General features: G+C 43.9%; 21 protein-coding genes and 1 tRNA gene. 17 read left to right on the top strand and 5 right to left on the bottom strand.

The genetic code is table 11. The features are described 5' to 3' along the window. Positions 1-1,764, bottom strand: a complete 1,764-nt coding sequence (gene ggt / locus BTW01_RS17315; protein ID WP_162104220.1) for a gamma-glutamyltransferase — start codon at positions 1,762-1,764, stop codon at positions 1-3. A 184-nt stretch (positions 1,765-1,948) separates the two neighbouring features. Here ggt and BTW01_RS17310 point away from each other — a divergent pair, with 184 nt between their 5' ends. The 4 genes from BTW01_RS17310 (at position 1,949) to BTW01_RS17295 (ending at position 3,609) form a co-directional block, all read left to right on the top strand. After that, the gene (locus BTW01_RS17310; RefSeq protein WP_162104219.1) at positions 1,949-2,179 is read left to right on the top strand and encodes an excisionase family DNA-binding protein; all 231 of its coding nucleotides are present in this window, start codon (positions 1,949-1,951) and stop codon (positions 2,177-2,179) included. Between the two features lie 315 nt (positions 2,180-2,494). Further along, positions 2,495-3,040: a site-specific integrase gene (locus tag BTW01_RS17305; RefSeq protein WP_162104218.1), complete on the top strand. Its 546-nt coding sequence runs from the start codon at positions 2,495-2,497 to the stop codon at positions 3,038-3,040. Between the two features lie 52 nt (positions 3,041-3,092). Beyond that, positions 3,093-3,165 (top strand) — tRNA-Arg (locus BTW01_RS17300). A gap of 255 nt (positions 3,166-3,420) precedes the next feature. Next, a complete protein-coding gene (locus BTW01_RS17295; protein ID WP_162104217.1) occupies positions 3,421-3,609 on the top strand; it encodes a hypothetical protein in 189 nt (62 codons plus the stop codon). Positions 3,610-3,800: 191 nt separating this feature from the next. On the opposite strand, the gene BTW01_RS17290 is transcribed toward BTW01_RS17295, so the two are convergent. From BTW01_RS17290 to iseA, 3 genes are all read right to left on the bottom strand, one after another. After that, the gene (locus BTW01_RS17290) at positions 3,801-4,094 is read right to left on the bottom strand and encodes a contact-dependent growth inhibition system immunity protein (RefSeq protein ID WP_162104216.1); all 294 of its coding nucleotides are present in this window, start codon (positions 4,092-4,094) and stop codon (positions 3,801-3,803) included. Further along, positions 4,087-4,395 (bottom strand): contact-dependent growth inhibition system immunity protein, encoded by a 309-nt coding sequence (locus BTW01_RS17285; protein ID WP_202923616.1) that lies wholly within the window; start codon positions 4,393-4,395, stop codon positions 4,087-4,089. Before BTW01_RS17285 ends, BTW01_RS17290 begins: the two co-directional genes overlap by 8 nt. 508 nt (positions 4,396-4,903) lie before the next feature. Beyond that, positions 4,904-5,449: a DL-endopeptidase inhibitor IseA gene (gene iseA / locus BTW01_RS17280; RefSeq protein ID WP_162104215.1), complete on the bottom strand. Its 546-nt coding sequence runs from the start codon at positions 5,447-5,449 to the stop codon at positions 4,904-4,906. 288 nt (positions 5,450-5,737) lie between these two features. Between iseA and BTW01_RS17275 the strand changes: the two genes are divergently transcribed. The 6 genes from BTW01_RS17275 (at position 5,738) to BTW01_RS17250 (ending at position 13,533) form a co-directional block, all read left to right on the top strand. Next, a complete protein-coding gene (locus BTW01_RS17275; RefSeq protein WP_162104214.1) occupies positions 5,738-7,129 on the top strand; it encodes an MATE family efflux transporter in 1,392 nt (463 codons plus the stop codon). A gap of 135 nt (positions 7,130-7,264) precedes the next feature. Then, complete coding sequence (galM, locus tag BTW01_RS17270) at positions 7,265-8,242, top strand: aldose 1-epimerase (protein ID WP_162104213.1); 978 nt, start codon at positions 7,265-7,267, stop codon at positions 8,240-8,242. A 34-nt stretch (positions 8,243-8,276) separates the two neighbouring features. Next, positions 8,277-9,752 carry a D-alanyl-D-alanine carboxypeptidase/D-alanyl-D-alanine-endopeptidase gene (gene dacB / locus BTW01_RS17265; protein ID WP_162104212.1) on the top strand — a complete coding sequence of 492 codons (1,476 nt, stop codon included), beginning with the start codon at positions 8,277-8,279 and terminating at the stop codon, positions 9,750-9,752. Between the two features lie 243 nt (positions 9,753-9,995). Beyond that, positions 9,996-10,388 carry a DUF1360 domain-containing protein gene (locus tag BTW01_RS17260; protein WP_162104211.1) on the top strand — a complete coding sequence of 131 codons (393 nt, stop codon included), beginning with the start codon at positions 9,996-9,998 and terminating at the stop codon, positions 10,386-10,388. A 122-nt stretch (positions 10,389-10,510) separates the two neighbouring features. Then, a complete protein-coding gene (locus tag BTW01_RS17255) occupies positions 10,511-12,043 on the top strand; it encodes a glycoside hydrolase family 10 protein (protein WP_162104210.1) in 1,533 nt (510 codons plus the stop codon). 290 nt (positions 12,044-12,333) lie between these two features. Then, positions 12,334-13,533: a DHH family phosphoesterase gene (locus tag BTW01_RS17250; protein ID WP_162104209.1), complete on the top strand. Its 1,200-nt coding sequence runs from the start codon at positions 12,334-12,336 to the stop codon at positions 13,531-13,533. A gap of 43 nt (positions 13,534-13,576) precedes the next feature. On the opposite strand, the gene BTW01_RS17245 is transcribed toward BTW01_RS17250, so the two are convergent. After that, entirely contained in the window at positions 13,577-14,176 is a 600-nt protein-coding gene (locus BTW01_RS17245; protein WP_162104208.1) for a DedA family protein, read from the bottom strand. An 848-nt stretch (positions 14,177-15,024) separates the two neighbouring features. On the opposite strand from BTW01_RS17245, the gene fabD reads away from it, so the two are divergent. The 7 genes from fabD to BTW01_RS17210 all read left to right on the top strand — a co-directional run. Continuing rightward, a complete protein-coding gene (gene fabD / locus BTW01_RS17240) occupies positions 15,025-16,227 on the top strand; it encodes an ACP S-malonyltransferase (RefSeq protein ID WP_162104207.1) in 1,203 nt (400 codons plus the stop codon). A gap of 20 nt (positions 16,228-16,247) precedes the next feature. Further along, on the top strand, positions 16,248-28,178 hold the full coding sequence (locus tag BTW01_RS17235; RefSeq protein ID WP_162104206.1) for a hybrid non-ribosomal peptide synthetase/type I polyketide synthase: 11,931 nt from the start codon (positions 16,248-16,250) through the stop codon (positions 28,176-28,178). Positions 28,179-28,223: 45 nt separating this feature from the next. Further along, the gene (locus BTW01_RS17230; RefSeq protein WP_162104205.1) at positions 28,224-44,312 is read left to right on the top strand and encodes a non-ribosomal peptide synthase/polyketide synthase; all 16,089 of its coding nucleotides are present in this window, start codon (positions 28,224-28,226) and stop codon (positions 44,310-44,312) included. Between the two features lie 90 nt (positions 44,313-44,402). Continuing rightward, positions 44,403-52,250, top strand: coding sequence for a non-ribosomal peptide synthetase (locus BTW01_RS17225; RefSeq protein ID WP_162104204.1), 7,848 nt, complete (start codon positions 44,403-44,405; stop codon positions 52,248-52,250). A 183-nt stretch (positions 52,251-52,433) separates the two neighbouring features. Beyond that, on the top strand, positions 52,434-53,978 hold the full coding sequence (locus BTW01_RS17220) for a glycoside hydrolase family 43 protein (protein WP_162104203.1): 1,545 nt from the start codon (positions 52,434-52,436) through the stop codon (positions 53,976-53,978). Between the two features lie 67 nt (positions 53,979-54,045). Next, complete coding sequence (locus BTW01_RS17215) at positions 54,046-55,317, top strand: glucuronoxylanase (RefSeq protein ID WP_162104202.1); 1,272 nt, start codon at positions 54,046-54,048, stop codon at positions 55,315-55,317. An 894-nt stretch (positions 55,318-56,211) separates the two neighbouring features. Continuing rightward, positions 56,212-57,671: NTTRR-F1 domain (locus tag BTW01_RS17210; protein WP_162104201.1), on the top strand; the 1,460-nt coding region annotated here is incomplete at its 3' end.

The raw sequence follows: 57,671 nt of genomic DNA, 5'->3' as shown, positions 1-57,671 counted from the left end.
TTATTTCCGCTTTAAATTAATACCGATTGCCGCGCCATTTCTGCTTGAATCAGCTACGCCTTTAAAGGTGCCGTTTTCATGGTCAATCGAAATACTTTGTACGTTTCCGATATCCACGGGGTTTTTGCCGAACTTGTGGCCCATGCCGTTTAGCTTACTAAGGATATCTTCAGGAACTCCATCTTCGTAACGATAAGAGCTCATGCTGTTTGTGTAAATTCTCGGCTCTTCAACTGCTGCTTTTAATTCCATGCCGTATTCGATGTGATAAAGAATGGTTTGCAAAACAGATGAAATAATGGTGGCCCCGCCAGGAGATCCAACAGTGAGAACAGGTTTGTCATCCTTAAATAAAATCGTCGGGGTCATGCTGCTTAAAGGCCGCTTGTTCGGCTGTACTTCGTTAGCTCCGCCTGGAATCGCATCAAAATCCGTTAGTTCATTATTTAAAATGACGCCGTAATCAGGGACCATAATACCGGTTCCGAATAGCTGTTCAATTGTCGTCGTATAGGACACAACATTTCCCCAGCGGTCAGCAACTGTAAAGTGGGTTGTTTGGCCTTCTGCTTTGTCTTCAGGCTGTTCGACTTGCTTATAGTTTGCAGATCCTTCTTGGTATTTCCAAGGATCACCGGCTTTCGGTTTTTTATTGACTTGATCTAAGCTGATTAATTGTTGGCGTTCTTTAATATAATCGGGGTGAAGCAGGCCTTTGAGAGGAACGTTTACAAATTCGGGATCACCCGCATAAGACGCGCGGTCGGCATAAGACAAATGCATCGTTTCAGCAAGCAGCTGATATTTTTCCCATGAGCGGACATCGTATTGTGAAAGGTTAAAATCATCAAGTGTTTTCAGCATTTGTAATAAGAAAATACCGCCAGAGCTTGGAGGAGGAGGAGTAGCGATTTGATAGCCATGATAGTCTCCCCAAATCGGTTCATCGATTGTGATGTCATAATTTTCTAAATCCTTTTCTGTCATTGATCCGCCGAAATCCTGCACTGTGTCAGAAAGCGCTTTGGCAAATTTCCCTTCATAAAAAGCATCAGTGCCTTTTGAACGAATGAGCTTAAATGTTTTTGCCAAATCCTTTTGGATCAGTGTATCGCCTTCTTTAAGCGGCTTGCCATTTGGCAGAAATACATCTTTTGCAGCAGTCTGCGAGAGCTTTTCCTGATAATCAGAAATGGCGTCGGCCAACACCGAATCAATCGAAAAACCTTTTTCAGCGAGTTTAATAGAAGGGGTAATTAATTGCTTCATAGAACGGGTTCCCCATGTACTCAGGGCTTTTTCTAGCCCTTTCAGTGTACCCGGAACACCTACGGCAGTACCTTTTGTCACACGTTCAGAGAAAGGGATTGCTTTGCCGTCTTCATTGAGAAACATATCGGAGGTTGCACCTGCTGGCGCGCGTTCACGGCTGTCGACGATGGTTGTATCCTTTGTTTTTCCGTCATACACCATCATAAAACCGCCGCCGCCAATACCTGACATCATCGGCTCTGTTACGTTGAGTGCAAATTGAATGGCAACCGCCGCGTCAATGGCATTTCCTCCTTTTTTCAGTACATCAGCACCAATTTCTGAAGCGAGAGGATGTGCTGTGGCAACCATGCCGTCTTTCCCGACATCTACTTGTTTGTACTCATCATAGCTTTTGGGCGGTTTTTTCGCTTCTGCATGAAAAGGGACACTTCCAGCGACTAACAGAACACTAAGCAGAGCTATTAAACAGACGTTCCACCTTCTTTTCATGTTCTCCCTCCTATATGAAGCTGTTATGTTACAATCTTAGCGTAAGAAAATTACAGCATTTTCACAAGTGACAAATGGTATATTATATAGAATATCCATCCGCTTTTTTGGGCGGAATTAATTATATTGTTATGAGTCATGTGCTATATTAGAATCAGTATACGGATGAAGAAAGGACTGCTATATGTATTTAACGATTAAAGAAACAGCAGAATATGCAAATCTTTCAGAGGATTATATTAAAAGCTTGGTGCTTGAAGGAAAAATCAGAGCCGTTCATGACGGTGATCAATTTTTGATTTATAAAGGACAGTTCAAAACGCATCTTGAACAGCTGGAGAATTACAAAGCGCTTGTACAGGAAATATTAAACGAACCGATCCCGGAAGATATTGATGTAAAGGATGAGGATTAGGACACGATTTCAAATTGTGTCTTTTTTTGTATGTTTTTTTAGAAGTGATAGAAAAATGGGAGTCTCAGAATTCGTTTTAAGAGGCTTTTAAACAAATGATAGAGGTATAAGTATCAAATCAATTAAAATCTTTATATGGGCGCTTTATTACCTTTTAAGAGGGGCGGGGATTTTTGGAATCTTTTCAACTTCTGATGTAACACTATGTATATTATGTTACATAAAGACCGCGACACTTTGACATTCAATGTTTTTTAGCTATAATAGTAACATAGGCCTCAAAACGTTACATAATGGTTTTTAAGGAGTTTTTGGATGCATATTGTACAGCCAATTCGCAGTTTAGAGAAAATCCAAGACGTAAAACAGTATTTGCTTAACAAAAACAAGCGTGATTACTTTTTGTTTATTTTCGGCATTAATAGCGCGCTCCGTATTTCAGATATTCTGCCGCTGCAAGTGAAGGATGTGAAAAACAAAGATCATTTATGGGCAACTGAAAGCAAAACGAAAAAGAAAAGGAAGATTTTAATTTTAGAATCACTGAAATACGAAATATACGAATATACAAAAGATATGAAAGGAAACGAATATCTCTTTAAATCTGTCCGAACCAGAAAGCCGATTTCACGCATTCAGGCCTACAGAATTTTAAGAGAAGCCGCTGCGGCCTGCGGACTTGAAGAGATAGGGACGCATACACTCCGGAAAACGTTCGGCTATCATTTTTACCAACGGACAAAAGACATCGCCGAGCTGCAGAGAATACTCAATCATTCATCACCATCCATTACGATGCGGTATATCGGAATTGACGAAGATACAACAAGGGCCGCGTATAAAGTTTTTGGAGGACTCTAATACAAATCGCTTGAAAATATCGAGCATCAGAGCTACTATATAAATATCCAAAGCTCTAGTAGCACAGCGGATAGTGCAGCAGTTTCCTAAACTGCAGGTCGGGAGTTCGAATCTCTCCTAGAGCGTTTTTTATATTAGATGTGTTCGGATTAATCACATCTATAAAGCTTCAAAACCCTTGTGAAACAAGGGTTTTGGCTGTTTCTAGGCGTTTTTTAACTGAACGAAAATACGGTGGAAAACGATGTGAATTTATTTCTTTTTGCACAATTTTTGTACTACAATCAACCCAATGAGGAAATAGAGAATCGTTCGACAAATTTTGCAAACTGTTACATTCCTAGCTCTCTTGTTTGATAATAAAATAAGAGGTGAAAGTTATGAAAATTACAGTGGACTTTTGGTTTGATAATGAAAATGTAAGGACAGCTAAAGTAAATGCAGAATCTGAGAAGGCACTTATAAAAGAATTACAAGCATGTGATCATTGGTATGAGTATGAAAATGGTAAGCGTATTACAAGTATTAATATGCGACTTGTAACGCAATTTGATGTAAAAGCGAGATAAAGTCGATCAAAAAGCATCCTTCGGGGTGCTTTTTATTTATAACGCCATATATTTTTAGATGTACACGAGTTATTGAAGGCAAGGAATTTTTTAAGGGAGGGGCCCCTTCTCAGTAAACCGCTTCGAGCAAATTGTTATCGCCGATTTATCGGCAATAAAAGAAACCCTTATTAGAAAGGAGATGGGTTTCTTTAATAACTATATTGTTTAATTTGTTCAGCAATTTGTTCAAGCCATTCCAATGGAGTAATACCATCTTCGGAAAAGTATATACCATCCGCTGCTTCTTCTATAAATTCATTTTTATCTTCTTCAGAATAATCATTATTTAAAAACTCAGTTAGTGCCATGAAATCTCTTTCTTTCAGGTTTTGTGTCGCTTCATTTAAATATCCATCAAGAGCACTTGCCGGAGACTCTATATCCTGATGGAAATGTCCGCCGAGAAATCTAAATACAGGATCAGAAACTTTAATTTCAATCATTACTTATTAAACAGCCAGACTTTTTTATTTCTGCAATTACTTTTTTCAACCATTGTAAGGGAGTTGAATCAATTGCCGGAAAATAAATTTCCGAGTTAAATTTTATAAAACTCTCTTTTTCTTGATCAGGGATGTCTTTATTTAGAAATCCTTCACAACATTTTATTGTAAAAACTAAGCATTCTTTGCTTGATTCAGCTATAAATTCCTCCAACGCTTGTTCTGGTGAACCTATGTCTTGATGAAATGTTCCTTCTAAAAAATCACTTAATTCTTCCAGATTATCATCATTTTCATACATTGTTATTCAAGACTCCTTTATGCCAGTTAAAATAAACTCTCGATTTTACTCTTTTTCAATAGCAACATCGAAAGACCATCGAAGCGGTCAAGCCGTCCCAACAATGCACGAGCTTACACAAAGCTAAACGTGAAGACGTCCCATTGATCATGTCTCAAAAACAGCTCTTCAGCAGCTTGCCTTTTTTGTTAAAATAATGGAAATGAAAGGGAGGATCATATGGCATTACTACGCTTTATAAGCTTGTATGGAATAACCATCATTATACTGATGGTCATAGCGAATTTTGCTCCTTTCTTGGCGATGCCGTTATACTATGTTGCCGTAGCTGTATTAGTCTTTCTGATTGTGTATCTGATATATTATTATACCCAAAAGGTTAAAAGGATGAAAAGGTAAACAAATTGCACAATGAATAGGTGGATTCTTTATGCCAAAGAAAAAGCACCTCCAAATATGAGACTATGTCTAATATTTGGGGTGCACTTCATACGCAGGGCGTTTTTTCTTATATAACGGCGTCAAATTGGTTGACTTTCCATTTATTATTTTCTTTTACAAATGTCACTTTTCGTTTCGCTGCAGGTGATCCGTCTAAAGTAGGAACGGTAAATTCGTATGTGATTGTGCCGCCTTTTTTAGAGATCAATTTAGCAGTTGATTTTTTCCAATTCAATAAGTTATCTCCGTCGCCGATCGGAACGGCTAATTTTCCTTTTGAAACAGTGAAATGATAGTCTTTAAAGCCCTTTTCGATTGCTGTTTTTGTAAAAATAGGAGTTAAGTAATGTACTGCTTTTGCTTTAGTGCCTAGATCACTGCACATGTACACATATTGAAGATTTTGATGCTCAAATGTACCTGATGGGCAAGCCGCTTTTTTTGCTTTTGGATCATGGCCGCTCATTGTGTTCCAAAAATGCTCTCTAGCTGATAGCGCCAGCTGCTGTGCTTGTTTTTGTGATAAATCCCCTGATGTATTTTTTGCAAATGCATTTGTGCTTAATGATAGGATAAGTGCAATCGTTGTTAGAAATAGAAAACATTTTTTCATTGTGGTTCACTCCTTCAAAATCTCTTTCTCTTATGTTACAAATGTTACAATAATTACGGTAAGATTACAATACTTTTGCATAAATTATTTTTTATTCTTTTACTCACAGATAGATAGGTTCCTGCTTGCTAGTTTATTCTTCATAAGCTGAAAAGATGTGTAAAAATAAAAGAATCGGGAAGGGTTTCATATATACAATGATGAATAAAAACATGTTGCACTCCTGTTTTTGTCAAAAGAACAGGGGTATAGTTTACAAACGAATCCAAATAAAGGAGTCTTTTCAATATGGAAACATCACAAGAACAGCTCGGAACTCAGAAGAAAAGCAATCCATCTGTCTGGAAGTCTATGTCACTCTTTTTAGTACCGCTGTTGCTAAGCAATGTCTTGCAATCAGTCGGCCAGTTAGTAGGGATGATGGCTGTAGGCAGATGGCTTGGCGTTAATGCGGTGGCAGCTGTATCATCATTTTTCCCGTTATTTTTTCTTTTAATCTCATTTACAATTGGGATCGGTTCAGGAAGTTCGATCATGATCGGACAAGCCTACGGGGCGAAAAATGAGGAACGGTTAAAGGCTGTGGTCGGAACGACGCTCACATTTACGTTTTTATTAGGGGTTGTGTTAGCTGTCATCGGCAGTATTTTCACCTTGGATATTCTTCGATTAATGGGCACGCCTGAAAACGTTATACATGTCAGTGCCAGCTATGCACGTATTTTATTTTACGCTATGCCGTTTATGTTTTTATATTTTGCTTATACAACATTTTTGCGCGGAACAGGGGATTCTAAGACACCGTTTTATACCCTGATTGTGAGCACGGTCATTAACATAGCGCTTCTGCCTGTCTTAATCCTTGGCATGTTCGGTTTTCCGAAACTGGGCATATACGGATCCGCATATGCAACCGTCATTTCCACGATTGCGACTTTTCTCGTGCTATTGGTATATTTGCGAAAACGAAACCATCCGCTGCAATTTGATAAAACGGTGCGTCGTTATTTGAAAATGGATAAGGAACTGCTTGCACTCCTGCTGCGCCTCGGAATTCCATCAAGCATTAATATGATTCTCGTCTCATTATCAGAGATAGCGGTTATTTCATTCGTCAATCATTACGGTTCTAATGCGACAGCTGCATATGGCGTGGTTAACCAAGTAGCCAGCTATGTCCAGATGCCGGCCGTCAGCCTTGGCATCGCGGTGTCTATATTCGCTGCGCAATCGATTGGAGCAAACGAATTTGATCGCTTAAAGCAGGTCATTCGCGTCGGGATTTGGCTGAATTATATGATTGGCGGCGTGCTGATCATTCTGATCTATGTTTTTTCTCAGCAGATTTTGGCATTATTTTTAACCGAGAAAGAGACGCTGTACATCGCTCACCGTCTCTTGATGATTACATTGTGGAGCTATTTGCTGTTTGGAAATGCACAAATCATTTCTGCGACGATGCGGGCAAGCGGAACGGTTTTATGGCCGACCATTATCAGCATTTTCGCCATCTGGGGAGTAGAGGTGCCTGTTGCATTCGTGCTTTCCCACTATACAAAACTTGAAATACTCGGCGTCTGGGTTGGCTATCCAGCTGCATTTGCCGTCAGCTTGCTATTGATTTATGGATATTATCAATTCGTGTGGAAAAAGAAACAGATTACACGTCTCATCCAATAGTGTTCTAAATCGCACCGTTCATCGTTTGAACGGTGTTTTTTTATTTATATAGGGAAAACATACAATGGAGGACATATAGCACAGTATATTGAATTCTTATACAACAACAATGATTGAAGGAGAGGTTGAGTACACATGGCTAATGATATTGAGAAAATTACATATTTAGGAACGCCTGCCATCAAAGCAGGCAGCGAATATATAGAAATGATTGTCGTTCCCGAGTGGGGCAGCAACGTCATTTCTCTTGTGGACAAAACGACACAGATGCAGCTTTTGCGTGAACCGGAAACAGCAGAACGGTTTCATGACACACCTGCGTTGTATGGCATTCCAATCCTCTTTCCGCCTAACCGGATAAGTGACGGTACATTCAGTTTCCGGGATAGGGTGTATCATTTTGATATCAATGAAAAGGATAAACACAACCATCTTCATGGGTTTCTCTATCAAGAAAAATGGAATGTAGTGACGATGAAACAAACTGACGAAGAAGTGATAGTTGAAACTGAAATTGATCTTTCAGAGATCCCTCATGTGTATAAGCAATTTCCGCATCATGCCGTCGTTCGGATGACATACACATTAAAAGGGAACACTCTATCTAAACAGGCGACGGTCATGAATAAAGGAAAAGAAGCGTTTCCTTGGGGAATCGGCTATCATACTGCATTTCTGTTTTCAGAAGAAAGCTCGTTATTCTCGCTGACAGCCGACCAGCAATGGGAGCTGGATGAGCGCATGCTGCCGACCGGGAAGCTGATCGATGTACCGTATAAAGAAGCCTTGCATGAAGGGACAGATTTACGCCACAAGCAGCTGGATGATGTCTTTTTATCTTCTTATCAGAAAAGAGGCGGAGAAAATCAGGCAGTCATTTATCATCAGCAGGCACATATTAGCATGATTTATAAGGCAGATGACCAATTCAAACATTGGGTCGTATACAACGCGGACGGAAAACAGGGATATTTATGCCTTGAACCTTACACATGGGTGACAAACGCTGTGAACCTTAATGTGTCTCCATCACTCTCTGGTTTACAAGTGCTGGAGCCAGGAGAAGAAACGACAGCTAAAAGCAGTATTACCATTGAATTAAATCATCAATAGCCAATGATCAAGCGTCAGAGAGGCGGGGTAAAAAATGAATAAAAGCGTAAAGCATTATGTTGCTGTTTTGCTGCTTTTCGCCGTTGCTTCAGTACCTTATATGGATCAGGATGCACAAGCGGCTGAAAAACAAGATGCACTTGCCGGGCAGATCGATAAGGTTTTAGCTGAGCATCCTGCACTCGACGGCGCAATGGCCGGTATCACTGTTCGCTCTGCGGATACTGGAACTGTTTTATATGAGCATTCAGGAAATATCCGAATGAGGCCCGCCTCTTCTCTGAAGCTTTTGACAGCGGCCGCGGCACTTTCTGTCCTTGGCGAAGACTATTCCTTTACAACCGAGGTCCTGACAAACGGCACACAAAGAGAGAAAGAGCTGAATGGAAACCTTTATTTGAAGGGAAAAGGTGATCCAACGCTTTTAACATCTGATTTTGATAATATGGCTGAAAAATTGAAACAATCGGGTGTAGATGTGATCAAAGGTGATCTGATTGGTGATGATACGTGGTACGATGACATCCGATTAGCGCCTGATTTGCCGTGGAGTGATGAATATGCATATTACGGCGCGCAAGTTTCTGCTTTAACAGCGTCCCCGAATGCAGACTATGATGCAGGCACTGTAATTGTAGAGGTCACCCCAGGTAAAAAAGAAGGGGATAAGCCTGCTGTTTCTGTATCTCCAAAGACAGATTATGTAGCGATTAAGAACAATGCTGAGACTACTTCGTTCGGCCAAAAGAAAGACCTTACAATCGAAAGAGAGCATGGGAAAAACACGATCACAATTGAAGGAAGTATACCAGCTGACGCAAGCAAGACAAAAGAATGGATTGCTGTTTGGGAGCCGGCCGGATATGCTTTGGATTTATTTAAGCAGGCACTGAAAAAACAAGGGATTGTTGTAAAAGGGAATGTCAAAATCGGCGCTGCACCTGATTCCTCAGACATGTTGATCTCTCATCACTCAATGCCTTTGTCAACATTATTTATTCCGTTTATGAAATTAAGCAATAACGGACATGCCGAAGTGCTCGTAAAAGAAATGGGAAAGGTGAAAAAAGATGAGGGAAGCTGGGAAAAGGGACTCGAAGTATTAAACAGTACGATTCCGACATTTGGTGTCAATACCAAGTCACTCATATTGAGAGACGGATCGGGTGTCTCCCATATTAATGCTGTATCCTCAGATCAAATGTCACAGCTGTTATATGATATTCAAGATGAAAAGTGGTTCTCAGCTTATCTACATTCTCTGCCTGTAGCGGGCAATAGTGACAGAATGATAGGCGGAACGCTAAGGAATCGAATGAAAGACACTCCTGCACAAGGAAAAGTAAGGGCAAAAACCGGATCACTAAGCACGGTAAGCTCTTTATCCGGATACGCAGAAACCAAGAGAGGAAAAACCCTTGTTTTCTCAATTCTTCTAAATGGATTGATTGATGACGAGGACGGAAAAGAGATTGAGGATCAAATCGCTGTTATCTTAGCGAATCAATAATTGCGCCAGGTTGCACCTGTCAACTATTAGAATGGCAAAGTACCTATTTTATTATTTTTGGTGCACATACAGCATGCGGAAAATAACGCGGACATCCCATCCTCCTTGACACTTTAGACAAGACTCCAATCAAGCAATACTGCGGATAGGGGACATTCTCTGTCCGTCTTTCTTTTAGTATAAAGAATGGATAGAAGACACGGGGGGATAATAACACCATTCTTTTTTTCTTGGAGGCTTGTCATGGATCATCTTTCTTTGCTTACTTTTATCATGCTGTTTCTAGCCAGTTACAGGCTGACACATCTCATTGTATTTGATAAAATTACAGAATTTATCCGAAAACCATTTATGAAAAAGAAAAGAATTGTTGATCAAAACGGGCATGTGAACGAAAAAAGCGTGCCGGCTTCTAACTTTGGATACATGCTCAATTGCTATTGGTGCGCAGGTGTTTGGTGTGCTATCTTGATCGGACTTGGCTATCTCTTTTTGCCCCGGATTGCTGTTCCAGTGATCTTTATTTTAGCCATCGCAGGAGCACAGGCAATTCTTGAAACAGCTGTCGGTGTCGGCGTAAAACTCATTGATGTGTTAAAGAGCCTGCAAACCATGATAAATGATAAAAAGTCCTAAAGCAGCGTAACAAAGTGCTTCAGGACTTTTTTGTTTCTTCCATTCGATTAAGAACCCTTTTACCGCCCGGGAATACCGTATTAGCGAATAGTGAAAGTGATGAATGGGGGAGAAGAAGCAATATGAAGGTTTGCCAAAAGTCGATTGTCCGTTTCCTTGTCAGCTTGATCATCGGAACGCTTATCATCTCCATTCCGTATATAGCCAATGCGCAGCCGGACAGGGAACTGAGAGCCGTATGGATTGCCTCTGTATTAAATATTGATTGGCCGTCAAAGAAAGGGTTATCAGAAAAAGAGCAAAAGCAAGAATACCTCAAACTGCTGGACGATGTCCAAACAATGGGAATGAATGCCGTTATTGTGCAAATTAAACCGACGGCAGACGCCTTTTATCCGTCCGCTTACGGACCCTGGTCTGAATACTTAACCGGTGTCCAAGGGAAAGACCCCGGCTATGACCCGCTTGCATTTATGATTGAAGAAACCCACAAGCGAAATTTGGAGTTTCATGCATGGTTTAATCCTTATCGGATAACGATGAATCATACAGATCTCAATAAATTGTCGGTAGATCACCCGGCACGACAGCATCCAGACTGGGTTGCCGCGTATGGAAAGCAGCTTTATTATCATCCAGGCATTCCTGAAGCTAGAGATTTTATCGTCAAAGGTATTGAAGAAGTGGTAAAACGTTATGATGTCGACGCCGTTCATATGGATGATTATTTTTATCCTTATAAAATAGCCGGACAGGAATTTCCTGATCAAGCACAGTATAAACTATACGGAAAAGACACTTTTTCCAATATTGATGACTGGCGGCGGGATAATGTAAACCAGCTTGTCAAACAACTCAACCAAACCATTAAAGCAGCTAAGCCTTATGTCAAATTGGGCATCAGTCCCTTTGGTGTATGGAGAAACGCTGCGGATGACCCAACCGGATCAAATACGAAAGCAGGCGTCACCAACTATGACGACCTGTACGCAGATACGAGACATTGGATCCAAGAAGGCGACATTGATTATATTGCCCCGCAGATCTATTGGAGCATCGGCTTTAACGCAGCAGCTTACGACATACTTGCTGATTGGTGGAGCAATGAAGTCAAAAATAGGCCTGTTCATTTATATATTGGCCAGGCAGCTTATAAAATCAATAATAACGTTGATCCGGCATGGTCCGATCCTAAGGAGTATGTGAAACAAATCACCTTAAACCGTCAGCTTGAATTTGTAAAAGGAAGCATGCATTTCAGCCTTAAAGACCTCAACAAAAATCCGCTTGGCATCAAAGACCGCCTCATCACCGAGCTTTACAGCAAGCCGGCACTCATTCCGCAAATGCCTTGGCTTGACAGTACAACCCCACAAAAACCGAAGCTTACAAAAATCACCAAAAATAAAAACGGCAATCTTCTGCACATCCAAGATCATCCAATCAATCAAACATCAAAAGAAACCGCCTATTATGCGATTTATAGAGCCGAAGGGAATAAGAACAAAACATTAGTTGGAGCCGCAAGGAAAACCCATGAACAGCAAACCTTCGTAGATAAGACAGCAGACCCAAACAAGAAGTATACGTATTATGTCACTTCAGCAGACCGACTTCATAATGAAAGCCAGGCTGCCGAACAAAAAACAGAATAAGAGAAAGAAGACACTATTTAAGCAGCAAACGGGACAGCGGAAATCTTCAGTAATGAAGCGTGATGAACGACTCAAAAGGAAATGACGTTTATCAACAAAATGCATCCAGTTTAACCTGGGATAAAAAGAAAGAACTAGGAGCGCCAAAAGCGCTCTTTTTAAATTTACGATAACAACATTATGTAAACTAATTATCTTTGCATAAAACGCTATGTTTTTTAGAATAGTAAATAAAGGCTGCCGCTCCAATAGCGGCAATGGTCAGTTCATCATAAAAAGGGGCCTACATGATGTATCATTTATATTCACATAACGACCTGGACGGAGTAGGATGCGGAATTGTGGCAAAATTGGCATTTGGGAAAGATGTTGAGGTCCGGTATAACTCTGTCAACGGCTTAAACGTTCAAGTGCAGTACTTTTTAGAAAAAACGAAAGAGAGCAACAGAAAAGACGCGTTATTGATCACCGATCTCGCCGTTAACGAAGAAAATGAAGAGAGATTAAATGAGTATGTTCATGCAGGCGGAAAAGTGAAGCTGATTGACCATCATAAAACAGCGCTTCATTTGAATGAGCATGAATGGGGATTTGTCCAAGTGGAATATGATGACGGTAGACTCACGTCTGCGACAACGCTTTTATATGGCTATCTGGTGGAAAATGATTTTCTAAAACCGACAAATGCCTTAGATCAATTTACAGAGCTCGTCCGCCAATACGATACATGGGAGTGGGAACGATACGATCAAAAACAAGCAAAGCGGCTTAATGATCTCTTCTTTCTGCTGTCAATTGATGAGTTTGAAGAAAAAATGATTCAGCGCCTTTCTGCACATGATGAATTTTTCTTTGATGATTTTGAAGAAAAGCTGCTTGATTTAGAAGAAACAAAAATCGAGCGCTACCTACGCAGAAAGAAAAGGGAGATGGTGCAGACCTTTGTTCACGAACATTGTGTAGGCATTGTTCACGCAGAATCATACCATTCAGAGCTGGGAAACAGGCTCGGAAAAGAAAATCCGCACCTCGATTACATTGCGATTTTAAGTATGGGATCAAAACGAGTCAGCCTGCGCACCATTCATAATGGCATCGATGTGTCAGAAATCGCCGGCCGGTACGGAGGCGGAGGGCATGCAAAGGCATCCGGATGCTCAATAACTGACGAAGTCTACGAATTGTTTGTGGCTGAAGCATTCCGAATCGATCCAGTCCGGCCTGATGCTTTTCGTAATATGTATAACCTCAAAGGATCGGCGAACGGATCATTATATCAAAATCGCGATCAAATGAGATTTCTTCTGTTTCCTTTAGATAACGAGTGGAAAATTCAAATGAACGGAGAAACGCAGGATGAGACATTCGCCACATTTGAAGAAGCAGAATGGTTTCTGAAAAGAAATTATGCAGCATCACTCGTGCGGGATGAAGTATTTGTTGCATTTTTAGCGGAACATGTAAAACTGGCAAATCAGCATCGCAGATAAAAAATATGCATAGGGAACAATCATCCCTATGCATATCAACTAGCTACCGTTTAGAGAAGGCTGCACGTCGTTTTTTTATTACAAAGTAAAGAGCGATAACGACAACAGCAAGTATCATAATCGGTGTTGTATAAGTGCCAGCAATGTTTTCAACGTGATCCCATCGGCTACCGAGCTGAATCCCTAAATAAACAAACAGGATAGACCACGGAATGATAGCAAGCGCCGTTAATACCACAAATTTAGGAAACGACATTTTGGCAATGCCTGCGGGAATGGATATCGCATGTCTGACAACCGGTATAAAACGTGCTGAGAAGACAACTCCGGCGCCGTACTTTTGAAACCAGTTTTCGGACATGTCGATATGATGCTTTTTAATCAATAAATACTTCCCGTATTTGTCCAAAAACGGCCTTCCGCCATAGCGACCGATCCAGTAAATAAAGATTTGGGCAATGGTGCCCCCGATAACACCCGCAATAATGGCGCCAATAAATCCAATCGTGCCTTCCGATACCATATAGCCGCCATAGGCCAAAACAATCTCACTTGGAATAATCTCAATCATTAACCCAATCGCAATACCCGCATATCCCATACTCGTCAGCCATGTTAAAATTTCGCTTATCAAACTGCTCACATTCTTCACAACCTGTCCTAATCTTTTTCACTATTATATGACTGATTGACGCACAAGATGGTTACAATTTTTTTATCGAATCATTTTTTTGCTTCCTATACTGGATAGCCTTACAACAAACAGGTGCAGCAAACTGCGGCACAGGGCAGGCTGTAGTCATGTGCGGCGGACATACCGCTCAAGAGTTCTTGTATTTTTGAAAACATTGTTCACGAAAAATATGAAAAAACTCGGATTTTGAAAGGGGATTTTGGAGAATGGTAACGAAATATCTTATCATCAAGAGAACAATGCAAACAGAAATCAGCATAATAAAAGCCGGGATTCAATAGAATAGTTTGAGAAGTTCCGCCTCTCCCTGCCAGTTCGTGCAAGACTGGTCCAAAGCCATTTGTTTCAAATGATAATTGCAGCTCGCATTCAGCAATGCGAAAGATCATTTTATTGCCCCAACGCAGAATCGTCAACATGTTCTGTATCGTATTTCATTTTTGCAGATTTTCCTCACCTAGATCCATAAAGTGCAATCAGTTTACAATCCTTCACAGATACACAAATGGATGTTTACAATATGTTATTTCTGACACAATTGTGCCAATAGACCTAAATTATATGTACACAGTGAGCGCGGTCTCAATGAAGATGAGTCGGTAATAGCCTTTTTATCCCGCACCTCTCTCTTCAAGATTGGTTTTTCTGTGTCAGTCCAATCTTGATAATGTATCCGGTTCTCGAACCATAATTCGTCCCAAAGTATTATACATATATATTATAATCATGCTAGAATGTTAGATAAAGGTATATTTTGAATAAATTTGTATTTTTCGTTCGATAATTGGAGGGATCTCATGAACAATCTTGCCTTTTTATTTCCTGGACAAGGATCTCAATTTGTAGGAATGGGCAAACAATTTTGGAATGATTTTGTGCTCGCAAAGAGATTATTTGAAGAAGCGAGTGATGCAATCTCTCTAGATGTAAAAAAACTGTGTTTTAACAGTGATATGAATGAATTGACAAAGACAATGAACGCCCAGCCCGCTATTTTAACGGTCAGTGTGATTGCTTTTCAAGTGTATATGCAGGAAATAGGGGTTAAGCCACGCTTTCTTGCAGGTCATAGCTTAGGCGAATATTCAGCGCTTGTTTGTGCCGGCGCACTTTCTTTTCATGATGCTGTCACACTTGTAAGGCAGCGGGGGATTCTAATGCAAAATGCGGATCGTAAGCAGCAGGGAACAATGGCCGCTGTGACGCAGCTCTCTCTTCAAACATTGCAAGAAATGTGTTTGGAAGTATCGACAGAAGAAATTCCCGTGGATGTAGCCTGCATGAATTCAGATCAGCAGCATGTGATTTCCGGACACCGGCAAGCTGTGGAACGTGTCATCAGGCTGGCGGAGAAGATGGGGGGGAAATGTACTTATTTGAATGTTAGTGCACCTTTTCACAGTTCGATGATAGGATCAGCATCCGAACAATTCCAGACTGTATTACACCAGTATTCCTTCCGGGATGCCGCATGGCCGATCATTTCGAATGTCACCGCACACCCTTACAGCAGCGGGCATTCGATCAACGAACATCTCAAGCATCACATGGCGATGCCGGTAAGATGGGCAGAATCGATGCATTATTTGCTTTTACACGGAGTGACAGAAGCCATCGAACTGGGCCCAAAGAACATCTTAGCCAGTCTGCTGAAAAACATAACGAATCATATTGCCCCTTATTCTTTAGGACAGACATCTGATATTCACTTGCTTTCCAATTCAGCTGAAAGAAATAAAAATATTGTCCAATTACGAAAAAAACAACTGCATAAATTGATGATTCAATCCGTTATTTCGCGAAATTACAACAAGGATTCATTAGCTTATTCCAACATGACGACACCATTATTTACGCAAATCCAAGAGCTGAAAAAGAAAATGGACAGACATGCAGATGAGCTTTCAGAACAAGAGCTCGAACATTCGATCCATTTATGCAAATTAATTTGCGAGGCTAAACAGCTTCCGGCTTGGGAACAATTGCGGATTTTAAAATAAAGCGCCCAGGAGGGGACCTTATGTATACCAGTCAGTTCCAAACCTTAGTCGATGTCATTCGGGAAAGAAGCAATATATCCGATCGCGGGATCCGTTTTATCGAATCCGATAAAAAAGAAACAGTTGTCTCTTACCGCCAATTGTTTGAGGAGGCGCAAGGCTATCTTGGCTATTTACAGCATATCGGTATTCAGCCGAAGCAGGAAATTGTATTTCAGATCCAAGAAAACAAATCCTTCGTCGTTGCTTTCTGGGCATGTTTATTAGGAGGAATGATCCCCGTACCGGTCAGTATCGGAGAAGATGATGACCATAAGCTAAAGGTCTGGCGGATTTGGAATATATTAAATCAACCGTATCTGATCGCTTCTGAAAAAGTACTGGACAAAATAAAGAAATACGCTGCAGAACACGATTTACAAGATTTTCATCATCAATTAAACGAGAGATCTGACATTATTCAACATCAAACCTACGATTACCCCGCTTCTTTATATAAACCTGATGCGGATGAACTGGCTTTTATTCAATTTTCTTCAGGATCGACAGGAGATCCAAAAGGAGTCATGTTAACGCATCACAACTTAATACATAATACGTGCGCCATTCGGAATGCTCTGTCCATTGAATCGAAAGACTCTTTCTTATCTTGGATGCCCTTAACGCATGATATGGGACTCATCGCCTGCCATCTTGCTCCCTTAATAGTCGGAATCAACCAAAATCTAATGCCTACAGAATTATTTATTCGCAGACCGATTCTTTGGATGAAAAAAGCCCATGAACATAAAGCCAGCATTCTATCCTCTCCTAATTTCGGATACAACTACTTTCTTAAATTTCTTAAAAACGAACCAGACTGGGATTTATCCCATATTAGAGTCATCGCAAACGGCGCAGAACCGATATTGCCAGAGCTATGCGACGAGTTTTTGACGAGATGCGCTTCATTCAATTTGAAAAGATCCGCTATTTTGAATGTTTACGGTTTAGCGGAAGCTTCGGTCGGCGCAGCCTTCTCTAAAACAGGGAAGGAATTTGTCCCCGTTTATTTGCATCGCGATCATTTAAACCTTGGAGAAAGAGCTGTAAACGTCAGCAAAGAGGATCAAAATTGCGCTTCATTCGTAGAAGTGGGTCAGCCCATTGACTATTGTCAGATTCGTATCTCCAACGGAGCAAATGAAAGAGTAGAAAACGGAATCATCGGCCACGTCGAGATTAAAGGAGACAATGTAACTCAAGGTTATTATAACAATCCAGAAAGCACAGCCAGAGCGCTGACCTCTGACGGCTGGTTAAAAACGGGCGATCTCGGATTCATTAGTGAAAGTGGTAACTTAGTCATTACTGGAAGAGAAAAGGATATTATTTTTGTGAACGGAAAGAACATCTATCCGCACGATATTGAACGGGTCGCGATTGAAATGGAAGAGGTTGACTTAGGAAGAGTTGCAGCCTGCGGTGTATATGATCAAAGGACACGAAGCGGAGAAATTGTGCTTTTTGTTGTTTTTAAAAAATCACCTGAAACATTTGCCCCGCTTGTCAAAGAGATTAAAAAGCATTTGTACAAGCGCGGAGGATGGAGCATAAAAGAAGTTCTTCCGATCCGAAAGCTTCCAAAAACAACCAGCGGGAAGGTGAAACGTTATGAGCTGGCCAGACAGTATGAGGAAGGGAATTTCTCAAAAGAGTCTGCCGCCATCAATGAAGTTTTGGAGAACAGTCAGGAGAAACCTGGACAGACTCCCATTCATGAGATAGAAACCGAATTGCTGTCTATCTTTTCCGCAGTACTGGATGGAAAAAAGATTCACCTAACTGATCAATATTTTGATATGGGGGCATCTTCATTACAGTTATCACAAATTGCCGAGCGCATCGAACAGACATTTGGACGTGAGCTTGCCGTTTCCGACCTCTTTACGTATCCTTCCATCACTGATTTAGCGGCATATCTATCTGAAAACCATACTGAAACCAAACATGACATGACAGTGAAACCAAGCCGTGTGTCGTCGAAAGATATCGCGATTATCGGGATGTCGCTCAATGTTCCGGGTGCATCGACTAAAAGTGGTTTTTGGAATCTGCTTGAAAAAGGTGAGCACAGCATTCGGGAATACCCTGCATCTCGGCTGAAAGACGCGGCAGATTATGTAAGATCAATCCAAAGCGAATTCGATGAGAATCAGTTTGTGAAGGGCGGCTATTTAGATGAAATCGACCGCTTTGATTATTCGTTCTTCGGTTTAGCTCCTAAAACGGCCCAGTTTATGGACCCCAATCAAAGACTGTTTTTGCAGTCTGCATGGCATGCGATTGAAGATGCAGGCTATGCGGGCGACAGCATAAATGGGAGCCGGGTCGGAGTATATGCAGGGTACTCGAAGGTAGGCTACGATTATGAACGCCTTCTTTCTGCGAATTATCCTGACGAGCTTCATCAATATATTGTCGGCAATCTTCCTTCCGTGTTAGCAAGCCGAATCGCTTATTTCTTAAACTTAAAAGGACCGGCAGTCACAGTAGATACAGCTTGTTCTTCATCACTTGTAGCCGTTCATATGGCATGTAAATCCTTAATTTCCGGCGATTGTGAAATGGCTCTTGCCGGAGGTATCCGAACATCGCTCTTGCCAATGCGTATCGGGCTTGATATGGAATCTTCTGACGGGTACACCAAAACGTTCAGCAAAGATTCGGATGGTACGGGCTCGGGTGAAGGCGCGGCGGCAGTCCTGTTAAAACCTTTGCAGGATGCGGTTCGCGATGGAGACCATATATACGGCGTGATCAAGGGAAGTGCGATGAATCAAGACGGAACCACTGCCGGAATTACCGCACCAAATCCGGCGTCCCAGACTGAAGTCATTGAGACGGCTTGGAAAGACGCGGGTATTGCTCCTGAAACATTGTCTTTCATCGAAGCGCATGGCACGGGAACTAAGCTCGGTGACCCGGTTGAATTTAATGGACTTTGTAAAGCATTTGAAAAGTATACTGCAAAAAAACAATTTTGCGCGATTGGTTCTGTAAAATCGAATATCGGTCATTTGTTTGAAGCGGCAGGCATTGTTGGGCTGATCAAATCAGTTCTCATGCTGAATCATAAGAAAAACCCGCCGTTAGTGCACTTTAAGGAACCTAATCCGCTCATTCATTTTCACTCATCACCTTTTTATATAGATCAGGAAGCTGCGGAGTTTACATCCGGTGATGAGCCGCTGCGAGGCGGTGTCAGCTCTTTTGGCTTTAGCGGAACAAATGCTCATGTGGTGTTGGAGGAATATCCTTCTGAAAGTGAGTACGCACCTGAGAACGAAAATGAGCCGCACTTATTTGTATTATCCGCTCATACTGAAAATTCACTCTATGAACTCGCACAGCAGTACCAGCAATATGTATCAGATGGCAGCCAAGCTTCATTGAAGTCCATTTGCTATACAGCCAGTACAGGCAGAGCCCATTTGGATCATGGCATTGCCATGATTGTATCCAGTAAGCATGAATTATCGGATAAGCTGACAAGCCTTATGCAGAGGGACAGACATCTCCCCGGGGTACACATTGGTTATCGGAACTTGAAGGAAATGCTGCCCGCTCATAAAGAAAAACTGAATAAAGAAGCCGCTGATCTGGTTGAGAAGCAGATACGTACACAGGATGAACGAATCACATGGCTAAATCGCGCCGCCGAATTATTTGTGCAAGGAGCTGTTATAGATTGGCATGCGCTGTACGCCGGTGAAACTGTACAAAAAACGCCTTTGCCCTTGTATCCGTTTGAACGGAATCGCTGCTGGGCTGAAGCTGACCAATTGCGTGTAAACGATGGCGAAGAGAGAGGAGAAGCGGCATTGAATATCAATCAATCGAAGGCGCATATTGAATCCTTCCTGAAAACGATAATCGGCAATGCTTCAGGTATCAAAGCGGATGAAATTGATCTGAACGCTCATTTTATCGGGCTCGGAATGGATTCTATCATGCTGTCACAGGTTAAGAAAGCCATCGCGGACGAATTTGGGGTAGACATTCCGATGGATCGCTTCTTTGATACGATGAACAACCTTCAAAGTGTCATAGATTACTTGGCTGAGACTATTCCATCTTCCGCTCCAGTTCAAGAGAATGTTCTGGCGCAGGAAAAACCAGTCATTTCAGAAACACAGCCAGAATCTGATCACAGAGTAGGTCATCAGGAGCATACACTCGAAAAAATAATCGCTTCTCAAAATCAATTAATTCAGGACACCTTGCAAGCTCAGTTAAATAGCTTTAATTTGCTAAAAAACGGCAGTGTGAATGAATCGGCTATGGCACAGCAGAAGAAATCAATACCTTCTGTCAAACAGGCGCCCCCGGCCGTCACTATAGAAAAGAAACCGTCTCAAGAGACGAAACCCTATGTTCCTTTTCAGCCTCAGAATCTGAGTGAACAGGGTCACTATACCGCACAGCAAAGACAATACTTAGCAGATTTCATTCGAAAATACGCAGAGAAAACGAAAGGTTCCAAACAATATACGGCCAAAACCCGGTTTGCTCATGCAAACAACCGCAACTTATCCAGCTTCCGTTCATATTGGAAGGAGATCGTATACCCGATTATTGCCGAACGTTCTGACGGCTCTAAGATGTGGGATGTTGACGGAAACGAATATATTGATATCACTATGGGATTTGGGGTAAACCTTTTCGGGCATCACCCGGCCTTTATTACAGAGGCTATCAACGATTCAACCCGTTCATCATTGCCTCCGCTCGGCCCAATGTCAAATATCGCCGGTGAAGTTGCCGACCATATCCGCACGTGCACTGGAGTAGAAAGGGTCGCTTTCTATAATTCCGGAACAGAAGCTGTCATGGTTGCTCTTCGATTAGCGAGAGCGGCAACAGGCAGAAAAAAAGTCGTGGCCTTCTCAGGCTCTTATCACGGAACGTTTGACGGTGTATTAGGAGTTGCCAGCACAAAAGGAGGGGCTGCATCTGCGAATCCGCTCGCTCCAGGCATACTGCAGAGCTTTATGGATGATTTGATTATTTTGCATTACAACAATCCCGATTCACTGGACGTGATTCGCAATCTTGGTGACGAATTGGCAGCCGTACTGGTAGAACCGGTTCAAAGCCGCAGGCCGGATTTACAGCCGCGGGCGTTTTTGAAAGAACTGCGGGCGATCACGCAGCAATCTGGAACAGCTTTGATTATGGATGAAATTATTACCGGATTTCGGATCGGTCTCGGCGGCGCTCAGGAATGGTTCGGCATTCAAGCCGATTTAGTGACCTACGGGAAAATTATCGGCGGCGGACAGCCGTTAGGGATTGTTGCCGGAAAAGCTGAATTCATGAATGCGATCGACGGGGGAACCTGGCAGTACGGAGACGACTCCTATCCGCAAGACGAGGCGAAACGAACATTTGTGGCCGGCACCTTCAATACGCACCCGCTTACTATGAGAATGTCATTAGCGGTGCTTCGCTATTTACAAACCGAGGGAGAAGACATATATGAGCAGTTGAATCAAAAAACAGCCTATCTGGTCGATCAGTTAAATCGCTACTTTGAACAATCACAAGTTCCTATCCGCATGGTTCGATTCGGTTCTTTATTCCGGTTTGTCTCATCGCTTGATAATGACTTGTTCTTTTACCACCTCAACTATAAAGGGGTTTATGTGTGGGAAGGACGCAACTGTTTCTTATCTTCGGCGCATACCGCGGAAGATATTGAACATATCATTCAAGCCGTGAAAGACACGGTGAAGGATCTTCGCCGAGGCGGGTTTATTCCGGAAGGCCCGGATTCTCCTGATGACGGAGATCGTAAAAAGCCCGGAACGCGCGAGTTTTCACCTGAACAAAAACAATTGATTATGGCATCCCATTACGGGAATGAAGCTTCTGCGGCTTTAAACCAGTCTATTATGCTGAAAGTGAAGGGGGAGCTGCAGCATACGTCCTTAACACAAGCTGTACAGCATATCGTCGATCGCCATGAAGCTTTACGTACGGTGATTCATGCCGATGACGAGGTACAGCAAGTGCAGGAACGGATGACTATAGAAATACCTGTCATTGATTTTACCGGTCTCCCGGATGAGCATCGGGAGTCGGAAATTCAAAAATGGCTGACAGAAGATGCGAAGCGGCCGTTTCATTTCCATGAACAAAAACCCTTGTTTAGAATCCATGTACTTACATCAGCTCACAATGAGCATCTGATTGTGCTCACGTTCCATCATATCATTGCCGATGGATGGTCAATCGCCGTTTTTGTTCAAGAACTAGAAAGTAACTATACGGCAATTGTACAAGGAAAACCACTTCCGCTTAAAGAAGCTGCTGCTTCGTTTTATCAATATTTAGACTGGCAGCAGGCGCAGATGGATAGCGGCCATTATGAAGAAGGAGTCCGTTATTGGCGGCGTCATTTCTCTGAACCAAAACAGCAGGCGGTCCTGCCGAGCGTCGCCTCTGCCCGTTATCCGAACGGGTATGAGGGGGACCGATGCACCGTCAGGCTTGGACAGTCTTTAAGCGCGGCTTTGAAGTCTTTAAGCATTCAGATGAAAAATAGCGTATTTGTAACGATGCTGGGCGCATTTCACCTATTTCTGCACCAGCTTACCAAACAGTCCGACCTTGTGATCGGGATTCCCGCAGCAGGTCAATCGCATATGAAACAGCATAATCTGATTGGAAATTGCGTCAATATGATTCCGGTGATGAACACGTCTTCTTCAGAAAGCACTTTATCCGGTTATCTTGGCAGTATGAAAGAAAACGTGAATCACGCCATGCGGTATCAAGCCGTTCCGATGACACTGGTGGCCAGAGAGCTCCCGCACGATCAGGTGCCGGATATGCGTATTATTTTTAATTTGGACAGGCCGTTTCGAAAGCTGCATTTCGGAAAGGCAGAGGCGGAGCCCGTTGCATACCCGGTGAAATGCTTGCTGTACGATTTATTTCTTAACATAACAGACGCGGATCAAGAATATGTTCTTGATTTCGATTTTAATACGAATGTCATCAGTCCTGAAATCATGAAAATATGGGGTGCGGGCTTTGCGACATTGCTGCAAAAAATGGTTGAAGGAAATTCTGTCCCTCTTGACGCCCTGAGGATATTTACCGATGAACAACAGCGTGATTTACAAGAACTGTACGCCGAACACCAAAAGCAGATCATTTCAATCGCAGGCAATACGGCAAACTTCACTTACACCTACGAGCCGCCGGAAAATGAAACGGAGCGGCAGCTGGCGCGGATTTGGGAGGAGCTTTTCGGACTTGAACGGATTGGCAGATCAGATCGCTTCCTGACTCTGGGAGGAAACTCACTCCAAGCGACACTTATGCTTTCCAAAGTTCAGAAGACATTTCATCAAAAGGTTTCTATCGGACAATTTTTCAATCACCAGACTATTAAGGAATTAGCTCGTTTCATTCAGAACGAAACGAAAGTCATGCACCTCCCGATGAAGGCCGCTAAGAAAAAAGCGTATTACCCGACAACGCCGGCGCAGCAAAGAGTATATTTTCTGCACCAAATGGAGCCGGATCAGCTGGCTCAAAATATGTTCGGCCAAATATCAATAACAGGGCAGTACGATGAGCAAGCCCTGATTTCTTCTCTTCAGCAAGTCATGCAGCGGCATGAAGCGTTTCGCACATATTTTGACATTATTGATGGCGAAATCGTCCAGAAACTAGAAAACGAAGTGGATTTTAAGATTCATGTCCGGACGATGAGCCGGGACGAATTTGATGCCTATTCAGACCGGTTTGTAAAACCGTTCCGTTTGGAACAAGCTCCTTTGGTTCGCGCGGAGCTGATCAAGATTGATAACGAACAGGCCGAGCTGCTCATCGATATGCATCATATCATTTCGGACGGGTACTCCATCAACATCCTTACAAATGAATTACTGGCTTTATATCATCAAAAACCACTGCCAGACATTGAATTTGAATATAAAGATTTTGCAGAATGGCAAAACCAATGGCTGAATGAAGATGCCATGAAGCGGCAGGAGACATATTGGTTGGAACAATTTCAAGACGAAATTCCGGTCCTCCAACTGCCGACAGACGGTTCAAAAGCGGCGGAGCACTCCTCTGAGGGACAGAGTGTGACGTGTTCCTTACAGCCGGAAGTCATTCGCTCGCTTCAAGATTTGGCGCAAAAATCGGAAACGACTCTGTATACAGTGCTTCTTGCCGCCTATAAAGTGTTGCTTCATAAATATACAGGACAAGAAGATATTGTCGTAGGCACGCCTGCTTCAGGAAGGAATCATCCGGATATCGAAAGTATCATCGGTATTTTTATCCAAACGATCGGGATCCGGACGAAGCCGCACGCCAAAAGAACGTTTTCGGATTATCTTAAAGAAGTAAAGCGGCAGACGCTTGACGCTTTCGAAAATCAAGACTATCCATTCGACCGGCTTGTAGAGAAATTAAATATGCATCAGGAAACAACTGGAAAGTCTCTGTTTAACACAATGTTTGTGTTTCAAAATATTGAATTTCATGAAATCCGGCATAATGAATGTACCTTTAAGGTGAAAGAACGAAATCCAGGGGTCTCTTTATATGATTTGATGCTGACGGTTGAAGATGCCGGACAACAGATCGAGATGCATTTTGATTATAAACCGGGACAGTTTGAAAAAAGCACCATAGAACAGATGACAAGGCACTATATCAATATTCTGAACAGTCTGGTTAAGCAGCCGGAGATGACGTTGTCTTCCATCCCTATGCTGTCTGAAGCCGAACGCCGGCAATTGCTGACTGATTGTAATGACACAAAAACGCCGTATCCACATAACGAAACAGTTTCCCAATGGTTTGAATTGCAGGCGGAACAGCAGCCTGATCATGAAGCTGTTATTTTTGGAAATGAGCGGTATACGTACAAACAGCTCAATGAACGGGCGAACCAATTGGCGCGGACGTTACGGGCAAAAGGCGTACAAGCGGATCAATTCGTTGCCATCATCTCTCCGCATTGTATCGAGCTCATTGTTGGAATTTTGGCTGTTCTGAAATCCGGCGGCGCATATGTACCTATTGATCCTGAATATCCGGAGGATCGAATCCAATATATGCTGAGGGATTCAAAAGCGGAGATAGTATTGACAAAGCGGCAACTGCGGGATCTATTGCCGTATGATGGTGATATTGTGCTTTTGGACGAGGAAAACTCATATCATGACGATCGCTCAAACCTTGAATCAAAAAGCGACGCGCATGATTTGGCCTACATGATCTATACGTCGGGTTCTACGGGAAATCCGAAAGGTGTACTCATTGAGCATCAGGGGCTGTCTCATTATATTTGGTGGGCGAAACAGGTTTATGTGCGGGATGAAAAAACCAACTTTCCATTATACTCGTCTATCTCTTTTGACCTGACGGTGACTTCGGTATTTACACCGCTTGTTACGGGGAATACGATCATTGTCTACGACGGAGAAGACAAAAGCGCTGTGCTTTCTGAGATTATGCAAGACTCAAGAATAGACATAATCAAATTGACACCGGCCCATCTGCATGTCATCAAGGAGATGAATATAGCAGACGGCACCACCGTTCGGAAAATGATTGTAGGCGGAGAAAATTTAAGCGCCTGGCTGGCGAAAAGTGTGAGTGAGCAGTTTAAAGGCCGGCTGGATATTTTCAATGAATACGGACCGACGGAAACTGTCGTCGGATGTATGATTTATCATTTCGACGCAAAACGGGACAAGCGGGAATTTGTACCGATCGGCACTCCTGCGGCCAATACCGACATTTATGTGGCCGATCCAAGCAGAAATCTAGTTCCGTTCGGGGTCATCGGCGAAATGTATATCAGCGGACCCGGTGTTGCCAGAGGGTATTGGAATCGCCCGGATTTAACGGCGGAGAAATTTATCGAAAACCCATATATTCTGGGAGCGAAGATGTACAAATCTGGAGACTTGGCTAAGCGATTGAAAGATGGAAATCTTGTGTATGTAGGCCGTATTGATGAACAAGTCAAAATCAGGGGGCACCGAATCGAGCTTGGTGAAATCGAAGCGGCGATGCACAATACGGAAGCGGTGCAAAAAGCCGCGGTGACAGTGAAAGAAGAAGCAGACGGCTTAAAACAATTGTGCGCGTATTACGTAAGCGACAAACCTATAGCGGCTGCGCAGCTTAGGGCGCAATTGACAGCAGAGCTTCCGGGCTACATGGTTCCATCCTATTTTGTCCGTCTGGAGCATATGCCGTTAACGTCCAACGGAAAAATAAACCGTAAAGCACTGCCCGAGCCTGAAGCGAATCTGCAGCTGACTGCTGAATATGTTCCGCCGAGTAATGAAGCGGAGTGCAAACTGACAGATTTATGGAGGGAAGTACTTGGGATAAGCTATGTGGGGATCAAACATAATTTCTTTGATCTTGGAGGAAACTCTATTCGCGCGGCAGCCTTAGCCGCCAGAATTCACAAAGAGCTGGATGTGAATCTGTCTCTCAAAGACATATTCAAGTTTCCTACCATTGAACAATTGGCTGATAAGGCATTACACATGGACAAAAATCGATATGTGCCGATCCCGGCCGCAAAGGAAATGCCCTATTATCCGGTTTCTTCAGCTCAGAGGCGGATGTATTTGTTAAGTCACGCAGAAGGCGGCGAGCTGACTTACAATATGACGGGGGCCATGAGTGTGGAAGGGACTGTCGATTACGACCGGTTAAACGCCGCTTTTCAAAAATTAATCGAGCGTCATGAAGCGTTGCGGACCAGCTTTCATTTATATGAAGGCGAGCCGGCACAGCGTATTCATCAGAACGTCGACTTTACGATAGAGCGAATTCAAGCAAGCGAAGAAGAAGCGGAAGACCGTGTGCTAGATTTCATCAAAGCATTTGATTTATCAAAGCCGCCGCTGATGCGGGCCGGATTGATTGAACTTGAACCTGCGCGGCACGTACTTGTGGTTGATATGCATCATATCATTTCTGACGGCATGTCCGTCAATATTCTGATGAAAGACGTAAGCCAAATCTACGATGGGAACGAACCCGACCCGCTTTCTGTTCAATATAAAGACTATGCAGTTTGGCAGCAATCGGACATTCAGAAACGGAACATCAAGAGCCAGGAAACGTATTGGCTGGATCAGTTTAACGGTGACATTCCTGTACTGGATATGCCTGCGGATTATGAGAGACCTGCCATACGCGATTACGAAGGCGAATCCTTTGAATTTCTTATACCGAAACACTTGAAACAGCGTTTAAGCCAAATGGAAGAAGATACAGGAGCAACACTATATATGATTTTATTGGCAGCCTATACGATTCTTTTATCCAAATACAGCGGACAAGAGGATATTATCGTAGGAACACCATCTGCCGGCCGGACTCATTTGGATGTGGAATCAGTCGTGGGAATGTTCGTTAATACATTAGTCATCCGCAATCACCCGGCGGGCCGTAAAACATTTGATGCCTACTTAAACGAAGTAAAAGAAAACATGCTGAACGCCTATAAAAATCAAGACTATCCGCTGGAAGAATTGATTCAGCAGCTGCATCTTCCAAAAGATTCAAGCCGTAATCCTTTATTTGATACGATGTTTGTGCTGCAAAATCTCGATCAAGCTGAATTGACTTTCGATTCCCTTCAGCTTAAGCCGTATCCATTTCATCAACCGGTTGCCAAATTCGATTTGACTTTGTCGATTCAGGCAGATCGAGACAACTATCACGGGTTGTTTGAATATTCAAAAAAACTGTTTAAGAAAAGCAGAATTGAGGCTTTATCAAACGACTACTTACACATCTTATCGGCGATTCTCGAACAGCCAAGCATTCTAATTGAACATATCGGATTAAGCGGCAGCATGGAGGAAGAAAAGAACATGCTGGATTCGATTCAATTGAATTTTTAAGGAAAAGTATTGATTTCTTTAAATTATATAAAATGAGGTGCTCCAATGTCGGTATTTAAAAATCAAGAAACGTATTGGGAAAACCTATTTGATGAAGATGACAGCTTAAGCGCATTCCCTATCTTTAAAGCAGCAGATAAAGCGTCATTGACCCGTACTGGCTATCAGGAAAAATATATTTGCCGTTCCTTATCACCGGACGTATCTCAAAGAATAATGACGATGGCTAATCATTCTGAAATGGCAGCCTATTTGATTTTATTAGCAGGGATTGAATGCTTGCTGTATAAATACACTGATCGAACGAACCTGATTTTGGGCATTCCAGCGGTATCGAAGCAAAAAAGCAGTCAGTCAGCCATTAACAGCATTGTCCTGTTCAAAAATAAGCTTTCAAGCGAGAGCACATTTAAAACCTTATTCGAGCATCTGAAAGAAGCTGTTACTGATTCTCTGAAAAATCAAAGCCTGCCGTTCCGAAAAATGGTCCAGCATCTACATGTAGAATACAATGATGAACGTCAGCCGTTGATTCATACTGTCGTTTCACTGAACGAAATTCATTCCTTGCGATTTAAAGAAGACACTGCAGCCGATACGCTGTTTCACTTTGATTTGGAGAACAACGGGATTCAATTGAAGCTTTTTTATAATAGCAATCTGTACGATGAGCGTTATATGGATCAAATTGTATCCCATTTGGATCAGCTGCTGTCCGTGATCTTGTTTCAGCCTCAAGCGCCGATCCATACGGCAGAAATCATATCCGAACCGGAAAAACAGAAGCTTTTGTTTGATTTTAATGACACCAGCGCAAATTACTCCGGGAGCAGAACTGTTTATCAGTTATTTGAAGAGCAAGCAGAAAGAACACCTGATCACAAGGCCGTCAAGTTTAAAAACGACCATATGACATACAGGGAATTGAATGAAAGGGCTAACCGTTTGGCAAGAACATTGCGTAATGGCGGGGTTCAAGCCGATTCGTTAGTCGCCATTTTGGCTGATCGTTCATTAGAGATGATCGTATCCATTTTAGCCATTTGGAAGGCTGGGGGCGCTTATGTGCCCCTGGACCCTGAATATCCAATAGAACGGCTTCAATATTTGCTTCATGATGCGAAGCCAGATATTCTCCTTGTTCAGCATCATTTAAAAAGCAGCCTCACCTTTGACGGCTTGACGATTGATCTTAATGATGAAACATCTTACCATGCCGATGACTCGTCATTATCATCAATAGCGGAACATAACCATTTAGCCTATGTCATATATACCTCGGGCACAACCGGAAAGCCGAAAGGGGTTATGGTCGAACACGGCGGCATTGTGAACTCGCTCCAGTGGAAGAAGGCATTTTTCAAGCATTCTGCCAAAGATCGCGTGCTTGTCTTGTACCCGTATGTTTTTGATGCGTTCATTTTAAATTTCTTCGGCCCGCTCATCTCTGGTGCAGCTTTGCATCTTTTGCCAAATGAAGAGAATAAAGATCTTTTCGCCATTCAAAAGGTCATGAAACAAGAAAGAATCACACATTTTTCAACTTCTCCCCGTCTTCTAAAAACCATGATCGAACATATGAACGCGGACGACTTCATTCATGTTCAGCATGTTGTTGTAGGAGGAGAGCAGCTGGAAACAGATACAGTTGAGAAGCTGTATTCTCTGCAGCCTCACATTCGAATTAATAATGAATACGGACCTACAGAAAATAGCGTCGTATCTACCTTTCACCCTGTTCAGTCTGCTGATGAACAGATCACAATCGGCAAACCGGTGGCCAATCACCAAGCCTATATTTTAGGAGCCCACCACCAAATCCAGCCAATCGGCGTACCGGGAGAGCTGTATGTCGGAGGAGCCGGCGTGGCCCGCGGCTATCTCAATCAGCCTGATTTGACGGAAGAAAAGTTTGTTCAGCATTTGCTCCTGCCTGGCCAAATGATGTATAAAACGGGTGATCTCGCCAGATGGCTGCCAGATGGAAGAATTGAATACTTAGGGCGAATCGATCATCAAGTGAAAATTCGCGGCTACCGTATCGAAATCGGCGAGGTAGAGGCCGCCTTGTGCCATATCGAAAATGTTCGTGAAGCTGTGGTTGTTGCGCGGGAAAACGAAGACGGAACTAAGCAACTGTATGCCTATTATGCCGGCGAGTCTTCTTTGACCGCTGCACAATTTAGAGACGATTTGTCCCGAAAACTGCCGAATTACATGATTCCCTCCTTTTTTATCCATTTGGAACATATCCCCCTCACTTCCAATGGAAAAATTGATTTGAAAGCTTTGCCTGCTGCGGAAGAAAAAAATATGCGGACGGATAACGAATACATAGCACCGCGAAACACAATCGAAGAACTGCTGGTGTCGATCTGGCAAGAAGTATTAGGGGAAGAGCGCATAGGAATACAGGATCATTTCTTTGATTTTGGCGGAGATTCGATTAAATCAATTCAGGTGTCTTCCAGATTATATCAAGCCGGATACAAGGTTGATATGAAGCATTTGTTTAAATCCCCTGCGATTGCTGACTTAAGTCAATTTGTAGAACCGATCGGCAGAATGGCCGATCAAGAGGAAGTGAAAGGCAGCACAAATCTGACCCCGATTCAGCATTGGTTTTTTGAACAAAAAATGCCGCAAGCACACCATTACAATCAGGCCGTCATGTTATATGCAGCGGAAGGGTTTAAAGAGGAGCCGCTTCACAGGACAATGGAACGCATCGCCTCACATCACGATGCCTTGAGAATGATTTTTGAAAAAACGTCTAACGGATATGCTCCGCGAATTACAGGAACAGATGAAAGTGAATTATACCATCTGGAAGTGATGGATTATAAAGGGGAAACCGACCCGGCTCAAGCGATCGCCGGTAAAGCGAATGAGATTCAAAGCAGCATGGTATTAGAGCAGGGGCCTTTGATGAAGCTTGGTTTGTTCCAATGTCCAGACGGAGATCATTTGTTGATTGCGATTCATCACTTGGTAATTGACGGCGTATCGTGGCGCATTTTACTTGAGGATTTTGCAAGCGGTTATGAGCAGGCGGAGCGCGGACAAACGATCCAGCTTCCGCAAAAAACAGACTCATTTCCATTCTGGGCAGATCAATTGTCCAAATATGCGACAGAAGCAGATATGGAGCAGGAGATTGCTTATTGGGCTGAGCTTTCAAGCATAAAGCTGCAGCCATTGCCTAAGGACAATATCTGTGAAGGTTCATTATTAAGTGACAGCGAAGAAGTGACGATTCAATGGACAAAAGAGGAAACGGAGCAATTATTAAAACAAGCGAATCGTGCCTATAACACGGAAATCAATGATCTGCTGCTGACTTCGTTAGGTCTGGCCATTCACAGATGGACAGGTATAGAAGACGTTTTCGTGAATGTGGAAGGACACGGGCGAGAACCAATTATTCCAGATGCGGATATCTCCCGCACGATAGGCTGGTTTACAAGCCAGTACCCTGTCGTACTGAGGATGGAAGCCGGCAAAGATCTGTCACAGCGCATCAAGATTGTGAAAGAAGGGCTGCGCCGTATTCCTGATAAAGGGATGAATTACAGCATCATCAAATATGTATCCGGACATCCGGAAGCTGCATGCCTACAACTGAATCCGGAAATATCGTTTAATTACTTGGGACAATTTGATCAAGATCTGAAGCATCAAACGTTGCGCGTGTCACCTTATTCCACAGGGGCATCGATGAATGAAAACCAAAAGAGAACGGCCGTGCTTGATGTGAACGGCATGATTGCTGAAGGCAAATTATCGCTGACACTGAGCTACAGCAATAAACAATACGAAAAATCGACTATGGCGCAATTTGCTCGCGGTTTGAAAGAAAGTCTGCAAGAAGTCATTGCGCATTGTGTAAGCCGGGAGCAAACTTCCCTGACGCCAAGCGACACCCTGTTAAAGGACATCACAATAGACGAACTGGAACAGCTTTTAGAGCAGACGCGTGAATTAGGCGAAGCAGAAAATATGTATCCATTAACACCGATGCAGAAGGGCATGCTGTTTCACAGCTTGTTTGATCCGAATTCAGGTGCTTATTTTCAGCAAACGATGTTTGATCTGCATGGAGATTTGAATATTGATTCATTTTCAAAAAGCTTGGATGGCTTATCGCAAAAATATGATATTTTCCGAACGAATTTTTACAGAGGCTGGAAAGATCAGCCGCTGCAAATCATATTCAAAACGAAAAAAATCGGTTTTCAATTTATTGACTTACGCGAGATGAAAGCACCACAAAAAGAAGAGATGATTCAGCAGTATGCCAGAAAAGATAAGATGCAAGGCTTCGACTTAGAGAAAGGCGCGTTAATGCGGCTGCTGATTCTTCGTACTGATGAAAAGGCCTACCGTTTCATATGGAGTTTTCACCATATTTTGATGGACGGCTGGTGTCTGCCGCTGATTACAAAAGAAATATTCGAGCATTACTTTGCCTTGCTTCACAAAAAGCAGCCTGAACAAACACCGATGACTCCATACAGTCAATATATTGAATGGCTCGGCCGGCAAGATGCAAAGGAGGCTATGCGTTATTGGGATCAATACTTGGAGGGATATGAAGAACAGACCAGCCTTCCTAAGGATCACCATGCGGCGGAAGAACGATATGTACCAGAGAAAGTGACGTGTGAAATAAGCCCCGACCTCACATTAAAAATGAAGCAAACGGCCGGACGGCGCCACGTCACACTGAACACGCTGCTGCAAACGGCATGGGCGGTTTTGCTGCAGAAATATAACCGAAGCAGAGACATTGTGTTTGGAAGTGTTGTATCGGGAAGGCCGGCTGGAATTCCAAATGTGGAAACGATGATCGGCTTATTCATTAACACTATTCCCGTGCGGTTCCGATGTGAAGCTGGGACAACGTTTGCCGAGCTTATGAAAGACGCGCAGGAAAGGGCTATAGCGTCTCAACAATTTGAGACGCACCCGTTGTACGATATTCAAGCACGTACAACGCAAAAGCAAGATTTAATTACACATTTAATGATATTCGAAAATTATCCGGTTGATCAGTATATGGAAAACATCGGCCGGCAAAATGGATCATCTATTACCATTTCCAACGTGCAAATGGAAGAGCAGACCAACTATGATTTTCATTTGACCGTTATACCGGGCGATGCGATGAACATCCTTTTTGAATACAATGCCAATGTGTATGAGCGAGAAAGTATTGAACGGGTACGGAAGCATTTTATGCACATTTTGCAGCAGGTCGTGACTGATGCGGATATCCCCGTAGAGCAAGTGGAATTGTTAACGGAAGGTGAAAAAAGAACCCTTCTTCATACGCTGAACGACACGGCCGCATCGTTTCCGCAGAAACCGGTTTATCAATTATTTGAAGAGCAATCGCAGCGTACACCCGATCAAGCAGCCGTCATCGATAAAGACAGTCAGCTCACGTACGCAGAGCTCAATAAACGGGCAAACCAACTGGCGCGAACGCTAAGAGCGAAAGGCGTGCAAGCAGATCAGCCTGTAGCCATCATCAGTAGAAATAGTATCGAATCAGTGGTTGGAATCCTCGCCGTTTTAAAATCAGGCGGAGCCTATGTCCCTATAGATCCGGAATATCCGCAAGATCGCATTCGGTATATGCTGGATGACTCCGAAGCCGAAATCGTTTTGCTGCAGCAAGATATCAGGGAGCAGCTTTCTTATGAAGGCGTCACTATTTTACTTGATGATGAAAGCTCTTATCATCAAGATGCCTCTTATCTTGAACCGCTCAGCAGTACGAACGATTTGGCATATATCATTTATACATCAGGTTCCACAGGCAGGCCAAAAGGCGTACTCATCGAGCACCGCGGCTTGACCAATTATATTTGGTGGGCGAAAGAAGTTTATGTAAAAGGCGAGAAAGCCAACTTCCCGTTGTACTCGTCAATCTCTTTTGATCTGACGGTGACTTCTATTTTCACACCGCTTGTCACAGGCAATACGATCATCGTCTATGACGGAGAGGACAAAACAGCTCTGCTTCAATCGATTGTGCAGGACCAGAGGGTGGATGTCATGAAATTAACCCCAGCCCATTTGCAGGTTTTAAAAGAAATGAACATCGCCGATCAATCGGCTGTCCGGAGAATGATTGTGGGCGGGGAAAATCTAAGCACCCGGCTAGCCCAAAGTATTCATGAACAGTTCGAAGGCCGAATTGACATATGCAATGAGTATGGACCGACGGAAACCGTTGTCGGCTGCATGATTTACCGTTATGATGCCGTAAAGGACAAGCGGGAATCGGTACCGATCGGAACAGCTGCAGCAAACATGAGCATTTATATCCTTGATGAGAATAGGAAACCTGCCCCGATCGGCGTCCCGGGAGAAATCTATATCAGCGGCGCTGGTGTGGCAAGAGGATATTTGAACCGTCCGGAATTGACGGCAGAGAAATTTGTCGATGACCCGTTTGAACCCGGAGCCAAGATGTATAAGACAGGGGATTTGGCGAAATGGCTGGCTGACGGAAACATTGAATATGCGGGCAGAATAGATGAACAAGTAAAAATCAGAGGCTATCGTATTGAATTAGGCGAGATCGAGGCGGCATTGCTTCAAGAAGAAGCGGTCAAGGAAGCGGTCGTGACAGCAAGAGTTGATGTCCACGGGTTTAAACAATTGTGTGCTTATTACGTGAGCGGCGGACAAATAACAGGAGCCCAGCTCAGGAAACAATTGGCTCACAGCTTGGCGAATTACATGATTCCAGCTTATTTTATCGAGCTGGATGAAATGCCTTTAACTTCTAACGGAAAAATAAACAAAAAAGGGCTGCAGGCTCCGGATTTCGATCTGCAGGACAGAGCAGCGTACAAGGCTCCCCGAACAAAAATGGAAGAAATATTAGTTTCTGTCTGGGAATCGGTATTAGGTGCTGAAAATGTTGGTATTATGGATCATTTCTTTGATCTTGGCGGAGATTCCATTAAATCCATTCAAGTGTCCTCCAGATTAATTCAACAAGGATACAAAATGGAAATCAAAGATTTGTTTCAATACGCCACAATTGCCGAGTTAAGTCCGCATATTAAGCAGAATCTGCGTATAGCCGATCAAGGTGAAGTCAAAGGAGACGTCAGTCTGACTCCTATTCAGCATTGGTTCTTTGATCACATAACAGTCGATCCGCATTATTATAATCAAGCCGTCATGCTGTATGCGCCGGAAGGTTTCCAGGAATCAGCGCTTCGGCAAACCCTGCAAAAGCTTGCTGAACATCATGATGCGCTCCGCATGACGTTCCAGACTACGGAAAATGGCTACGAAGCACAGAATGCAGAGATTGCCCAAAGCGGACTGTACCACTTAGAAGTCCTGGACCTGAAAGAAGATTCCGATCCGAGGCGGACAATTGAAGCCAAGGCTGACGAGCTACAAAGCAGTATGAATTTAAGTGATGGACCGTTACTGAAAGCTGGGTTGTTTCAGTGCGCAGATGGAGACCATTTGCTCATAGCCATCCATCATTTAATTGTGGACGGGGTTTCATGGCGCATTCTGCTGGAGGATCTTGTTAGCGGGTACAAGCAAGCCGAAAACGGGCAAGTGATTCAACTGCCGCAAAAAACAGACTCTTTCCAATTATGGGCTAGGAGGCTTTCGGAATATGCACAAAGTGAAACCGTAAAACAAGAACAGGAGTATTGGGCAAAGATCGAACAAACCGAAGGAAAACCGCTTCCGAAAGATTTCCATGAAACACATACGGCTGCAAAAGACAGTGAAACAGAAACCGCGGAATGGACGAAAGAGGAAACGGAGCTGCTATTAAAACAGGCGAATCGCGCTTATCATACTGAAATAAATGATTTGCTTTTAACTTCTCTCGGTCTTTCCATATCGCATTGGTCAGGATTGGAACAGATCCCGATTCATTTAGAGGGACACGGAAGAGAACAGATTATGCAAGATGTGGATATCTCCCGTACGGTTGGATGGTTCACAAGCCTTTATCCGGCTGTCCTTCATATACAGCCAGGCAAAGAAATTTCTGATTACATTAAAACGACTAAAGAAGGACTGCGTCAAATTCCGCATAAAGGGATCGGATATGGAATAGCAAGGTACTTAAGCAGCACAATGCCATCGAAACTCAATCCTGAGATCAGCTTTAACTATCTAGGGCAGTTTGACCAAGATTTGCAGCAGCATGCGATTCAATTATCTTCTTATTCCTGCGGTTCCGACTCGAGCGGAAATCAAGCAAGACCGTATGTACTGAATATAAACGGAATGATCACTGAGGGCCGTCTGAGGCTTGTGATCAGCTACAGCCGCAAACAATACGAAAGAAAAACGATCAAGCGGTTATCAGAAACGATTCAAAGCCAGCTGCGGACAATCATTACACATTGCGTTCAGAAAGAACAATCAGAACTGACACCAAGCGATATATTGTTAAAAGGCATGTCCATTGACGAATTGGATCAGCTTCTCCTTCAACTGCCGCATTCAAGTGAGATCGAAAACGTGTATCCGCTCACCCCGATGCAGAAAGGAATGCTCTTTCACAGCTTGCTGGATGAGGACTCACATTCTTATTTTGAACAAGCATCGTTTAGTATTCAGGGAGAGTTAAAGATTAATTGGTTTAAAGCAAGCCTTGAACGATTATGTGAAACATACGCCGTGCTCAGAACCCGTTTTTACAGCGGCTGGAACGATACTCCTTTACAAATTGTCTATAAAAAGCAAAAACCGCAAATTCATTTTGCAGATTTGCGTGACATAGAGGAGCCTCGGCGCGAGGATGAAATCGCAGCCTATCAAAAAGAGGACAAGGCAAAAGGATTTGACTTGGCTCGGGACCCGCTGATGCGCATAGCGATTTTCCGTATGGAAGACCGCAAATATCATCTGATTTGGAGCTTTCATCATATTGTGATGGACGGCTGGTGCCTGTCTCTTATTACAAAGGAAGTATTTGAGCATTATTACGCTTTGCAAGAAGGCAGGGAAACAGAAGCGCCATCCGCCGCTCCTTACAGCGACTATATCGAGTGGCTTGGCCGTCAAGATCAGGGAGCGGCTAAACGGTACTGGTGTGAGTATCTTGACGGCTATAAGGGTGAAACGCGATTTCTTCATAAAAGACCGCAGCATGAACAAAAAGCATATGCTTATGCCAATGTGAGCTATGAATTAGACCCGGAACAAACAAAACGGCTGCAGCAAATCGCAAATCAGCATCAAGTGACATTAAATTCGTTGATCCAAACGTTGTGGGGAATTTTATTACAGAAATACAGCGGGTCTGGGGATGTCGTCTTTGGCAGTGTCGTGTCCGGAAGGCCGGCGGAAATCCCTGGGGCGGAACAGATGATCGGCCTGTTCATCAATACCATACCAGTTCGCATCCGCTGTGATGAGGACAGCTCTTTTATTGAAACGATGCAAATGGTTCAACAAAATGCACTGGCTTCCCAAGCATACGATACCTACCCTTTATACGAAATTCAGGCCCAAACGGAACAAAAGCAAAACTTAATTGATCACATACTGATCTTTGAAAACTATCCGATAGGGCAGCAGGTTGAAGAGGCAGGTCATCATGATACGGAACTGAGCATCACGAATTTTCATATGCAGGAACACTCCCATTATGATTTGAATGTGGTTGTTATACCTGGCGAACAGCTGGCCGTTCATTTCGGTTTTAATGAAAATGACTATGAAAAAGCAGAAATGGAGCGGCTCCGCGGACATTTTGAACAGCTCATGCAGCAAGTATTACAGAAGCCATCTGTCAAAATAGAAGAATTAGAGCTTCTGACTCAGCAAGAAAAAGAATATCTGCTCAGTCATTTTCAGTCTAGCGATATGCAATACCAGCGTGATCAAGCGATTCATGAGTTGTTCGAGGAACAAGCGCATCGTACGCCGGACCATACCGCGGTTGTATTCGAGGGTAAACAATTAACCTACGGGGAACTGAACCGGCGGGCCAATCAGCTTGCGCGAACCTTGCGGGCAAAAGGAGTGGGGGCGGATCAGCTTGTCGGCATTATGACTGAACGCTCTCTGGAGATGATGATAGGCATTTTGGGAATTTTAAAAGCGGGCGGTGCATATTTGCCTATAAATCCTGATTCTCCGTCTGACCGCACCCGTTATATTTTAAATGATTCAGGCATCAGCGTATTGCTTTATCGCCGGCAGCTGCAGGATAACATCGACTTCTCAGGGACATGTATCGATCTCATGGAGGAACATTTCTATCACGAAAAAGACAGCAGTCTTGCACTCTCTTATCAGTCCAGTCAACTGGCCTATGCCATTTATACTTCCGGTACGACAGGCAAACCTAAAGGCACGTTAATTGAACATCGCCAGGTCATCCACCTGATAGAAGGGCTGAGCCGCCAAGTATACTCTGCCTATGAGTCGGATCTGAATGTAGCCATGCTCGCTCCATATTATTTCGATGCTTCTGTTCAGCAAATGTATGCTTCTTTGCTATTAGGTCATACCCTGTTTATTGTTCCAAAAGAGGTCGTATCAGACGGTGCAGCCTTATGCCGTTACTATCAGCAGCATTCTATTGATATTACCGACGGAACACCTGCCCATTTAAAACTCTTATTAGCCGCAGGGGATTTACAGGGAGTCACGCTTCGGCATCTTATAATCGGAGGAGAAGCTCTTTCCAAAACGACGGTAAATAAGCTCATGCAATTATTCGGCAAGCATGGCGCTGCGCCTGCGATCACCAATGTATATGGCCCTACTGAAACTTGCGTAGACGCGTCCTTGTTCAACATTGAGTATTCTGCCGATGCTTGGGCTCGCAGTCACATTCATGTCCCTATAGGCAAGCCGTTAGGCAATAACCGCATGTACATTTTTGATTCCAAAAAACGGCTGCAGCCGGCAGGCGTCCAAGGCGAGCTGTATATAGCAGGGGACGGTGTCGGTCGGGGTTACTTGAACCTGCCGGAGCTGACGAATGAAAAATTTGCGGCCGATCCGTTTGTCCCGGCGGAACGAATGTATAGAACCGGTGATCTGGCCCGCTTTCTGCCAGATGGAAATATTGAATTTATCGGCCGGGTTGATCATCAAGTGAAAATTCACGGTTTTCGAATCGAGCTCGGTGAAATAGAAACGGTCATGATGAACGTTCCTGATATACAAGAAACAGCCGCAATTGCCCTTAAAGACTCAGATGGAGAATATGATCTATGCGGATACTATACTGCGAACAAACCAATACAGATCAGTGAACTTCGTGAAAGGTTGTCCCGGCATTTACCGGCGTATATGATACCAACTCATTTTGTGCAGCTTGATCAAATGCCGCTGACGCCAAATGGGAAGCTTGACCGGCAGTTATTACCGGCTCCGGTCAAAGGTCGAGACAGAAGCACGGAATACGTGCCGCCGCAGACTCCGGCAGAAATCCAGCTGACAGCCATTTGGCAGGACGTTCTCGACTTAGAGCAGATCGGGATTCGAGATCACTTTTTTGATATTGGAGGACACTCTCTGCGGGCAACCGCGCTTATCGCAAAAATACAAAAGCAAATGCAGGTCCAAATTCCTTTGCGGGACGTATTCCGTTTCCCAACCATTGAACAGCTCGCGCGGGAAATCACGAAAACTGAGCTAACTGGGTATGCCGCTATTCCCGCAATTGAAAAAAGACCTTATTATCCGGTATCCTCGGCCCAAAAACGATTGTACATTCTTAATCATCTGGAAGGCGGAGAACTCAGTTACAACATGCTGGGACTGATGGCTGTCGAAGGTAAGCTTGACCGTGATAAGCTGCAGCAAGCCTTCCGCACGCTGATTCAGCGTCACGAATCTTTGCGCACCGGTTTTAAAATGGCCGGCGGAGAACCTGTTCAGTATGTCTTAGATCACGCAAAATTCGAAGTAGAGTGGTATCAGGCAGAAGAAAATGAAGCGGACATTTATATCCGCCAATTTATTCGTCCGTTTCATCTGGAGGAGCCGCCGCTGCTTCGCGTAGGGCTGATTGAATTTCAACCTGACCGAGGAATTCTCATGTTTGATATGCATCACATTATTTCTGACGGAACATCCATGAGCGTATTGATTAAAGAATTTATTCGGACATATAAAGGAGAGATATTGCCGCCTTTACGCATCCAGTACAAGGACTACGCAGTATGGCAGACCGGAGAAGCACGGTTACAGCAGATCCAAAATCAAGAAGCCTATTGGTTAGAGCTTTACAGCGGCGACGTTCCTGTCCTTCATCTGCCGACCGATTATATCCGGCCGTCGACACGTGATTTTGCGGGAGCCACGATGCATTTTACACTTGATAAGCAAAAAAGTGACGGGTTAAAGCAGCTGGCATCCCAAACAGAATCTACTTTATATATGGTGCTCTTAGCGTCTTATACATTATTGCTTTCAAAATACAGCGGTCAGGAAGATATTATTGTCGGCAGTCCTATAGCGGGGAGACCGCACGCGGATTTGGAACCGATTATCGGAATGTTTGTGAATACATTGGCGATGAGACATTACCCTGAAAAAGGGAAAACGTTCACTCAGTATCTGTCCGAGGTGAAGGAGAATGCCTTAAAGGCTTATGAGAATCAGGATTACCCGTTCGAAGCGCTGGTCGACCAACTGAATATTGCCAGAGACTTGAGCCGCAATCCATTGTTTGACACCATGTTTGTGCTTCAAAACACGGAGCAGGAACAGTTAGAGATAAATGACATCACTTTTCAACCCTATCCAAGCGAACATACGATGGCTAAATTCGATTTAACCTTAACAGCTGTGGAAGCAGACGCTTGTATTCATTTCACGATGGAATATTTGACCGCTCTGTTTAAACCAGAAACGATCGAACGCATGATCGGTCATTTTGTGCAGCTGATTGATTCGATTATCAAACAGCCTGAGGCAAAGCTGGCCAGATTGGATATGATGACCCAAGCAGAGAAGAGTGACATTCAGCTACGATTTAACGATACCGGAATCACAGAAAAACATATTCCGCCAGCGATTCATCAGCTTTTTGAGCAGCAGGCTGCGCTTAACCCAGACCATGAAGCCGTCCTGTTTGAAAATCAGACGCTGACTTATCGTCAGCTGAATGAACGCTCCAATCAGCTGGCGCGCGTCCTTCAAGATAAGGGGGTAAGCACTGATCAGGCGGTTGCCGTTCTCACCGAGCGCTCAGCAAATATGATCATCGGCATTTTAGCCATATTAAAGGCCGGCGGAGCATTTCTCCCTATCGATCCGGAACTTCCTGATGAACGGCGGACTTTTTTGATGAAAGACAGCGGAGCCGATGTGCTATTGACTAGTGCTGGCCATACCATCCCGCGGCTCTTTGAAGGGGAAGTTCTGCTGCTTGACGATCCGTTACTATATCAAGGCGGTACCGACAATCTTCATCTTTCGTATTCGGAAAATGACTTAATGTACGTCATTTATACATCTGGTACAACAGGGAAGCCAAAAGGAGTTCAAATAACGCATAAAACGATGACGAATCTGTTCGTACATGAACGAGATCATACACAGCTGCGTTTTGACAGAGTGCTGCAATTTGCCGCCATGAGCTTTGATGTTTGCTATCAAGAAATGTTCTCCGCGCTTTCAAGCGGAGGAACACTATGTATCATCAGCAATGAGGCAAAACGGGAAGTGCGTCAGCTCAATGAATTTGTCAAAAAGCACAATATACAGACAGCATTTCTTCCGACCGCGTTCCTTAAGCTCCTCGCCTCAGAGACACACTATTTCGAACCGTTTGCTGAGTGCGTGGATCACATCATCGCCGCAGGAGAACAGCTCATCATAACAAATATGCTGCGCGACATGCTGAGACGCCACCAGGTCACACTGCATAATCATTACGGTCCGTCAGAGACGCATGTCGTGACCATGTATACCGTTGATCCGGATAAAGATCAGGAACTTCAGCCAATCGGCAAACCGATTTCAAATACAGAGATTTTCATTTTGAATGAAGCAGGATCGCTTCAGCCTGTCGGAATTGTCGGTGAGCTATGTATTTCAGGGAGCAGTTTAGCCCGAGGTTATCATAACAAGGAGTCTTTGACGCTCGAAACATTCGTTCCGCATCCATTTGACCCGAATCAGCGGATGTACAAAACAGGCGATCTGGCCCGTTACCTTCCTGACGGAAACATTGAATATGCGGGAAGAATGGACCATCAAGTCAAAATTCGCGGTTACCGAATTGAGCTCGGTGAGGTGGAGGCCGCTCTTTTAAAACATGTACAGGAAGCAGTTGTCCTCTCAAAAGAAAATGCAGATGGGCAAAGCGATTTGTATGCTTACTTTACAGCGGAACAATCAGTTTCGATCAGTCAGCTAAAAGAAAAACTTGCAGGGCAAATACCAGGCTATATGATTCCGTCATACTTTATCCAACTGGAAAAACTGCCGCTAACTTCGAATGGAAAAGTAAATCGGAGAGCATTGCCAATTCCTGAAGCAGGTTTGCATACAGGAACCGACTACGTTGCTCCGCGAACGAGCATGGAAGAGCAACTGGTATGTATCTGGCAAGACGTTTTGAAGGTAAAAGAAATTGGCGTGAAAGATAACTTTTTCGATCTGGGCGGCCACTCATTACGGGGGATGACGCTCATCGCTAACATTCATAAGCAATTCAGCAAAAACATTTCTTTAAAAGAAGTCTTTCAATATCCGACCGTTGAAGAAATGGCAAAGATCATTACTGAAGCTGAGGACATCGGGCCGGAGACCATTCCGCCTGCCAAAGAAAAAGATGTTTATCCTGTATCCTCCGTGCAGAAGATGGTTTACTTGTCGACACAAATCGAAGGCGGCGAACTTAGCTACAATATGCCGGGAATTCTTACATTAGAAGGGAAAATTGATATAAATCGCTTACAAACTGCTTTTCAAAGACTGATCCAGCGTCATGAATCACTGCGTACCGGATTTAAAATGGTCCGCGGAGAGCCGGTGCAGGTGATCAAACCGCAAATGGAGTTCTCTATAGAAAGATATAAGGCAGCACCTGACGAGGTTGAGGAATGTTTCCGCGCCTTTGTTCGGCCATTCGATCTCAGTCAGGCTCCATTACTTCGGGCGGGACTCATCGAGTTGGAACAAGACCGGCATATTTTCATGTTTGACATGCACCACATCATAACGGACGGCGTCTCGATGAATATTTTTGTCGAAGAACTGATTCAATTGTATGACGGCAAAGAGTTAGCTCCGCTCCGTATTCAGTACAAAGACTTTACTGAATGGAAACATCAAAAAGAACAAAGAGAACGAATCAAGAAGCAGGAAACGTATTGGCTCGGTGTATTTCATGAAGAGCTTCCGTCATTCGAGCTGCCGAAAGATTTTGCGAGACCGCCTGTTAGAAGCTTCGATGGCAAGCAGCACAATTTTACACTTGATAAGACTGTCGTACAAGGTATAAAGCAGCTGGAAGACTTGACCGGATCGACCGCTTATATGATTTTGTTTTCTGCCTATTCCATACTGCTTGCTAAATACAGCGGCCGGGATGATTTCGTCATCGGTACGCCTATTGCGGGGAGACCATATGCAGATTTGGAACCCATCATCGGTATGTTTGTCAATACATTAGCCATCCGTACCGCTCCGATGGCAGAAAAGACATGTATGGACTATATAAAGGAAACGAAAGAAACGATGCTGGAGGCTTATGAAAATCAAGAATATCCTTTTGAAGAACTTGTAGAAAAACTAGGTGTAAAACGGGACTTAAGCCGCAACCCATTGTTCGATACGATGTTTGTCCTGCAAAACACAGAACAAACGGATATTGAAATAGACTCTCTCGCCGTCAAATCTTATGAACAAACGAATACAACAGCTAAATTTGATTTGCAGCTGACCTTCGTAATGGACAAAGATGAAATAAAAGGCAGCTTTGTCTACTGCACGAAGCTATTTAAAAAGAAAACCATTTCTGTATTGGCCGAGGATTACATCATGATCCTCTCGGCGATTTTGCGAAACCCATCCGTTCTTTTAAAAGACATTCAATTAAGCGAAAAAGTAAACAAAAACAAACATCTCGCAAGCACAATCGAATTGGATTTCTAATTATAGACGGCAGCGGCTGTCCCGGCACAAATGCCGAGGCTGCCGCCAGCCGCCTTCAAAACAGGAATGAAACCAACTGGAGGGATATGAATGTCAGAATTCAAACAACAGGAGTTGTTCTGGGGAAGTATGTTTCAAGCGGAAGACCGCCCCAGTGCATTCCCTTCGTTTCAAATGTCCAACACAGCATTAAAGCGTGATATAACGAGGGCATCTGACTGTATTCACAGCTCATTGAGTGAAGATGTATCACGCCGCATCCTGACCATGACGAATCAAACGCCGATGGCCGTCTATCTGGTTCTCCTGATCGGAATTGAAGCCCTGTTATACAAATACACAGGGGAAGAGAGGGTGATTACAGGGGTTCCAACCTTTGAAGACGAAACTGATGAGGAGCTTCGTTTAGATCAACTCCTGTTAATCAAACAGAATATCAATGTCGACAGTACGTTTAAATCGATATTCCAAGAACTGAAACATACGCTGGACGAAGCAATCTTATATCAAAACGTTCCTTTTGAGAAAATGGCCGGACAGCTGCCGCTGAATTACAATACAAATCATTTGCCGATCATCCATACGGTTGTGTCATTAGAGCAACTTCATTCTGATCGTTTCATAGAAACGGCTGCTTCAGATGCTTTATTTCAGTTTGCTATGGGGGAAAACTCGATTGATTTAAAGTTATTTTTTAATGACCAAACCTATGACCGCGAGTACATGATGCAGGTAATCGGACATTTAAATCGTCTATTTTCTATCATATTATTTCAGCCCGACCTCACCCTCGGCCAAGTGAATATGTTATCTGAAGCGGAGACAAATACATTTCTCCTTGACTATCATTATACGAAAACAGCATATCCGCGGGATAAGACAATTACTCAGTTATTCGAAGCGCAGGTAAAACGAACACCGGATCAAGCAGCCGTTATTTGCGGTGAAAAGAAATTCACGTATCGCCAGCTCAATGAACGCGCCAATCAATTAGCCCGAACGTTAAGAGCCAAGGGCATCGGGAAGGATCGGCTCGCAGCCATTATCAACGATCATAGCATTGAGCTGGTCGTGGGAATACTGGCCGTATTAAAAGCAGGCGGTGCCTATGTGCCAATTGATCCGGGTTATCCGAAGCACCGCATCCAGTATATAGTAGATGACTCCGAAGCTGATATCATCTTGACAGAGAGCCATCTCCGACAACAGTTGGATCTTTCGGGCCCAATGGTTTTCATTGATGAAGAAAGCTCTTACCACAAGGACAGCACTGACCTTGAACCGATCAGCAGTGCGAAGGATTTAGCTTATGTCATCTATACGTCAGGCTCTACAGGCAAGCCTAAAGGTGTGGCGATTGAGCATCAAGGCTTAACCAATTATATTTGGTGGGCCCGCAAGGTATATGTCAAAGGAGAAAAAACTACCTTTCCGCTCTATTCGTCCATCGCTTTTGATTTGACAGTAACATCTGTTTTCACGCCGCTTATTACCGGGAATGCCATGATTATCTACGGAGGCGAAAACAAGGCGGTCTTGCTTGAATCCATTGTACAGGATCCAAGAGTTGATATTATCAAATTGACCCCGGCTCATTTGCGGTTATTAAAAGAAATGAACATTCCTCCTGAGTGCGCCATTCGGAAATTCATCGTTGGCGGCGACAATTTAAGCACTGGGCTCGCTCGAAACATCAGCAGGCAATTCGGCGGCAGAATCGAAATCTTTAACGAATACGGGCCTACAGAGACAGTCGTCGGCTGTATGATCCATTCCTTTGATTCACAACATGACAGAAGGGAATCAGTGCCGATCGGAACCGCCGCAGACAATATGAACATTTCTGTACTCGATAAGAGCATGAAGCCGATGCCGATCGGCGTCCCGGGAGAAATCTATATCAGCGGGGACGGTATTGCCAGAGGTTATTTGAACCGGCCGGAATTAACAGCGGAAAAGTTTCTGCCGCATCCTTTTGTACCGGGGGCAAAAATGTACCGGACAGGAGACTTGGCCAGGCGGCTTCCGGACGGTAAGATCGAATACCTCGGAAGGGCCGACCACCAGGTGAAAATTCGCGGTTACCGCATTGAAATCGGTGAAGTCGAAGCCGCATTTATTCATATACAGCCGATTCAAGAAGCTATCGTTATTGCACACGAAACCGATGGAGAAACATCTTTGTGCGCCTATTATACAGCACAGCATTCTTTAACCGTAAGTGAAATCCGAGAACATCTGTCCCGGCAGCTTCCCGACTATATGATACCTGCTTATTTCATACAGCTGACAGCGATACCGCTTACGTCCAACGGAAAAATCGATCGTCAGGCATTGCCTGCTCCAACAGCCAATCTCACAGGTGATACCTATATAGCTCCGCGGACAGAGCTGGAAAAAACCCTAACCGAAGTGTGGGAGTCGGTATTAGGCGCAGAACGCGTTGGAATCGACGATCACTTCTTTGAGCTTGGGGGAGATTCAATTAAGTCGATTCAAGTGACTTCAAGCTTATATCAATCAGGGTATAAGCTTGACATCAAACACTTGTTCAAGCATCCGACAATCGCTGGTGTTGCTCCTTTTGCAGAGCCGGTCACGCGAATTGCTGAACAAGGAGAAATCAAAGGCCGATCGCTGCTGACACCGATTCAACACTGGTTTTTTGCCCAGCAATATCCTGATTCGCACCATTATAATCAATCTGTCATGCTTTATTTTAAAGAGGGGTTGGACGAATCGAGGCTCCAAAAAGTCATGAAGAAGATTGCAGAGCATCACGATGCTTTACGCATGGTTTATGTTCCGACAGACCACGGATATGAAGCCCGAAATCGGGGGATCGATGAAGGAGATTTATTCAGCCTTGAAGTGTTCTCATTACTCGAAGAAACCAATCCCGCCCAAACGATAGAAACGATCTCCAATGGCATTCAGCAATCCATCCATTTAGCCGGAGGACCTCTTATGAAACTGGGATTGTTTCAATGCCAGGATGGAGATCATTTGCTAATGGCGATCCATCATCTAGTTGTCGATGGCGTCTCGTGGAGAATTTTACTTGAAGATATAACATCGGCTTATGAGCAGCTCAAAAACGGCGAATCGATCACGCTGCCTAAGAAGACAGATTCCTACCTTTTATGGGCTGAACAATTGAAACGTTATGCAGAAAGTCACGAATTTGAAGCCGAAAACCAATACTGGTTCGAACAGCAGTATATCCCGCCTTATGCATTGCCAAAGGACAATACACAGGATGCTGGTCTGGTCAAAGAAAAGGAAACGATCATCGTCCAATGGACAGCGGAAGAAACCGAATGTTTATTAAAAAAATCTAACCGGGCCTATACGACTGATTTGAACGATTTATTGCTGACCGGACTTGGGATGGCTATCTATCGTTGGACCGGCCATGAAGACATTCTCATTAGTCTGGAAGGGCACGGCAGAGAATCTATTTTCCAAGACCTTGATATATCACGTACAGTGGGATGGTTCACAAGCCAATACCCTGTTTCTCTCCAAATCAAAGCGGATCAAGATATCTCAAAGCGTATTAAAACAGTAAAAGAGCAGCTGCGTCAGATTCCCCAAAAAGGAATAGGATATGGTTTGATCAAATATTTATCCGATCATCCGAAAGCACCTGACTGGACCGGACATCCGGAAATCAGCTTCAATTACCTCGGCCAATTCGATCAAGATGTCCGAAATGGAAAAATCGAGATCTCCCCTTACTCCGGCGGGGAAATTGCCAGCGACAGGCATCCCATTACCTATGCGCTCGATATAAACGGCATGATTTCAGACGGACAGCTCTCACTGGCTATCAGTTACTCTGGAAAACAATATCGAAGAGAAACAATAGAAAGATGCGCCGATCTCTTAAAGAGCAGCCTGCAACAAGTTATCGAACATTGTACAGCTCAAGAACAAATTCAACTGACGCCTAGTGATATTTCGCTAAAAGACATCACAATCGCAGAATTAGACCAATTTGCTCAGCAAACACAGCATATTGGCGACATTGAAAACATATATCCGTTAACCCCCATGCAGAAAGGTATGCTGTTTCACAGCTTAATCGATTCAGCTTCCAGAGCTTATTTTGAACAAGCCGCTTTTGATCTCAAAGGAGATTTGGATATCGAAGCCTTTACAATGAGTTTATCGCAGCTGGCAGACAGACATGAGATTCTTCGGACTCATTTTTATACGGATTGGAAAGATCAGCCTCTACAAATCGTATTTCGAAAAAAACCGATCGAAATAACCGTTGAAGATATTCGAACCATGAAGGATGAACAACGCGCCAAGTTCATCGCCGACTTTGTACAAAAAGATCAAGCAAGAGGATTCAATCTTACTCAAGATGCGTTAATGCGTGTCTCAATCCTTCGTACAGAGGACGACCAAGCACGAGTGATATGGAGCTTCCATCATATTTTAATGGATGGCTGGTGTATGCCTCTTATTACAAAAGAAGTGTTTGAAACCTATTATGCAATTCTCGATAGAAGGAAACCGAAACGGGAAGCCGTTCCCCCGTACAGCCGGTATATCGAATGGCTGGAAGATCAGGATCATAAAAATGCTTCAGCCTATTGGCAGAAATATTTGAACGGCTATGAAGGGAAGACTGTTTTGCCGAAAGAACCTGTTTCAAACCAATCTACTGGATATCAAAAACAAAGGCTTGCATGTCACCTGGGAAAACAGCTTTCTGAGGAAATCAAACAGACCGCAAGCCAACATCACGTCACCGTAAACACTTTGATACAAAGTGCATGGGGCTTGCTGCTGCAGCGATATAACAACAGTCAGGATGTCGTTTTTGGAACGGTCGTATCCGGCCGGCCGGCAGAAATCCCGGGGATTGCATCTATGGTCGGTTTATTTATCAACACCATTCCCGTACGTATTTCCGCTCAGCCTGAAATGACCGTTGAACAAGTATTGAAGATGAGCCAAGATCAGGCACTGGCTTCTCAGGCATTTGATACATTTCCATTGTATGAAATACAGGCTCAAACCGAACAAAAGCAGCAGCTGATTAGTCATATTATGGTGTTTGAAAATTATCCGGTCGAGAAACAAATGGAGCACTTGAAACAGGATCGTGACGCATTGAACATTCTCAATTTTCATATGGAGGAGCAAACCCATTATGATTTCAATTTCATTGTCATGCCTGCAGAAGAAATTGACATTCATTTTGTGTACAATGGCAACGTCTATGATCATGATAGTGTCAAACGGATGAAAGAGCATTTTCTGCAAATCATTAAGCAGATGGTGAAAAACCAGACAGCGCACATTCGAGATTTAGATATAGTGACAGCTGATGAACGCTCGCTTTTGATCGAAACATTCAATAATACGGCAGCAGAGTATCCAAAGGAAAAGACACTTCATCAATTATTTGAGGAACAAGTGCAACGTACGCCTGATCAAGCGGCTGTTATCTTCGGAGAAAAACAGCTGACATACCGGGAACTGAATGAAAGAGCAAATCAACTTGCCAGGACATTGCAATCAGAAGGCGTGCATCCAGATCAGCCGGTCGGGATTATGTCCGAACGTTCATTGGAAATGATCATAGGACTCTTTGGGATTTTAAAAGCCGGGGGCGCGTATGTACCGATCGATCCGAGTTATCCAGAAGAGCGTATTCGATATATATTGGAGGATTCGGATACGAAGCTGTTGTTAACACAGAGTCATTTGAGGAAGGGCGTACCTTTTAAAGGGAAAGTGTTGGATCTGGAAGATCCGCGATTCTTCAAGGAAGATGCTTCGAACTTGAAGAAAACAGTCAGTCCGAATCACTTAGCTTATGTCATCTATACTTCAGGATCAACGGGGAAACCAAAAGGAGTGATGGTTGAGCACCGATCCGTCGTCAATCGTCTCGTTTGGATGCAGGAAAACTACCCGCTGGACAAGCAGGATGCCATTCTGCAAAAAACCCCTATTACCTTTGATGTATCGGTGTGGGAGTTGTTCTGGTGGTCGTTAACAGGTTCAAAAGCAGTATTGCTGCCAAACGGAGGAGAGAAGAACCCTGACATCATTTTAGAGACGATTGCGAAAGAAAATATTACCGTTATGCATTTTGTACCTGCGATGCTGCATGCTTTTCTCGAGTCCATGGAGCAGAAAACCGACGACGAATTACAGAGAAAGCTGGCGTCATTAACATATGTATTTGCAAGCGGCGAGGCTTTAACGCCTGCGCACGCTGCCGGATTTCATCGCATCATCACACCGGTAAGCGAGGCTCAAATCATCAATTTATACGGGCCGACAGAAGCAACGATTGATGTATCGTATTTTGAATGTGAAACGGGAGAAACGCTCGACTCAGTTCCAATAGGTAAACCGATTTCCAACATTCAATTGTATATCGTACAGCCTGAATCAGAACTTCTTCAGCCGCTCGGTGTGCCAGGAGAGCTGTGTATCGCAGGAGACGGGCTTGCGCGTGGCTACTTGAACCGTCCGGAGCTGACAGCTGAAAAGTTTGTAAATCACCCATTTGAAGCAGGAAAGCGGCTTTACCGGACAGGAGACTTAGCAAGATGGCTGCCCAACGGTAATATCGAGTATATAGGGCGAATCGATCATCAGGTGAAAATCCGCGGGTACCGGATTGAACTCGGCGAGATCGAAACGTCGTTATTACAACTCGATGCAGTCAAAGAAGCAGTTGTCACCTCAGTTGAAGAAAAGGGCTCCAAGCAGCTCTGTGCCTACTTGACAGGGGACAAAGCACTGAATGCAATCCATTTGAAGGAGAAATTGCTGCAAAAACTGCCTCTATATATGATTCCAGCCTATTTTGTACAAGTAGACAAGATGCCAATCACTAGTAATGGTAAAATCGACCGAAAAGCTTTGCCGGCTCCTGAGAAAAATAAGGTGGCCGGAACTGAGTACACAGCACCGAGAACACCAATTGAAAAACAGCTGGCTGAGATATGGAAGAGCGTTTTAGCCCTCAGTAACCCGGGAATAAAAGATCACTTTTTTGACGTTGGCGGCCATTCACTCAAAGTATTGCAATTGATTCATCAAATGAACGCCAATATGGGAATCAAAATGCATTATCAAGCCGTATACGATTTTCCAACCATCGAAACAATGGCACGCGCCATTCTAACCGAGGTGTTCGAATCCAAGACAAATAATGTCTTTGTGAAGCTGAATCAGGAAGGTTCAATCCCTGTATTCTGTTTTCCGCCTTTAATCGGGTATGGGCTGGTTTATCATGAAATGGCGAAAAGGCTTGACGGCGCTTGTACCGTCTATGCCGCTGATTTCTTGGAAGATCAGTCTCAAAAAGAGATCGTTGACCAATATGCAGAAAGCATGATGCGCATTCAGGAAAAAGGGCCGTTTGTTTTGCTTGGTTACTCCGCAGGATCAAATGTGGCTTTTGAGGTTGCTAAAACTTTGGAGCAGCGGGGACGTATCGTATCTGATGTGATAATGCTGGATTCTAGAATGACCGTTACGGTTACGCATTTATCGGAACAGGAAATAGAAGAGATCGTCCAACTGAATATGGACATTATTCCAGATTACTACAGAGAACTATTAACCATTCCTTCGATTAAGGAGAAAATCAGAAGCTACCTTGCGTATCACAATGAACTGATTAATTCCGGCGCCATCAATGCCAACATACATCATTTGTTGTGCGGCGATTCAACTGATAGAGGGTGGACGCAATCAACTGCACAGCAATACCTTGAGTACAAATTAACAGGAGATCATGTGACAATCTTTGAACCTCAGCATATCGAAGAAAATGCAGATGCAATTCGAACGATTATCAACAGGATTGCAGAACGGGTTCCTCAAGGACTTGCTGTTAATGAACAACTGTCAACGGAATCGTTTGCCGGAGATAGGAAGTTTCACAAAATATAAATAATCTAATACAACATGCCGCTGAGACAGTTAGCGGTCATGTTTTTATGAGAAAGAGGAGCGTAAAATCCTATGTTTGCAACAATTCACGCTAGAAATTTTCCATTTTTATGCATTCTTTACGACCTGTTGTCATCAAATTTTAAAAGAAACCCATTTTAAGAAAAAGGAGGATGTTAACTTATGATGAAAAAACGCAGCGTATGTTTATGGGTTCTAGCTTTATTTTTATTATTGAGCTGCTTCACCGGGAAGTCTGCGTATGCCGTCAGTACCACAATTGCAAAACATGCAGGGAAATCAAATCCGCTGATAGACCATCATTTGGGAGCGGATCCGTTTGCACTGACATATAACGGAAGAGTCTATATTTATATGTCAAGTGATGACTACGAATATAATAGTGACAGGACGATTAAGGATAATTCGTTCGCCAATTTGAATCGAATTTTTGTCATCTCTTCGGCGGACATGGTGAACTGGACAGACCACGGAGCCATTCCAGCAGCAGGTGCCAATGGGATAAATGGCGGCAGAGGAATTGCGAAATGGGCGGGTGCGTCCTGGGCTCCGTCAGTCGCAGTGAAAAAGATCAATGGTAAGGATAAATTCTTCCTTTATTTCGCAAACGGCGGCGGAGGGATCGGGGTTCTCACCGCAGACAGCCCAACAGGTCCATGGACAGATCCGATCGGAAAAGCGTTGCTTACAACAAGTACACCAGGAATGTCCGGTGTTGTGTGGCTTTTTGATCCGGCAGTATTCGTAGATGATGACGGCACCGGCTACCTGTACGCCGGCGGTGGCATTCCTGGCGGCTCAAATCCAACACAGGATCAATGGGCAAATCCGAAAACAGCAAGAGTCATCAAATTAGGGCCTGATATGACAAGTGTTGTGGGAAGTGCATCTACGATTGATGCGCCTTTCATGTTTGAAGATTCGGGAATGCATAAATCTAACGGAACCTATTACTATTCCTATTGCATCAATTTCAGCGGCGTGCATCCGGCCGATAAGCCGCCAGGTGAGATCGGCTATATGACCAGTTCAAGTCCCATGGGTCCCTTTACGTATAGAGGGCACTTCCTGAAAAATCCGGGTGCTTTTTTCGGGGGCGGCGGCAACAACCATCATGCGGTTTTCAATTTTAAAAACGAATGGTATGTGGTGTACCATACTCAAACTGTCAGTTCCGCTCTGTTTGGGGCTGGTAAAGGATACCGATCTCCCCATATTAATAAGCTTGTGCATCATCCAGATGGATCCATTCAAGAGGTGGCGGCAAATTATACAGGCGTAACACAGCTTTCCAATTTGAATCCATATAACCGGATAGAAGCTGAAACATTTGCCTGGAATGGACGCATTTTAACAGAGGCATCCTCAGCACCCGGCGGACCGATCAATAATCAGCATGTCACAAACATTCATAACGGAGATTGGATTGCTGTAGGTAATGCAGACTTCGGAGCGGGCGGTGCCAAGACGTTTAAAGCCAATGTAGCATCGGCTGCAGGAGGGAAGATAGAAGTTCGTCTTGACAGTGTAAACGGTAAGCTTGTAGGAACCTTGGATGTTCCTCCTACAGGCGGAGAGCAATCCTGGAGAGAAATAGAAACTGCGGTAAACGGCGCAACAGGTGTGCACAACGTATACTTTGTATTTAACGGAACAAATACAAGAAACTTGTTTCACTTTGATCACTGGCAGTTTACGCAAAGATAGCAAAAGCGACGAAGCTGATTGTTGCACAATTCAAAAAGCCATTCATGCATATGGAGGAGAGGAAAAAATGATGTCATGCGTAAAAAAAACAATTTGTGTATTATTGATGTGCTTCACTATACTATCAGTCATATTTACCGGGCCAGGAGCTGCTGAAGTTTTGGCAACAAGCGATGTAACCGTTAATGTATCTGCAGAAAAACAAGTGATTCGCGGTTTTGGAGGAATGAATCATCCTGCTTGGGTCGGAGATCTTACAGCACCTCAAAGGGAAACCGCTTTTGGCAATGGACAGAATCAGTTAGGCTTTTCTGTTCTCAGAATCTATATAGACGATAACAGAAATAATTGGCACAGAGAAGTTGCAACTGCAAAAAGAGCGATAGAGCACGGAGCATCTGTGATTGCCTCGCCCTGGAATCCCCCAAGTAACATGGTTGAGACCTTCAATCATAATGGGGATACATCGGCTAAACGGCTGAGATACGATAAGTATGCCGCATACGCGCAGCATCTTAACGATTTCGTTACCTTTATGAAGAATAATGGTGTGAATCTGTATGCAATTTCTGTTCAAAATGAGCCTGATTTTGCACACGACTGGACATGGTGGACGCCGCAAGAAATACTTCGCTTCATGAAGGAAAACGCCGGCTCGATTAATGCCCGTGTCATTGCGCCCGAATCATTTCAGTACCTAAAAAATATATCAGACCCCATTTTGAACGACCCACAGGCGTTTAGGAATATGGATATTCTTGGCGCTCATCTGTATGGTACTCAGATTAGCCAGCTCCCTTATCCTCTTTTCAAACAAAAAGGAGGAGGGAAAGAGCTGTGGATGACGGAAGTATACTATCCGAACAGTGACAATAATTCAGCAGATCGCTGGCCCGAGGCATTGGGGGTTTCAGAGCATATTCACCATTCAATGGTTGAGGGAGATTTTCAAGCTTATGTATGGTGGTACATTCGCAGATCATACGGTCCTATGAAAGAAGACGGCACGATCAGCAAACGCGGTTACAATATGGCGCATTTCTCGAAGTTTGTGCGTCCCGGCTATGTAAGGATCGATGCAACGAAAAATCCGAATGCAAACGTTTACGTGTCAGCCTATAAAGGTGACAACAAGGTCGTTATTGTTGCCATTAACAAAAGCAACACAGGGGTCAACCATAATTTTGTGCTGCAGAACGGATCTGCTTCTACAGTATCTAGATGGGTCACGAGCAGCAGCAGCAATCTTCAGCCTGGAACGAATCTCAATGTAACCGACAATCATTTTTGGGCCCACCTTCCAGCCCAAAGCGTGACAACATTTGTCGTAAATCGTTAAGGGCATCTAAGCAAGCGATGCGCCGGGTATAATCTAGGAGACTTTTAAGCAAAACATTTGCTGAAATTCAACGCTCTTCTATAGTCTGAAAAAGCGATGTTCCAATCGGAATATCGCTTTTTTCATCTCGTATCTCGTTTGAAGCCGTATGTTTCAAGGCCGAGGTAAATGACGAGAGAAGCATAACGATACAGTGCATCTGAAAAATGAAACTACCTGTCCCCAACATAGAGAACAGATAGCCTATAGAATAAATAAAAAATAGCAGAACTAAAATAATACGTCTAAAGAAACTAGAGTAGGGTGCAGTATTCCCCGAGCTAACATTTTACCAATTTTTAGGATTTAAGTTATTAGCAAATTGCATGATTAAAGAGAGTGCCATGACAGCTCAAAATAGAATAAATATCTTACGAGGATAAAAAAGTGAAGGTCAAACCAATGGGAAATGAAGTATTTAATTGGGTTTACATGTTCCGAAGCACTCGAAAATTGTGATCATAGTAGTGAGGCTGTTGATACTCTTATCAGCAGCTTTTATAAAACGTTTTTCTGGCTATGAATTGCTATTTCTCGCCATCTTTAAATTCCTTCATTAGCATACTCTTCTCAATCTAAGATATGTAAAACCTTCATTCAATTGCATTGAGTCCCCTGAGAATCTTCTCTGTCTTTATATAAAGCCCAAACCTCATTCTATTGATCATCCAAGAAGCTATTTACTGCTTTCTCTTTTTTCGGGTTCGATACTCACTGATATTTACATAAACAGATATAAAAAATGATGCAGAGGCATTCACCTTTTTTCGTTTTAGCTAGCAAAATGAACGATCGCTGGAGTTTTTTCTGCATATGATAGCTGGAACTATTCAAAAAGGCAGGGGATGAAGTTGAGTGAATGATGTGATTGTAAATGGAGGTTTTGAAACAGGAAATCTGACGGGCTGGGCTTCTGCAAATACGTCTGTTATTAATACTTTTGCCCACTCTGGAAGTTATTCCGCACAGTTTATCAGTAGCCAGCCGTATGCTTTTTTAGGGCAGGTGGTGCCTGTCGTTTCTGGGCAATCTTCGGTATTCATCGTTTCGCTTAGAACGATTGAAAATAATCCAAGTCCTCAAGTAACTATACAAATTTTATTTTTTAACAATGAAGGGGAAGAGATTGAAGGAGGACAGGAAATTATCATTGCTTCCGGAAGTTTGCCAAATATCTCATTTAATACATGGAATGAGATATATAGAACAATTGAAACCCCCGCGGAAGCAGTAAACGCAGTGATAGTAATAAGTAAAACTACTACTGGATCTGTTCTAATTGATGATGTTTCTTTAATAGAGTCTGCCGGGGAGATTGGCCCTACTGGACCTACGGGACCTACTGGACCTACGGGACCTACTGGACCTACCGGGCCGACGGGTGTAACTGGCGCTACCGGACCTACTGGATTAAGAGGAGCGACTGGAGCGACTGGGCTTACTGGCGTAACCGGACCTACTGGGCCGACGGGAGTTACTGGACCTACTGGACCCACTGGATTAAGAGGAGTGACTGGGCCGACCGGGCTCACTGGTGTAACCGGACCTACTGGGCCGACCGGAGTTACTGGCGCTACCGGACCTACTGGACTTACGGGAGTAACTGGACCGACCGGGCTCACTGGCGTAACCGGACCTACTGGGCCGACGGGTGTAACTGGCGCTACTGGACCCACTGGATTAAGAGGAGTGACTGGGCCGACCGGGCTCACTGGTGTAACCGGACCTACTGGGCCGACCGGAGTTACTGGCGCTACCGGACCTACTGGACTTACGGGAGTAACTGGACCGACCGGGCTCACTGGCGTAACCGGACCTACTGGGCCGACGGGTGTAACTGGCGCTACCGGACCTACTGGACTTACGGGAGTAACTGGGCCGACTGGGCCGACTGGGCTCACTGGCGTAACCGGAGTAACTGGGCCGACCGGAGTTACTGGGCCTGCTGGACCGACCGGGCCGACTGGTGACACTGGCGCTACCGGACCTACTGGGCCGACTGGTGATACCGGGGCTACTGGACCGACCGGGCCGACTGGGGATAATGGTGCTACCGGACCGACTGGACCTACTGGTGATACTGGTGCTACTGGACCGACTGGACCAACTGGCGCTACCGGACCTACTGGGCCGACTGGAGATACTGGCGCTACCGGACCGACCGGACCTACTGGGCCGACTGGAGATACCGGCGCTACCGGACCTACTGGGCCTACTGGGGATACCGGCGCTACTGGACCAACCGGACCTACTGGGGATACTGGACCGACTGGGCCGACTGGAGATACCGGTGCCACTGGACCTACTGGGCCAAC

This window comes from Bacillus sp. SKDU12 (assembly GCF_010093085.1).
Classification (GTDB): domain Bacteria; phylum Bacillota; class Bacilli; order Bacillales; family Bacillaceae; genus Bacillus; species Bacillus mexicanus.
The sequence above is the reverse complement of the archived record's forward strand: the minus strand, read 5'-3'. Positions and strand labels throughout refer to the sequence as shown.

Excerpts from the sequence above, each read along its gene's own strand:
- ggt (WP_162104220.1), bottom strand. The coding sequence starts at position 1,764 with ATGAAAAGAAGGTGGAACGTCTGTTTAATAGCTCTGCTTAGTGTTCTG.
- BTW01_RS17310 (WP_162104219.1), top strand. The coding sequence starts at position 1,949 with ATGTATTTAACGATTAAAGAAACAGCAGAATATGCAAATCTTTCAGAG.
- BTW01_RS17305 (WP_162104218.1), top strand. The coding sequence starts at position 2,495 with ATGCATATTGTACAGCCAATTCGCAGTTTAGAGAAAATCCAAGACGTA.
- BTW01_RS17295 (WP_162104217.1), top strand. The coding sequence starts at position 3,421 with ATGAAAATTACAGTGGACTTTTGGTTTGATAATGAAAATGTAAGGACA.
- BTW01_RS17290 (WP_162104216.1), bottom strand. The coding sequence starts at position 4,094 with ATGATTGAAATTAAAGTTTCTGATCCTGTATTTAGATTTCTCGGCGGA.
- BTW01_RS17285 (WP_202923616.1), bottom strand. The coding sequence starts at position 4,395 with ATGTATGAAAATGATGATAATCTGGAAGAATTAAGTGATTTTTTAGAA.
- iseA (WP_162104215.1), bottom strand. The coding sequence starts at position 5,449 with ATGAAAAAATGTTTTCTATTTCTAACAACGATTGCACTTATCCTATCA.
- BTW01_RS17275 (WP_162104214.1), top strand. The coding sequence starts at position 5,738 with ATGGAAACATCACAAGAACAGCTCGGAACTCAGAAGAAAAGCAATCCA.
- galM (WP_162104213.1), top strand. The coding sequence starts at position 7,265 with ATGGCTAATGATATTGAGAAAATTACATATTTAGGAACGCCTGCCATC.
- dacB (WP_162104212.1), top strand. The coding sequence starts at position 8,277 with ATGAATAAAAGCGTAAAGCATTATGTTGCTGTTTTGCTGCTTTTCGCC.
- BTW01_RS17260 (WP_162104211.1), top strand. The coding sequence starts at position 9,996 with ATGGATCATCTTTCTTTGCTTACTTTTATCATGCTGTTTCTAGCCAGT.
- BTW01_RS17255 (WP_162104210.1), top strand. The coding sequence starts at position 10,511 with ATGAAGGTTTGCCAAAAGTCGATTGTCCGTTTCCTTGTCAGCTTGATC.
- BTW01_RS17250 (WP_162104209.1), top strand. The coding sequence starts at position 12,334 with ATGTATCATTTATATTCACATAACGACCTGGACGGAGTAGGATGCGGA.
- fabD (WP_162104207.1), top strand. The coding sequence starts at position 15,025 with ATGAACAATCTTGCCTTTTTATTTCCTGGACAAGGATCTCAATTTGTA.
- BTW01_RS17235 (WP_162104206.1), top strand. The coding sequence starts at position 16,248 with ATGTATACCAGTCAGTTCCAAACCTTAGTCGATGTCATTCGGGAAAGA.
- BTW01_RS17230 (WP_162104205.1), top strand. The coding sequence starts at position 28,224 with ATGTCGGTATTTAAAAATCAAGAAACGTATTGGGAAAACCTATTTGAT.
- BTW01_RS17225 (WP_162104204.1), top strand. The coding sequence starts at position 44,403 with ATGTCAGAATTCAAACAACAGGAGTTGTTCTGGGGAAGTATGTTTCAA.
- BTW01_RS17220 (WP_162104203.1), top strand. The coding sequence starts at position 52,434 with ATGATGAAAAAACGCAGCGTATGTTTATGGGTTCTAGCTTTATTTTTA.
- BTW01_RS17215 (WP_162104202.1), top strand. The coding sequence starts at position 54,046 with ATGATGTCATGCGTAAAAAAAACAATTTGTGTATTATTGATGTGCTTC.